This window comes from Streptococcus parasanguinis (genome assembly GCF_001073155.1).
Classification (GTDB): Bacteria; Bacillota; Bacilli; order Lactobacillales; family Streptococcaceae; genus Streptococcus; species Streptococcus parasanguinis_D.
On record NZ_JVEE01000052.1, the window covers coordinates 1 to 57,671 of the forward strand.

At 40.6% G+C, this 57,671-nt stretch carries 56 protein-coding genes, 3 pseudogenes and 1 other annotated feature (1 of these 60 running past the window's edge); of the genes and pseudogenes, 51 read left to right on the top strand and 8 right to left on the bottom strand.

Annotation, left to right across the window (positions count from 1 at the left end; all coding sequences use genetic code 11):
* Positions 1–866: ABC transporter transmembrane domain-containing protein (locus ADH92_RS09395; RefSeq protein WP_049498214.1), on the bottom strand; the 866-nt coding region annotated here is incomplete at its 3' end.
* A gap of 233 nt (positions 867–1,099) precedes the next feature.
* Between ADH92_RS09395 and ADH92_RS10710 the strand changes: the two genes are divergently transcribed.
* The 3 genes and pseudogenes from ADH92_RS10710 to ADH92_RS09405 all read left to right on the top strand — a co-directional run.
* A complete protein-coding gene (locus ADH92_RS10710) occupies positions 1,100–1,243 on the top strand; it encodes an NADAR domain-containing protein (protein ID WP_275043256.1) in 144 nt (47 codons plus the stop codon).
* Between the two features lie 132 nt (positions 1,244–1,375).
* Positions 1,376–1,585 carry a hypothetical protein gene (locus ADH92_RS09400; protein ID WP_049498215.1) on the top strand — a complete coding sequence of 70 codons (210 nt, stop codon included), beginning with the start codon at positions 1,376–1,378 and terminating at the stop codon, positions 1,583–1,585.
* Positions 1,586–1,591: 6 nt separating this feature from the next.
* Positions 1,592–1,975 (top strand): annotated as a pseudogene (locus tag ADH92_RS09405) (transposase); the annotation flags it as partial.
* Between the two features lie 120 nt (positions 1,976–2,095).
* Here the strand turns inward: ADH92_RS09405 and gshAB are convergent.
* Positions 2,096–4,360 carry a bifunctional glutamate--cysteine ligase GshA/glutathione synthetase GshB gene (gene gshAB, locus ADH92_RS09410; protein ID WP_049498216.1) on the bottom strand — a complete coding sequence of 755 codons (2,265 nt, stop codon included), beginning with the start codon at positions 4,358–4,360 and terminating at the stop codon, positions 2,096–2,098.
* A 333-nt stretch (positions 4,361–4,693) separates the two neighbouring features.
* Between gshAB and ADH92_RS09415 the strand changes: the two are divergent.
* Positions 4,694–4,948: pseudogene (locus tag ADH92_RS09415) on the top strand (hypothetical protein); the annotation flags it as partial.
* Between the two features lie 448 nt (positions 4,949–5,396).
* A complete protein-coding gene (locus tag ADH92_RS11475; RefSeq protein ID WP_229040342.1) occupies positions 5,397–5,501 on the top strand; it encodes a hypothetical protein in 105 nt (34 codons plus the stop codon).
* Positions 5,502–5,544: 43 nt separating this feature from the next.
* On the opposite strand, the gene ADH92_RS09420 is transcribed toward ADH92_RS11475, so the two are convergent.
* Together ADH92_RS09420 and ADH92_RS09425 are read right to left on the bottom strand one after the other, a co-directional pair.
* The gene (locus ADH92_RS09420; RefSeq protein ID WP_023918433.1) at positions 5,545–6,915 is read right to left on the bottom strand and encodes a sensor histidine kinase; all 1,371 of its coding nucleotides are present in this window, start codon (positions 6,913–6,915) and stop codon (positions 5,545–5,547) included.
* Positions 6,912–7,610: a response regulator transcription factor gene (locus ADH92_RS09425; protein WP_002892257.1), complete on the bottom strand. Its 699-nt coding sequence runs from the start codon at positions 7,608–7,610 to the stop codon at positions 6,912–6,914. The genes ADH92_RS09420 and ADH92_RS09425 overlap by 4 nt, the downstream gene beginning before the upstream one ends.
* A 222-nt stretch (positions 7,611–7,832) precedes the next feature.
* On the opposite strand from ADH92_RS09425, the gene ADH92_RS09430 reads away from it, so the two are divergent.
* From ADH92_RS09430 to trxA, 12 genes and pseudogenes are all read left to right on the top strand, one after another.
* The gene (locus ADH92_RS09430) at positions 7,833–8,744 is read left to right on the top strand and encodes an ABC transporter ATP-binding protein (protein WP_023918432.1); all 912 of its coding nucleotides are present in this window, start codon (positions 7,833–7,835) and stop codon (positions 8,742–8,744) included.
* A 5-nt stretch (positions 8,745–8,749) separates the two neighbouring features.
* Positions 8,750–9,499: an ABC transporter permease gene (locus ADH92_RS09435; protein ID WP_049498217.1), complete on the top strand. Its 750-nt coding sequence runs from the start codon at positions 8,750–8,752 to the stop codon at positions 9,497–9,499.
* Complete coding sequence (locus ADH92_RS09440; RefSeq protein ID WP_049498218.1) at positions 9,496–10,224, top strand: ABC transporter permease; 729 nt, start codon at positions 9,496–9,498, stop codon at positions 10,222–10,224. The genes ADH92_RS09435 and ADH92_RS09440 overlap by 4 nt, the downstream gene beginning before the upstream one ends.
* Before the next feature lie 912 nt (positions 10,225–11,136).
* Positions 11,137–11,871 (top strand): ABC transporter ATP-binding protein, encoded by a 735-nt coding sequence (locus tag ADH92_RS09450; RefSeq protein ID WP_049498219.1) that lies wholly within the window; start codon positions 11,137–11,139, stop codon positions 11,869–11,871.
* Positions 11,872–11,883: 12 nt separating this feature from the next.
* A complete protein-coding gene (locus ADH92_RS09455; protein WP_023918422.1) occupies positions 11,884–13,899 on the top strand; it encodes an FtsX-like permease family protein in 2,016 nt (671 codons plus the stop codon).
* 80 nt (positions 13,900–13,979) lie between these two features.
* Complete coding sequence (locus ADH92_RS09460) at positions 13,980–15,554, top strand: sensor histidine kinase (protein WP_023918420.1); 1,575 nt, start codon at positions 13,980–13,982, stop codon at positions 15,552–15,554.
* Complete coding sequence (locus tag ADH92_RS09465; RefSeq protein ID WP_023918418.1) at positions 15,535–16,131, top strand: response regulator transcription factor; 597 nt, start codon at positions 15,535–15,537, stop codon at positions 16,129–16,131. The genes ADH92_RS09460 and ADH92_RS09465 overlap by 20 nt, the downstream gene beginning before the upstream one ends.
* Positions 16,132–16,409: 278 nt before the next feature.
* Positions 16,410–16,901, top strand: a pseudogene (locus ADH92_RS11535) (NADAR family protein); the annotation flags it as partial.
* 90 nt (positions 16,902–16,991) lie between these two features.
* Positions 16,992–18,029, top strand: coding sequence for a M42 family metallopeptidase (locus ADH92_RS09475; RefSeq protein ID WP_049498220.1), 1,038 nt, complete (start codon positions 16,992–16,994; stop codon positions 18,027–18,029).
* Positions 18,030–18,424: 395 nt separating this feature from the next.
* A complete protein-coding gene (locus ADH92_RS09480) occupies positions 18,425–20,410 on the top strand; it encodes a peptide ABC transporter substrate-binding protein (RefSeq protein ID WP_049498221.1) in 1,986 nt (661 codons plus the stop codon).
* Between the two features lie 120 nt (positions 20,411–20,530).
* Entirely contained in the window at positions 20,531–23,560 is a 3,030-nt protein-coding gene (locus tag ADH92_RS09485; protein WP_049498222.1) for a CocE/NonD family hydrolase, read from the top strand.
* Positions 23,561–23,658: 98 nt separating this feature from the next.
* On the top strand, positions 23,659–23,973 hold the full coding sequence (trxA, locus tag ADH92_RS09490; protein ID WP_049498223.1) for a thioredoxin: 315 nt from the start codon (positions 23,659–23,661) through the stop codon (positions 23,971–23,973).
* A 188-nt stretch (positions 23,974–24,161) separates the two neighbouring features.
* On the opposite strand, the gene ADH92_RS09495 is transcribed toward trxA, so the two are convergent.
* Entirely contained in the window at positions 24,162–25,643 is a 1,482-nt protein-coding gene (locus ADH92_RS09495; protein WP_080978990.1) for an alpha-amylase, read from the bottom strand.
* Positions 25,644–25,851: 208 nt separating this feature from the next.
* Here ADH92_RS09495 and ADH92_RS09500 point away from each other — a divergent pair, with 208 nt between their 5' ends.
* Genes ADH92_RS09500 through ADH92_RS09510 form a run of 3 tightly spaced genes read left to right on the top strand, consistent with a single transcriptional unit; the run spans position 25,852 to position 29,901 of the window.
* Entirely contained in the window at positions 25,852–27,483 is a 1,632-nt protein-coding gene (locus ADH92_RS09500) for a M20/M25/M40 family metallo-hydrolase (protein WP_049498304.1), read from the top strand.
* 38 nt (positions 27,484–27,521) lie between these two features.
* The gene (locus tag ADH92_RS09505) at positions 27,522–28,265 is read left to right on the top strand and encodes an ABC transporter ATP-binding protein (protein ID WP_003010968.1); all 744 of its coding nucleotides are present in this window, start codon (positions 27,522–27,524) and stop codon (positions 28,263–28,265) included.
* Positions 28,255–29,901 (top strand): hypothetical protein, encoded by a 1,647-nt coding sequence (locus tag ADH92_RS09510; RefSeq protein ID WP_049498225.1) that lies wholly within the window; start codon positions 28,255–28,257, stop codon positions 29,899–29,901. The genes ADH92_RS09505 and ADH92_RS09510 overlap by 11 nt, the downstream gene beginning before the upstream one ends.
* Positions 29,902–30,094: 193 nt before the next feature.
* On the opposite strand, the gene ADH92_RS09515 is transcribed toward ADH92_RS09510, so the two are convergent.
* Positions 30,095–30,937, bottom strand: a complete 843-nt coding sequence (locus ADH92_RS09515; protein WP_049498226.1) for a DegV family protein — start codon at positions 30,935–30,937, stop codon at positions 30,095–30,097.
* A 129-nt stretch (positions 30,938–31,066) separates the two neighbouring features.
* Here ADH92_RS09515 and ADH92_RS09520 point away from each other — a divergent pair, with 129 nt between their 5' ends.
* The 7 genes from ADH92_RS09520 (at position 31,067) to ADH92_RS09550 (ending at position 36,487) form a co-directional block, all read left to right on the top strand.
* Positions 31,067–31,636, top strand: coding sequence for a TetR/AcrR family transcriptional regulator (locus ADH92_RS09520; RefSeq protein WP_003010925.1), 570 nt, complete (start codon positions 31,067–31,069; stop codon positions 31,634–31,636).
* Positions 31,637–31,751: 115 nt separating this feature from the next.
* The gene (locus ADH92_RS09525; RefSeq protein WP_049498227.1) at positions 31,752–32,714 is read left to right on the top strand and encodes a hypothetical protein; all 963 of its coding nucleotides are present in this window, start codon (positions 31,752–31,754) and stop codon (positions 32,712–32,714) included.
* A gap of 57 nt (positions 32,715–32,771) precedes the next feature.
* A complete protein-coding gene (locus tag ADH92_RS09530) occupies positions 32,772–33,440 on the top strand; it encodes a DUF443 domain-containing protein (RefSeq protein ID WP_239681867.1) in 669 nt (222 codons plus the stop codon).
* Positions 33,441–33,512: 72 nt separating this feature from the next.
* Positions 33,513–34,202, top strand: a complete 690-nt coding sequence (locus ADH92_RS09535; protein ID WP_049498228.1) for a DUF443 domain-containing protein — start codon at positions 33,513–33,515, stop codon at positions 34,200–34,202.
* A 12-nt stretch (positions 34,203–34,214) separates the two neighbouring features.
* The gene (locus tag ADH92_RS09540) at positions 34,215–34,907 is read left to right on the top strand and encodes a DUF443 family protein (RefSeq protein WP_049498229.1); all 693 of its coding nucleotides are present in this window, start codon (positions 34,215–34,217) and stop codon (positions 34,905–34,907) included.
* Positions 34,904–35,890 carry a hypothetical protein gene (locus ADH92_RS09545; protein ID WP_065426986.1) on the top strand — a complete coding sequence of 329 codons (987 nt, stop codon included), beginning with the start codon at positions 34,904–34,906 and terminating at the stop codon, positions 35,888–35,890. Before ADH92_RS09540 ends, ADH92_RS09545 begins: the two co-directional genes overlap by 4 nt.
* Positions 35,891–35,917: 27 nt before the next feature.
* Positions 35,918–36,487 (top strand): HD domain-containing protein, encoded by a 570-nt coding sequence (locus ADH92_RS09550; protein WP_049498308.1) that lies wholly within the window; start codon positions 35,918–35,920, stop codon positions 36,485–36,487.
* 185 nt (positions 36,488–36,672) lie between these two features.
* On the opposite strand, the gene ADH92_RS09555 is transcribed toward ADH92_RS09550, so the two are convergent.
* Entirely contained in the window at positions 36,673–37,551 is an 879-nt protein-coding gene (locus tag ADH92_RS09555; protein WP_049498310.1) for a polysaccharide deacetylase family protein, read from the bottom strand.
* A 175-nt stretch (positions 37,552–37,726) separates the two neighbouring features.
* Between ADH92_RS09555 and ADH92_RS09560 the strand changes: the two genes are divergently transcribed.
* From ADH92_RS09560 to ADH92_RS09615, 12 genes are all read left to right on the top strand, one after another.
* The gene (locus tag ADH92_RS09560; RefSeq protein ID WP_049498231.1) at positions 37,727–39,013 is read left to right on the top strand and encodes a homoserine dehydrogenase; all 1,287 of its coding nucleotides are present in this window, start codon (positions 37,727–37,729) and stop codon (positions 39,011–39,013) included.
* A gap of 2 nt (positions 39,014–39,015) precedes the next feature.
* Positions 39,016–39,882 carry a homoserine kinase gene (gene thrB, locus ADH92_RS09565; protein WP_049498232.1) on the top strand — a complete coding sequence of 289 codons (867 nt, stop codon included), beginning with the start codon at positions 39,016–39,018 and terminating at the stop codon, positions 39,880–39,882.
* Between the two features lie 83 nt (positions 39,883–39,965).
* Positions 39,966–40,946, top strand: a complete 981-nt coding sequence (locus tag ADH92_RS09570) for a TenA family protein (RefSeq protein WP_049498233.1) — start codon at positions 39,966–39,968, stop codon at positions 40,944–40,946.
* A gap of 118 nt (positions 40,947–41,064) precedes the next feature.
* Complete coding sequence (murB, locus tag ADH92_RS09575) at positions 41,065–41,961, top strand: UDP-N-acetylmuramate dehydrogenase (RefSeq protein ID WP_049498234.1); 897 nt, start codon at positions 41,065–41,067, stop codon at positions 41,959–41,961.
* 207 nt (positions 41,962–42,168) lie between these two features.
* The gene (locus ADH92_RS09580) at positions 42,169–43,326 is read left to right on the top strand and encodes an ABC transporter ATP-binding protein (RefSeq protein WP_003002881.1); all 1,158 of its coding nucleotides are present in this window, start codon (positions 42,169–42,171) and stop codon (positions 43,324–43,326) included.
* Complete coding sequence (locus ADH92_RS09585) at positions 43,307–44,113, top strand: ABC transporter permease (RefSeq protein WP_003011144.1); 807 nt, start codon at positions 43,307–43,309, stop codon at positions 44,111–44,113. Before ADH92_RS09580 ends, ADH92_RS09585 begins: the two co-directional genes overlap by 20 nt.
* Entirely contained in the window at positions 44,110–44,883 is a 774-nt protein-coding gene (locus ADH92_RS09590) for an ABC transporter permease (protein ID WP_003002847.1), read from the top strand. Before ADH92_RS09585 ends, ADH92_RS09590 begins: the two co-directional genes overlap by 4 nt.
* Positions 44,880–45,950, top strand: coding sequence for an ABC transporter substrate-binding protein (locus ADH92_RS09595; RefSeq protein ID WP_031573562.1), 1,071 nt, complete (start codon positions 44,880–44,882; stop codon positions 45,948–45,950). Before ADH92_RS09590 ends, ADH92_RS09595 begins: the two co-directional genes overlap by 4 nt.
* 120 nt (positions 45,951–46,070) lie before the next feature.
* Positions 46,071–46,541: a hypothetical protein gene (locus ADH92_RS09600; protein WP_049498235.1), complete on the top strand. Its 471-nt coding sequence runs from the start codon at positions 46,071–46,073 to the stop codon at positions 46,539–46,541.
* Positions 46,542–46,579: 38 nt separating this feature from the next.
* Positions 46,580–47,041, top strand: a complete 462-nt coding sequence (locus ADH92_RS09605; protein WP_049498236.1) for a hypothetical protein — start codon at positions 46,580–46,582, stop codon at positions 47,039–47,041.
* Positions 47,042–47,071: 30 nt separating this feature from the next.
* Positions 47,072–47,509 carry a hypothetical protein gene (locus tag ADH92_RS09610; protein WP_049498237.1) on the top strand — a complete coding sequence of 146 codons (438 nt, stop codon included), beginning with the start codon at positions 47,072–47,074 and terminating at the stop codon, positions 47,507–47,509.
* A gap of 34 nt (positions 47,510–47,543) precedes the next feature.
* The gene (locus tag ADH92_RS09615) at positions 47,544–47,987 is read left to right on the top strand and encodes a hypothetical protein (RefSeq protein ID WP_049498238.1); all 444 of its coding nucleotides are present in this window, start codon (positions 47,544–47,546) and stop codon (positions 47,985–47,987) included.
* Positions 47,988–48,207: 220 nt separating this feature from the next.
* On the opposite strand, the gene ADH92_RS09620 is transcribed toward ADH92_RS09615, so the two are convergent.
* Complete coding sequence (locus tag ADH92_RS09620) at positions 48,208–48,642, bottom strand: DUF6556 family protein (RefSeq protein ID WP_049498239.1); 435 nt, start codon at positions 48,640–48,642, stop codon at positions 48,208–48,210.
* 192 nt (positions 48,643–48,834) lie between these two features.
* On the opposite strand from ADH92_RS09620, the gene ADH92_RS09625 reads away from it, so the two are divergent.
* From ADH92_RS09625 to lacB, 12 genes are all read left to right on the top strand, one after another.
* The gene (locus tag ADH92_RS09625; RefSeq protein ID WP_049498240.1) at positions 48,835–49,977 is read left to right on the top strand and encodes a cysteine desulfurase family protein; all 1,143 of its coding nucleotides are present in this window, start codon (positions 48,835–48,837) and stop codon (positions 49,975–49,977) included.
* An 18-nt stretch (positions 49,978–49,995) separates the two neighbouring features.
* Positions 49,996–51,216 carry a tRNA uracil 4-sulfurtransferase ThiI gene (thiI, locus tag ADH92_RS09630; protein ID WP_049498241.1) on the top strand — a complete coding sequence of 407 codons (1,221 nt, stop codon included), beginning with the start codon at positions 49,996–49,998 and terminating at the stop codon, positions 51,214–51,216.
* A gap of 52 nt (positions 51,217–51,268) precedes the next feature.
* On the top strand, positions 51,269–51,811 hold the full coding sequence (locus tag ADH92_RS09635; protein ID WP_049498242.1) for a membrane lipoprotein lipid attachment site-containing protein: 543 nt from the start codon (positions 51,269–51,271) through the stop codon (positions 51,809–51,811).
* Between the two features lie 137 nt (positions 51,812–51,948).
* Positions 51,949–52,036 (top strand) — a sequence feature (ribosomal protein L21 leader region).
* A gap of 34 nt (positions 52,037–52,070) precedes the next feature.
* Positions 52,071–52,385 carry a 50S ribosomal protein L21 gene (gene rplU / locus ADH92_RS09640; RefSeq protein WP_003002830.1) on the top strand — a complete coding sequence of 105 codons (315 nt, stop codon included), beginning with the start codon at positions 52,071–52,073 and terminating at the stop codon, positions 52,383–52,385.
* 15 nt (positions 52,386–52,400) lie between these two features.
* Positions 52,401–52,745, top strand: a complete 345-nt coding sequence (locus ADH92_RS09645; protein ID WP_049498243.1) for a ribosomal-processing cysteine protease Prp — start codon at positions 52,401–52,403, stop codon at positions 52,743–52,745.
* Positions 52,746–52,762: 17 nt separating this feature from the next.
* Positions 52,763–53,056, top strand: a complete 294-nt coding sequence (rpmA, locus tag ADH92_RS09650; RefSeq protein ID WP_003002805.1) for a 50S ribosomal protein L27 — start codon at positions 52,763–52,765, stop codon at positions 53,054–53,056.
* A gap of 216 nt (positions 53,057–53,272) precedes the next feature.
* The gene (locus ADH92_RS09655) at positions 53,273–54,019 is read left to right on the top strand and encodes a DeoR/GlpR family DNA-binding transcription regulator (protein ID WP_049498244.1); all 747 of its coding nucleotides are present in this window, start codon (positions 53,273–53,275) and stop codon (positions 54,017–54,019) included.
* 189 nt (positions 54,020–54,208) lie between these two features.
* Positions 54,209–54,685: a PTS sugar transporter subunit IIA gene (locus ADH92_RS09660; protein ID WP_023918370.1), complete on the top strand. Its 477-nt coding sequence runs from the start codon at positions 54,209–54,211 to the stop codon at positions 54,683–54,685.
* Positions 54,686–54,720: 35 nt separating this feature from the next.
* On the top strand, positions 54,721–55,026 hold the full coding sequence (locus ADH92_RS09665; RefSeq protein WP_003002828.1) for a PTS sugar transporter subunit IIB: 306 nt from the start codon (positions 54,721–54,723) through the stop codon (positions 55,024–55,026).
* A gap of 99 nt (positions 55,027–55,125) precedes the next feature.
* On the top strand, positions 55,126–56,601 hold the full coding sequence (locus ADH92_RS09670; protein ID WP_049498245.1) for a PTS galactitol transporter subunit IIC: 1,476 nt from the start codon (positions 55,126–55,128) through the stop codon (positions 56,599–56,601).
* A gap of 202 nt (positions 56,602–56,803) precedes the next feature.
* Entirely contained in the window at positions 56,804–57,229 is a 426-nt protein-coding gene (gene lacA, locus ADH92_RS09675; RefSeq protein ID WP_003007724.1) for a galactose-6-phosphate isomerase subunit LacA, read from the top strand.
* Positions 57,230–57,245: 16 nt separating this feature from the next.
* Positions 57,246–57,671 carry the 5' portion of a galactose-6-phosphate isomerase subunit LacB gene (gene lacB, locus ADH92_RS09680; protein WP_003002763.1) on the top strand. Its footprint extends 90 nt past the window's final position, so 426 of the gene's 516 nt are visible here — the first part of the coding sequence; its start codon is at positions 57,246–57,248; the stop codon falls past the right edge of the window.

A 57,671-nucleotide genomic window follows, 5' to 3' on the forward strand; every position in this document is an offset into this window, starting at 1 on the left:
TTTACCGACTCCAACATTTGCAGATCGTAAAGGATTTCTTGAATTGGTTCTGAGAAGGCTGTAATATAACCAAAACTTGCAACCACCTCAGGGATACCAATTTGATGATGATATAGAGAGTAAGCTAGATAGGAAAAGAGAATAAGGCTAATGAATTCAAAAGAAATACCCGTCAAGAGAATACCTGTAATTTTAGTCAAACCATACCCAAGATACTTATCCTGCAAGTTTTTGAGAGAACTTCTTTGTTGCTCTATAAAATGAGGTAGAGTGAGTTTGTTAACTAGGTGATGTCCTCGGAATAGATCCTCCAAGGTCCGATAATAATCACCTTGCTTTTCAAGATAGGTCTGTCTACGCTTCGCAGTCAATTGACCAACGATCTTTGGAATTTGAATACTGATAGCCGTTGAAATCAGTAGGATCAGCGCCACTATAGGATTGATCGTTCTGGTAATAATGATGGTATAAATCAAAATTCGTAGAATCTGCTTAAAAAAACTCATCAATGGAGGTAGATAATCTTTTTCCAGTGAATCAAGATCATTAGATTGATAAGAAATGTATTCTGCGACTGTTTTCTGCTTGAAATCATGGTGGGCAAGTCCTAAAAGAGATTGAAACCAATCGTTCTTTAGATTTGTCGAAAAGAGAATGGCCTGTTTCCAGTCAAGTCGCATTTGGATGTAGTTGCAAGTTAGGTAACCTATAACTGCGATGCAATAACCTGCCAAAGCTATTTGAAAGCGGCCACGAATTAACTCTTGTGTAAAGTATGGAAGAAGAGCAGTACAAATATTGGACAGTCCGCTAAAGAGAAAATTAAAGAAAAGATACCAGCGCAGAGGCTTAAGGTATTGAAGCATAGACGAAACTCCTTGATAAAGCTATAACATAAAACTGATAATGAAATAATGGCACTGTTGCATCAATGAGCAAATAGGGGCATAATTTAGAAACTTTTATTTTTGTAAAATATAACTAAATTATAGCATATGATGAAGTCAGTTTATTAATTTGAAAGAAGTTTTTCCATGTGTTTCTCAAAAAAATTTGATATTAGGATGATTCTGTAGGCGTGTTCATTTAAACAAAAGAATTGCTAGCAACAGGAGATGCCATCCTCATCGAACATACACGAAATGACGACTACTGGGCTGATGGGGGAGATGGCTCTGGAAAGAACAAACTAGGCCTTCTCTTAATGCAAGTACGGGAAGAGTTGAAAAACTCTATCCTGTAAGATCTCTCTTCTAGCTATTCCATTTAACAGTCTGGGTTTGGTATAACAGTCAACTAGATAGTTACAATGATCAACAGGAGATATTCCTGAAGGTGTAATGGAAGATATTAGTGAAAAGATCGGAGAACATACATGAAATATAGTAAACTAGGCTGGGAAGAAGTTAGTAAGTTTGAGGAAATAAAAGGTTATGGACAACCTATTTGGCGACATCATGAGAAATATTTTTTTGTTACAGATGAAGGGGGAATAGCTGAACAGAGGGTAGTCTATGAATTACCATTAGAACTATTTCAATCACCCTACCAAGTTTTTCTGAGTTACTTGAAAAGTCTAACTTAATTTGACAATTTAGGCAATAAAGAAATCCTAGACAAGCTTTTGAGCTATTCAGAAGACTTGAAATACCACTATAATCTCTATCAGCTCTTGCTTTTTCACCTTCAGAATAAGGAACCAGAGAAATTTTTTGGACTCATTGAAGACAATATAAAGAAGGTTCATTCTCTTTTTCAGACTGTCTTTAAAACATTTCTAAAGGACAAAGGGAAAATCATCAATGCCCTTCAGTTATCCTATTCCAACGCAAAATTGGAAGCGACTAATAATCTCATCAAACTTATCAAACGCAACGCCTTTGGTTTTCGGAACTTTGAAAACTTCAAGAAGCGAATTTTCATCGCTCTGAATATCAAAAAAGAAAGGACGAAATTTGTCCTTTCTCGAGCTTAGCTTTTCTTCAACCCACTACAGTTGACAAAGAGTCGTAGATTTTAGGTATTTACCTTGTCTACTTAAGAGGTATCATATCATCGAGATAAAGGTGATTTGTTTGTTCCTAAGAATGAGGTTTTAGGTTTGACTTGTGGCAACTTCTGGAAAAAGCTTGTCTAGGATTTTTGGAGTGATAGCTTGTCCAGGACCTTCAGCACAATAGGTGTGAATATACATAGCGGGATTGAAGTTGAGCTCGATACAAGTGCAATGAGGTTTTTCCTTGCTAGCAGGCTGAGTTTTATCTGGAATGATGAGGTCAACCCCGCAAGCCCAGGCCCCCATGCTAGTTGCCATAGCTGCTGCCAATTCTTGGTAAGAGGAATCTATTGTCTCAGTGACATCAATAGAGTCACCACCCGTAGAGATGTTGGAGTTACGGCGGAGATTGACCTTTTTCCCTTCTGGGAGAATATCATCAGGTGCATAACCTTGCTGAGTCAACATCAATTGTTCGATGTCTCCTAGCTTAATGATTTCCAGAGGTGAGCGGTGGTCACGGCCTCGCAATGGATTGGCATTTTTCTGAGCGACTAATTCACGAATGGTGTGTTTGCCATCACCGACAACATTAGCAGCGACACGAAGGAGGACAGACTCACAACGCCCGTCCAGAATGAAGAAACGGTATTCGGTTCCTGGGATAAATTCTTCAACAAGAACAGCTGTATCTTCTGCAAAGGCAATCTCGAGAGCTTTCTTATAGTTATCAAGGCTGGCAGGCTCTTGGAAAATGGAAATGCCCAGCCCGAAGTTGGTTGATTTTGGTTTAACCACAATTTGCTTGCCCTTGATAAGAGGATAGTAGGCTAGACCTTGTTCTAGACTGGTAAATTCGTCGCCGGCAGGGACAGGGAAGCCAGCATCAGCCAGGATTTTTTTGGTCACGGTTTTATTAGCCATGGCAAGAGGAACTACATAGTTGTCTTTTGAGGTCATGTTACCATTTTTGACGTACTCAACATGATCTTTATGCCAGAGTTTAAGGAATTGATCCTGCTCATCTAGGATTTCAAAATGAAGCCCTTTTTGAATGGCATCAAAGAGCAGCATCTGGGTAGAAAGTTCCATCTCCTCATAACCCTTAAGGGCATAGTGGGCAGTCCAGTCGTAATCATGATAGGCAAGCGCCTTGTCAAGGGCAAAGTCAGAAAGGGACTTGTCTTTGATATGAGGAAGAAGTTGAGCAGCTAGTGTCTGACTGGAATCTGCAAAGGCATCTTTAACTTGTTTGACCAGACCTTGATGATAGTCACCAAGCCCAAAATGTTGCACCAGTTGGTATAGAGCTGTCGTAATGTTCTGAGTTTCAGCTTCAGAAGGTAGAGGTTCTAAAGGATGAGAGAGGGCAATTTTTTCATTCAGCGCGTGACCTTGAGCCAGAGCCTGATCAACATTTTCAGGGGCATCCAGCCAGAGGAAGGCTAGAAGGAGTAGGTGTACGGTATCCATGGTAGTTTGGCTAATACCGATACGCTCAAAGGGGTTGAGGTCGAAGTTACGGAATTCTAGGTAGGTGATTCCCTTGTCAAGGAAGGAGCGATTAACCTTTTGTCCACGGAAACGAACAGCCGAGTAAAATTCCTTTTCCGCAATCAAATCACCTTGTTCGATATAGTTTTCGATGGCAGAGACATAGTCTTCTAGGCTTGCAAAAGATACTTGTATTTCTTCCTTATTGACATAACCATGGTCGCTGTTTCGGAAGGAACGAACGAGTTCTGGCACTTCTTGGTCGAAGAAGCCTTGCTCAGCAACAGGTGCAGCACCAAAGAGATAGGTAATCACCCAACGATAGCGCAAATAGTTCTGAGCCAGCTTAAGATAGAGGGCGTTTTTGAAAGCAATTATATCAATCTGGTCACTTTCTTGGAATAGGGCTTCAACCAAATCTTTCCCTAGTTCCATATTATAGTGGATACCTGAGATAGCTTGTAGTTTAGTTCCGTATTTTTCGGCCAGGTAGTTACGATAATGGCGTTCAAATTCATTTTCCAGTTGGGCAACTTGGATTTCTTGGGCGTTGATACGAGGAGGCATGGACAAGGGCCAGAGAAGTTCATCTTTACTGATGGAACGTCCAGCTACATCGGTAATGGCTCCAAGAAATCGACGAGCCTCAGTGGTAGATTTAGCAACTGGTGTGATGAGTTCCATCTGAAACTCACAAAAATCTGTTTGAATATAAGGGTGGAAACTTCGAGCTCCTAGGCAGGAAGGGTGAGGCGTATGTGCTAATTTTCCCTGTCTATCGACACGAAGACTTTCTCGTTCAATTCCAAAGTTAGCTTGAAGGATAGGGCTAGTAGGCTCCAGCTTTTGAAGCAGTTGATTTATAGTCATAGAGTCACCTTTTCATCTAATGTTAGTGATAGTCTATTATAAATAGGAGAAGAAAACAACTTTCCGCTACGGTTAAGGGGAATTTCCGAATGTTTTAGATAAGAATTCTTAAAACTAGTTGCTTTTTAGCTCTATTATATGCAAAAATTGTAAAATATCCACCGATTTTTATGTAAAATGTTATTTCTCTTGCAATTTAAATCAAATTAGCCTATACTAATGACGTATATATGAGAACGAAAGAATCCCTAGGGTCGGCACTGCACTCATAAAATGAGACACAAGAAAACACTCTGTTGAAATCTGGTAAACCAGAAACAGGAGTGTTTTGTTATGGTCAAAAAAGCATATTCGGTAGAAACTAAGCTAGCCTGTATCGAAATGAAGAAGGCAGGCAAATCAAATAAAGTTATCATGGATACCCTCAGCATCAAAAATGCTAGTCAGGTCAAGAACTGGTTGCGATGGTATCAGAATGATGAATTGTACCGTTTCTACCAACCCGTGGGGAAACAATATACTTATGGTAAAGGGATGAAACAGTTATCTGAAGTGGAACAGTTACGTTTGCAGGTAGAATTACTAAAAAAGTATCAGAGCTTGATAAAAGAATCGACAAAGTAAGTCTTATCAAGCTAGTAGAAGAGTATAAGAAAACGTGCCCTGTATCTATTATTTTAGAATGTTTCGGCGTCAAACGCTCCACCTTTATCGCTGGAAACAGGAGTGTAAGAATTCTCAGAAAAGAGGCGAATAGCAGATAATGGCTGTATCGAATGGTTTCACTCTGTTCTCAAGTCTGAAACCTTCTATCTCCATAAGTGGAGAAACATAACTGAGGTAGTATAACAGATATTGTCAAAAATTACATCATATTTTATAATGAAACTAGAATTCAACAAAAATTGAATGACCAGTCCCCTGTAGAGTACAGAGAATTGGTCGTAGAAGGGGTCCAGCAACCGAAGGGCGCTAGCCTTCAAATTTTCCTCCCAAAATGTGTCCAAAATATTGACAGAATTCCAACACAGAAGATTTGGCACAGAATGGATTATTTGGTTTTACGTCTTTCTTTATCCTCTTTAACCTTGCTTTGCTTGTCTTGGCAGGCTGGGTAGGGTATAAGTGGAAGATAAGATGAAAAAAATGGAGAAAACTCTAATGGTTCTTCTCCATTTTTTTATCTAATTGGTAATGTTGAAAATCGGAAGTGAAATGATACTTTCAAAGAATTCATTTTGGACACTAGCAAATGAAATAGAGCCCTGATGCAAATCAACAATTTGTTTTGAAATTTTTAGCCCAATTCCAGTCGTTCTAATTTTAGAAATATCAATGCTTTTAAAAGATAATTCATTAAGTTCAGCAATTTTTTCTGGTGAAGCTCCCTGTCCATTATCTTTGATTTCGACAATTACATTTGTATCTTTTTTGAATAAGTGGATTCTTATTGTGCAACCCTTTTCGTTATGTAAAACAGAGTTGTAGATGATATTATGGATAACTCTTGTGATTAAAAACTGCTCAATCATGATAGATTGATTAACAAGTGAATCATCGTAATCAAATTCAAATTCAAAATCATTCCAGATTTCTTGATTTAAAATATGGATGAGAATGTCTTTGAAGAAGGGGATAATTTTTGTTTCAGTCTGATTTAATTGAAGATGACCGGATGAAAGGCGAGCTACTATATTTAGATCATTTAAAATATTTTGGATGTAATAGGATTCCGTCAATATTGGGGGAATATGTTTTTTAGACTGTGCATCTAGTTCAGAATCATTTAACAAGGACGCGTTAGAAATGATGACAGAAAGAGGTGTTTTGATATCGTGTGCAATACCTGAAATCCATTGCTCTTTAAAGACTTCATTCTCTTTGAGTAGAGTATCGGTTTGATTAATTGCAGTTGTAAGATATTCTAGTTCTGATATAGAATTTATTGGATTTTTCAGACCATCCGGGAGATTCTGAATAGCAGTTACAAGAGGCGCAATTTTACGATTGATATGCGTCACACCATAGTAGTAAAGAAAAGCGAAATAAAGGCAGTTGAAAAGCAATACTCCAAATGCTACTAGTGGAATCAAGCGAATACTATCTATATCTAAGTAATTATAACTATAACGAGCGATTTTATCTTTTGGAAAACCAACAACAATGATGTAGTCACCTTTTATCTGACTAAAAACAGGATAATCTGAAAGATAATAGCGAGAAAACTGTAAAATGTCCCCATAGTCAAATTGCGAAGGAACTTCTGTAGGTTTATACTGTTCGTACACTTGTTTTCCAGTCTGCTTATCCAATACCATGAGCCATAACTTTTGTTCTTTTAGACTAGAAATATCATTTCTAGGTATGTGGACGTTATTTTTTGTGATGGTAATGTGTTCAGAAATTATTTTCACAGTCTCAGTAGCAGTTTGCTTTTCCTTAATGTAGAAAACAAAACTGGCAATTAGAAGAATATTGGTAATAAAGATAATGATGGAAAAAAAGATAAATTTCTTTAGTGAATACCTTAAAATTTTGGTTTGGTTCATAATCATGATAACAATTTATATCCCAGCCCTTTAGCTGTCTTTAAATATTGAGGTTTTGAAGGATTTTCTTCTATTTTTTCTCGAATTTTCCGAATATGTACAGTCAAAGTGTTTTCATAACCAAAGCTATCCACTCCCCAAATCGTATCACAGAGAGATTCGGTTGAAACGATGTAATTTTTATTATCGTAAAGTTTTTTCAAAATCTGAATTTCAATTGGCGTAATAGAAATTTCTGCTCCATTTTTTTGTACTGTTGCATTCCGAAAACTCACCAAAGTCTGTCCAATCTGTATTGCTTCCTGTTCTGATTTATAGCTTCTTCGGAGCAGAGCCATAATACGATAGATAAGATTTTTTGGAATGAAGGGTTTCATGACATAATCATCACCACCAGCATTGAAACCAGCTACCTCATCTTCAGGATTATTTTTGGCAGTCAGAAAGAGGATAGGTGTATCGCCTTTTTTTCGGATATGTTTTGCTAATGTGTAGCCATCACCATCGGGGAGCATAATGTCCAAAAGGAAAAGGTCGAACTGCTCTGTTTCAATCATGTCCAAACTAGATTCTATATCATAGGCTGATGTTAGATTGGAAAATCCGTAGGCAGTGAGAATATCTCTTATGGAAGAGTTTAAAATTTTATCGTCATCAATGATAAGGATGTGCTTATTCAGGAGCTGTTGTTCGAAATTCATAATCTTACCTCGCTTATCTATATTATACCATTTAAAAGAGTGAAAAAAGAAAGATACTTTAATCTTAATGTAAAATTAAGGTTAGCTTAGTTTAAAATTAATCTAGCATGTCTATAATAAAGACATAACCTAGATAGAGATACTTCTCAAATAAATTTTAATCAGTGAGGTATTTCCAAATGGCTAAACAACAAATGAATCTCGTTGAGGAGGAAGTTCATAATGATTAGTAATGTTTTACAGATAAAAAACTTACAAAAGGGATTTAAGGACACTCAGGTAGTTAACCTCAGTTCCTTATCAGTTCAACAAGGTGAGATTTATGGTTTTCTAGGTCCAAATGGAGCTGGGAAAACAACCACCATGAAGATGATTTTGTCTTTGATTTCTCGTACAGCTGGGGAGATTGAAGTGTTCGGTCAACCCATAGATACGGACAAGCAGTATCTTAATCAGATTGGCTCTATGATTGAAGAACCGTCTTATTATCCTAATTTGACAGGCTATGAAAATCTCTTGGTCTTCCAAAAGATCCTTGGATTTGATAAGAAAAATATTCAGGAAACCTTGAAAATTGTGGGGTTAGATCAACCTAAAAACAAGAAAAAATTGGTTAAAGATTATTCTCTGGGTATGAAACAGCGTTTGGCTTTAGCCTTTGCCTTAGTCAAGAAACCACGTTTGTTGATACTGGATGAGCCAACCAACGGGCTAGACCCAGCAGGGATTCATGAAATTCGGGAACTGATTATCAAGTTGGCAAAAGAACAGGGCATTACTGTCTTCATCTCTACCCATATCCTTTCTGAAGTAGAGCATATCGCTGACCGTGTAGGGATTATCAATCATGGTCAACTCGTTTACGAGGGAGAAATTCGTAAAATTCAGTCCAATAAATGGCTGGAAGTGCGTGGGGATTTTAGAGATCGACGTGAAGTCATTAGCCAAGTGTTATTTGGTTATCCGTGCAAGATGTTAGAGATACAAGAGGATAAACTCAAGCTGACTAACCTTGCCGATCAGCAGATTTCTAGTTTGTTACGAGATTTAATAGTCGAGAAAGTTCCAATTTATGAAGTGAAGCAAGAACAAGAAACCTTGGAATCTATCTTCCTTAACTTAACCAAGGAGTGAGTCTTATGTTGAATAATTTGTCTATTGAATTGCTCAAGGCAAAACGAACCAAATCCTTCCTCATTAGCATACTAGTTATGGGAGTCGGATTTGCTTGGGCAATTGCAGCCGCTACACGTTACCTAAGTAATCCAGACATGCACCAGATTAACCTAATTTTCTATATGATAAAAGAAGTAAATGGCTTGATTCTCCCTATCGTGATTGCTCTCTTTGTATCCCGGATTGTCAAGAACGAGAAGGAGGGCAACACTTTCAAACTGCTTTTGGCAAATGGTGAAAATGTACGGCATATCTTTCTGAGTAAGCTTGGCCTGACTATGTTCGTTTTGACCTTTCTCGCTATTTTGGAGGGAGTAGTAGTCCAGTTGATTGCAAACTTTTCTGGTCTAGAAATGCCTGTTAGCCTAATCCTCTGGCAAATCGTCATTTTCTTGCTAGCATCTTTTGTCTTAACCTGTCTGTTTTTGACTTTGCAGTTTTTACTGAAAAAGCAGGCATTGATAATGGCATTAGGGATTTTCGGAGGATTTCTTGGATTTGGATTTGGTCATGCAACAGCTTTTCTACAGCTGATTTTCCCATTTGGTGGTATAGCATATCTGTCTCTGGTGGATTACCAGAAAGTCGCCAGTCAAGTGAGTTATGTTTTTGCGACAAATCTAGGATTTAAACTCTTTACATATTTGCCAATAGCCCTAATCTATCTCTTCTTATCTCTCTATCTAGTTGAAAAGAAAGGAGGCAAGCTATGATGTCTTATCTATCAGTAGAATGGCGGAAAACCCAAAAATTTTCCATGTTGATGATTGGTATTTGCTTCTTAGCTTTTTGTAGCCTGATTGGTCTTGGGATTTACTTTGGTTCAGCTTATTCTATGGTTGCAGAAAGTGAAAAAGTGCCTGTTTTATGGGGACAATTGACCTTCTATTATAGCCAGCTTTTCTTTCCGATTTTGGTTAGCCTTTATGTAGCCATGATGTTAGGAAAAGAGTTTGATAGAAAAAATATTGAATTTCTCAGAGCTAATAATGTCAGTCTTGGGAAATTATTGTTGGCAAAAGAAATAGTAATTATCTTGTTTATTGCTGTTTTACAGTTGTTCTTGTTTGGTATTTTTTATGTCAGTGCTCACTTAGCTCATTTAGAAATTTCTAATTTGTTCACCTACCTCAAGTGGGATTTATTGGGGATTTTTGGAACAATTAGTATGATGGCAGTGCAGTTTTTTGTGACAGCTAAAACTCGTGTTTTCAGTAAATCTGTGGGAATTGGTGCTATTGGTACTTTCATAGGATTTATGATGATTTTTGTATCAGATAAATTATCTTTAATCTATCCCTACTCCCAAGCTATGGTGGCAATGAGGTCACGGAATTTGATTGACTTTAATTTAGTGGAAATATTGCTGTTTATCATTGTAAATATTCTTCTGTGGGGGATTTTTCATACATTGAGTAATAAAGAATTGCATAAGTAATGCGAAGACTCTTCGGAGTCTTTTTCTTGTGATAAAAGCTCCAAGCTTTATCTGGTATGCTTGACCTACTTTTTAATTGGGCACTATAAAAATTTTTCTCGAAAATAAGAAACTTGCACGATTTACTCATTACTTAGCCAATACTAGAGTTTATACTAGTTACTGTAATGATGATCATCTAAAAGAAGGAAGGAGGCAACCTTATGTCTAAAAATACAAGTCGTCCAGAGATTGATTCTCTAAGTTTCGAGGTTGAAAACCAAGAACTTTCCGGGAAATCAGGAGCTAGTGGTGCATAGCTTTTAAAATGACACTAGCAGGTCGCTGTGGATTGTGTTTCACCTGTTCCTATGAGTATACGAGAAATAATGTTTGTTGTTAGATAAAACAAAAGGAAAATTCTTGAGTTTTATTACAAAACATTGACAACACTTTGATTTGGTGTTATATTTACGAGGAGAAATACAAATGAAACAAGACCATTTTGAGATTGATTCTTTGGATTATGAAATTAATAGCCAAGAGTTAAATATTAAATATACTGCTGGGTGACGTACGACTGTTAGATTAACAGTACAAGGTCGCTGTGGTTAGTGGTTTACACATTCTTATGAATTTACTTCGCCAAACGTGCGCTGTGGATAAAACTCTCTATTTTTTGACAGGAGGATAAAATGGAAGGAATTATTGGAACACTAGAATTCTATGCACCTGTACTGGTCTTAGGAGTTATTGTCATAGGGATTGTTTACTTTATGAAAAAAAGAAACGATCGCAAATAATCAACATCGACCGATACCTGAAAAAGGCATCGGTTTTTTATAACTTGAATATATTGCACAAAATACTCATGGAAAACCTTGAAAGAAACCGTATTATGAGAGAGTAATAAAGAAACGGAGGAATGAAATGATGAAACAGCTTATTGTGACAGGATTAACGAAAACATTTGGTCAAGGAGATAATATCGTTCATGCTTTATTAGATGTGAACTTGTCCGTTGAAAAAGGTGAATTTCTGGCAATTATGGGGGCTAGCGGTAGTGGAAAAACAACACTCCTCAACTGTATTTCAACGATTGATAAACCAACATCAGGTGAGATTCGATTTGAAGATTTTGATATCATCCATGCCAAGGAAAATGAACTAGCTGACTATCGTGCTAAAAACATTTCCTATATTTTCCAAGCCTACAACTTGGTGGAAACCTTGACGGTCTATGAAAATATCGTTCTACCTCTTCAAATTCAGGGGAAAAATATCAAAAAACATCAGGATAAGATTGTGGAAATTATGGATAAGTTGGCCATCCAAAACTTAAAAGATAAGTTTCCTAATCAGTTATCAGGTGGTCAGCGACAACGTGTGGCAACTGCTAGAGCCTTGATTGATGATTCTAAACTGATTATCGCAGATGAGCCGACAGGAGCCTTGGACTCTGCCAATTCTGAAAAACTGATGGCGCTTTTGCAGGAAATCAATAAAAGTTTTGGTATTACCATTTTACTGGTTACGCATGACCCTGCTGCAGCAAAGTATTCCTCACGGATGGTGCTACTTAGCGATGGAAAGATTATGGATGATTTGGAACGTAACAGCTTATCTAATGAACAGTATTTGCAAGAGATTTACAGCCGTACCAGATAGGAGGATGAGAGTATGTATCTAAAATTGATTTTACGAAATGTATTTCGAAATTTACAGACCTATACCATCTATTTTTTCAGTCTGACCTTGATTTATAGCTTGCTCTACGCTTTTAATGCTTTACCAAGCCATCCGGTGATGCAAAGTTTATCAGGAGCAAAGGAAATGTTGACGACGGTGATGAGTCAGTACATGGGCTTGCTTTCCTATCTGATTCTATCGGCGATTGCCTTTCTCGTCGTTTATTCCACAAACTTCGTCCTGGGACGGCGCAAGAAAGAGCTGGGACTTTATGCAACGCTGGGAATGAAGAAGAAGCAGATTATCCGTACCCTGTTCTTTGAAACCATGCTGGTCAATATCTTTTCCTTGATTCTAGGTTTCTTGCTTGGCTTGATTTTACTGGTCATTCTATCTAAGGTTGCATCTGAGTTTTTTATGGCCAATTACTTTGGTAGTCTGCTTTTTTTTGATAGCAAGTCTGTCATCTTACTAGTTTATTCCTATTTGGTAACCAGTTTTATTGTTGGTGTCATGGACATTCTTACCTTTAGAAAGCAAAATATCATTGCACTCATTCAAGAAAATGGGGTCAAGAAATCTGTCTTGGCAAAAGGCAAGCCAGTTCTTCAAGCACTTCTCTTTATTCTTTCGACAGCTGTTATCGGTTTTGGTGCTCTCTATTTTTCAGACTATCACCATCTATCACTCTTGAAAAGTTGGGGTATCTTGCTGGTATCTGTCTTCGTGATTTTTGTGATTTTATTTTACAATACCTTGAGCCATTTTATCTTGGTTTCCCTTAGAAAACTGCCTCAAACCTACTATAACAAACTAAACAGTTTTAAAATTCGTCAATTTTCAAAACAAGCTGATAGTAATTCGGTCACGTTGGCTGTCTTATCCTTGACCTTGACCCTGGCTCTCAGCTTACTAGTTTTTAGTGGTAGTGCCTATACGACTATGAACCGAGAGCTGAACAAATACTCACCTTATGATGTAACTGTCAATCTCTATCGTGGTCAGGAGTTCCAGTTTTCTCAGGAATCTGTCAAAGACAGATTAAAAGCAGATGGATTTGACTTTAACCTCATCAAAGAGGAGTACAGCTATCCTATCTATTCTAGTGATTTAATCTATAAAGATTTGATTGATACTAGCAATCTCTGGGCGCATGATAAGGAACTTCCTGAATCAAAAGTACCGATTTTAGGAATTTCTGCCTACAATCATCTCCGCAAACTGCAAGGGGAAAAAGCGGTTGACTTGGCAGATAACCAATTTCTGGTCAATGCTAACTATAAAGGAACTGCCAAGCAGATTCAGGACTTTCTATTAACGACAAAAACTCTCATGATTAACGGTTATTCTCTTAATCTTGCGTCTTCAAAGCCGCTTGAAACAGTTTACTTTTTATCGTCAGTGGGTACAAATGACACAGGAACCTTAATTGTACCAGATAAGGTAGTAGTTGGATTGACGGAAGACCACACGACCTATGTTGCCAATTTCAAAGAAAATATCGACAAACGGAAAGTAGAAACATTCTTAAGTCAGTGGATAGAAAAATACTACTTCACTCGTGATGGAGCAGAGTTGAATCCGTTCACCTATCAAACCAAAGGAAGAATTTTTGAGATTTATCTTGGATTTATGGGCGTCATTGTCTTTGTCATGATTTTTGTCAGTGTTATTTTTATCATTATTTCCCTCAGTATATTGTCCCTTCAAACTTCTACAAGTGCTTTGGATAGTGTCAATGATTATCAAATCTTATATCTTCTCGGGAATAAGAGGAAGCAAAATCGCTCTATTCTTTTGCAACAGATTCTAAGTTATTTCTTGGTTCCGCTGGTCATCGCAGGTCCGCTAGCATTTGCCTTGAGTACCGCTCTTTTGGGCTATTTTGAGAATTTCGCTAATACCAGCATTTCTATTGATATCACCTATCTGGGAGTAGCGGTTTTACTCTTTGTCCTTTACTTGCTAGTGACTTACAGAGTAAGTTGGCAAATTATTGAAAATTAAGTCAAATACCAGAGTTGCCTATCCTGCAATTCTGGTATTGTGTTATAATAATATTAAAGTAGTTCAGGAAGTAGATACATATGAAACAGTTTGTCAAATTGTTCTCGAAAAACTCACTTTTATTGTGGTGGTTGACGATTTTGAATCATCTAGCTTTAATGATTTATATTTATCATAGGATCCCTCTGGACTTTTCGACAGATTTTTCCTTGCAGATGGTTTTATTGCTGATTATTGCTTTAATTGTATTTAGCTATATTTGTAATATTGTGACCTTTCGGTATAGTGAGTTGAAACTTTGGTTGCTCCTGATGATGTTTCTCATTAGCTGGCAATCCATATTTAATCAAGGAGTTGCGAGCACCCTGTTGCACTTTTTTGATATTCTTCATCCGCTCAACTCTTTTTTATTGGTGTATAGTTCTCTGTCTATTATCTTTCTGGGAGAGAAAATAGGAGAAGAACTGTTGAGTGTGTCCTTTGTGTTGACACTAATCACCATTAGTTCATATCTGTTAAGTCCTTCAATTTTTCTATTTCTATCCTTGTTTGCGTCTTTCTTTTTAAACCTTGTTCCCTTGATTTTACTGATTTTATATCATAAAGAGTTGAAAAGTAAACTCAAGTATCAGAGACGAAATTTGTGGATATTAGCTTTGATATTGCCTCTTTCTTATTTCTTTTTGTATATCAATACGAGGGGCTCAGGAGTGATGAACCTAGTCTGGTATCTGGAAATTGTTGGCATTTTAGCTTTTTTACACTTCAAAACAATTATCAGCTCTCTTCAAAAAAAGGTATCAGAGTTAAAATTGTCCTATATAAAAGCTTTTTCACGCTTGTTTTTACTGGTTATGTTTTTGTTAGTAGGCATTTTCATCATCTTTCGTCTAGATTTAAACACGAGCTTTTTGGTCTTGAATATCATGTTACTATTGTTCGGGATTTGTTCGGAAGAATTGATTCGCCTCTTTCGTTCTGCTGAAATGCTAGATTCTGGGGATTATGTAAAAGTTCTCTTTTTAAAGCGTAACCGTATGGTGAAAAATCTGCTGGCAAATGAAGATACAGAACAACAGTTCTCCGAATTTCTTCACAATGAAATCCTGCAAAATGTTATGGCAATAAAAAATTTCAATAAATATAGTAGCAATCAAGTTTTTGGTGAACAGATCAATCTGGTAACAGAGGAGTTGGTTCAGCGGATTCGTGAGCGGATGGATTATTATCAGCCAATGGTAGAAACAGACGAGCAGTTAGACATCCAGTATCAAGGGCTGATTAATCGGATTGTCAAACGCTATCACGCAGAAAATGAAGTAGTCACACAGTTTCCTGCCCACTTTAGGCTTTTATCTCCTTACGATAAAATTGCCTATCGTCTGGTTGAGGAGTTGGCGACCAATGCCGTTAAGTACGCTAGTGGTGGAAGGATTTCTTTGAAGATTGATGTGCATGATGACGCTATTTTTATCATTTCTGAAAATGACTGCCTTCAAACAGAAAAATCCTTAGGTTATGGCTTGAAAAATATGTCTAATAAAATTAGTGTTTTAGGTGGTCAAATGCAGCTTTTTGAAAATAATAAGAGATTTCGTGTAGAAATTACTCTCCCGATTGATAAGGAGTTGTGTTATGAAAATTTTATTAATTGATGATCATAAATTATTTAGCCAAAGTATCAAGATGATTTTAGAGTTATCGGAAAACATTAAAAAGGTCCAGTTAGTAGATAATTTTTCGACTATTTCGGAGATTACTTTTAATGACTACGACATTATTTTGATTGATATCAACCTGACGAGTCTGTATCAAGATGATGGGCTGACCTTGGCACAAGAGATTATCGACAATGGTTATTCTAGTAAGGTTGTGATTTTGACAGGTTACAGTAAAAAAATGTATGAACACCGAGCTAAAGTTATGGGGGCTTATGGCTTTCTGGACAAAAGTATGGACCCAGATGAGTTGGTGAAAAAACTGGAAAAGATTTATCTAGGTGGTAAGGTCTTTTCAGATGAAGTGATGGTAGAGGTGTTAACACCACGAGAAATCGAGATACTAGAACTGGTTAGAAATGGCTTGACCATTGATGATGTCTGTGACAAGGTCTATGTGAGTAAACGTACAGTTTCCAATCACTTGGCCAATATCTTTTCAAAATTGGGAGTGACTAACAGGCAGGAGGCGATTCACATCGCTGAGCAGTTGGGCTATTTTCCACCAGATTAAAAAGTTGCAGAAGATGCAGCTTTTTTAATTTATTTACAAAAATTGCACATATTACTCATTCTAATAAACAGTAAATTTGATAATCTATTAGTAATTAAGGAGGAAATCATTATGTCTATGATATCTGAAAAATGGTTTGTATAAAAAAATTTATCAGACGGATTACTAATTTTGTAAGTTATATTGGCCACCTTCGGGTGGCATTTTTACTTCTGTGATACTTTTTTCAAGCTTTATCTGGTATTCTTGACTTAGTTTTTATAGAAAGAAGGTCTAAGATGTTAAATAAAGTCAAAACTAAAGCCTTAATTAGTGTTGGAACAGTAGCTGCAACTAGCTTTATTCTCATGATGGGATATACTGCTGGTCAACATTCTACTGCTAAACAAAGTCGCAAAGAGATTGAATTGGCTGCAGCTAAACTTGTAGAGGATAAACAAGCAGAAGATAAAGCCAGCATTTTGTCATCAGATACTGTATTAGTACCCCAAATTAAAGAGGAAATTCGACAGATAGCATCTCCAATGGATGCTGCTTTAGAGGGACGCAATCGACAAAATCCCTTGAGACCAGATTGGGAAGAGGTCAAAGATGAGGTGATGCTTCAGGCCCTTCGAATGAAATTTAGTCAGAATCCAGACATTGCTAAAGAATTGATGGCGACAGGAGATGCCATCCTCATCGAACATACGCGAAACGACGCTTACTGGTCTGATGGGGGAGATGGCTCTGGGAAAAACAAGCTAGGCCTTCTCCTAATGCAAGTGCGGGAAGAGTTGAAAAACGCTAACCTGTAATCTCTCCTCTAGCTATTCCACCTATTTCATGCTAGAATAAAGAAAAACACATTTGGAGGCATTATGAATCAGACAGTGACTTATTTGCAGGAATTGACAGCCATTCCTTCACCGACCGGTTTTACACGGGAGATCGCAGACTATTTGGTCAAAACCATTGAAGGCTTTGGGTATGAGGTAACTCGGACTGCTAAGGGAGGCGTGAATGTGACCGTGCCTGGTGTAATCACAGACAAGCAACGCTATGTCACAGCCCATGTGGATACCTTGGGGGCTATTGTCCGCGCTGTGAAAGCAGATGGCCGCCTCAAGCTAGACCGTATCGGTGGTTTCCCTTGGAATATGATTGAAGGGGAAAATTGTACAGTCCATGTAGCCAATACAGGAAAGACCCATTCGGGGACAATTTTGGTCCATCAGACTTCTTGCCACGTCTACAAGGATGCGGGAACTGTCGAGCGGACTCAGGACAATATGGAAGTCCGTCTGGATGAAAAAGTGACCAATGAAAAAGAAACCCGTGCCCTTGGCATTGAAGTGGGTGACTTTGTCAGCTTTGATCCCCGGACCATTGTGACAGATACTGGCTTTATCAAATCTCGCCACTTAGATGACAAGGTGAGTGCGGCGATTCTCTTGAATCTTCTGCGCGTGTACAAGGAAGAGAAGATCCAATTGCCAGTAACGACCACCTTTGCCTTTTCAGTCTTTGAAGAAGTGGGGCATGGGGCTAATTCAAGTATTCCGGCTGAAGTAGTCGAATACTTGGCAGTGGACATGGGAGCTATGGGAGACGACCAAGCGACGGATGAATACACGGTATCCATCTGTGTCAAAGACGCTTCAGGACCGTATCACTACGAGTTCCGTCAGCATTTGGTAGCCTTGGCAAAAGCCCAAGAAATCCCTTATAAGTTGGACATCTATCCTTTCTATGGATCAGATGCCTCTGCAGCCATGAGCGCAGGAGCAGAAGTGAAACACGCTCTTCTCGGGGCAGGGATCGAATCTAGCCACTCATATGAGCGGACCCACTTGGATTCTGTAGTCGCAACAGAGCGCATGGTCGATGCCTACCTCAAGAGCGAATTAGTAGATTAAAAATAACAACTATATTACGTAGTGGTTTAGACTGAAGAGAGAGTTGTTTTAGAAACTTTCCTTAGGTGAGTACGGACGTCAGCGAACTTCTACGAAGTTCCATGACTTAGTTTTGAACCTAAAGTTTCAAAACTCCCGAGTGCCTGAAACAAATGTGTTTCAGGCACCTATCTCACAGCGGAAAGTTTCGTTATACTTTTGTTTGGGTCTAAAATCAATTATTTCAATTATTATAAATCGCTATGTCACTTGATTTTAAAAGGATTTGATTCTATTCAGAACTACTCTCCGGAGTAGTTTTTTAAAAGACTAAAATTTTCTGAAAATTCCTTTTCTTCTGAAAATCTTTGTGGTATAATCTTAAAATAAACTTAAAATTTCTTAAGGAGTTTTACATGAAAAAAAGAAATGTCATTGCACTTGCGGGAGTTGCCCTCCTTTCAGCAGGTATCCTAGCAGCTTGTTCTGGAGGTTCTAAATCATCTAGCTCAAGCAACGGCCAAAAATTCTCATATGTCTATGAGACTGAGCCAGAAAACCTAAACTATATCACATCTGGTAAAGCAGCAACCCACGATATCACTGGAAACTTGATTGATGGTTTGTTTGAAAATGATAAATACGGGAACTTGATTCCATCTCTTGCAAAAGATTGGACAGTTTCGCAAGATGGCTTGACTTATACTTATAAACTTCGTGATGATGCTAAATGGTATGATTCAGAAGGCGAAGAGTATGCGGATGTAACAGCTAAAGATTTCGTCACAGGGATCAAATATGCGGCTGATAACAAATCAGAAATGCTCTACATCATCCAAGATTCTATCAAAGGCTTGAATGACTACGTTAGTGGTAAAAATAAAGATTTCTCAGCTGTAGGAGTAAAAGCAGTTGATGATCATACCCTTCAAATCACTTTGAACCAACCAGAATCTTACTGGAACTCTAAATTGACTCTTGGGATCACTTTCCCTGTCAACGAAAAATTCGTGAAATCAAAAGGGGATAAATTCGCTCAAGCAAGTGATACTAGCTCTCTTCTTTACAATGGTCCTTACATCTTGAAGAGCTTTACTTCAAAATCTTCTATCGAAATGACCAAGAATGAAAACTACTGGGATAAAGACAAGGTCTACATCTCAGATGTTAAATTGGAATTCTACGATGGACAAGACCAAAGTAAATTGGCCAAATCATTCGGAGAAAATGCTCTTAGCTTGGCCAAACTCTTCCCAACTGGATCTGGTTATTCAGAGCAAGCCAAAGAATTCAAAGACGAAATCACCTACACTCCTCAAGATGCTGCTTCTTATGTCATTGGTACCAACATCGACCGTCAATCTTACAAACACACAGCTAAGAAGACCGACGAAGAAAAACAATCTACTAAGAAAGCCCTCTTGAACAAGGACTTCCGTCAATCGATCAGCTTTGCCTTCAACCGTGAAGCTTATGCTGCTCAATTGAACGGAAAAGACGGAGCAAGCAAGATCATCCGTAACCTCTACATTCCACCAACATTTGTCCAAGCTGATGGTAAGACCTTCGGTGAAATGGTGAAAACACAATTGGATACCTACGGAGATGAGTGGAAATCTACTAAACTAGATGATGGTCAAAACGGTCTCTTCGATGCGAAGAAAGCGAAGGAAGAGTTTGCAAAAGCGAAGACCGCCTTGGAAGCAGAAGGTGTGAAATTCCCAATTCACATCGATATGCCTGTAGACCAAACGACTCCATCAAGAGTTCAACGGGTGCAATCTTTCAAACAATCAGTTGAAGAAGCGCTTGGTAAAGAAAATGTCGTTATCGATATCCAAATGCTTTCGAAAGAAGACCTTCAAAATGTGACCCTCTTTGCGCCAAATGCGGCTGGCGAAGACTGGGATCTCTCTGATAATGTTGGATGGAGCCCTGACTACCAAGACCCATCAACTTACATGGATATTTTGAAAGCTTCATCTGGTGAAAATACTAAGACTTTCCTTGGATTTGACCCAAGTGAAAACAATGAAGCAGCTAAAAAAGTTGGTCTGTACGACTTTGAAAAGATGATCAAAGATGCTGGTGCTGAAACACAAGACGTCAACAAACGCTATGAAAAATATGCGGCTGCGCAAGCTTGGTTGACTGATAGCGCCCTTGTTATGCCAACTTCTTCATCAACGGGACGTCCATTCTTGACACGTATCGAACCATTCTCAGCTCCATTTGCATGGACTGGTGGTAAAGGAAAAGACCACGTGATCTACAAAGGAATGAAACTCCAAGACAAAGCTGTGACAACTGCTGACTACAACAAAGCCCTTGAAAAATGGCAAAAAGAACAAGCAGAGTCAAACAAAAAAGCACAAGAAGATCTTAAGAAACACGTTAAATAAGAATCGATAACCGAGGCTGATGCCTCGGTTTTTTTGTGGGATCATTTGAATATCTATTTGATATAAAAACGCTTACATAGTATAATAGGAGTGTTGATTACAAAAAGTGAGGAGATTGACATGAAAAAGAAAACAATGGTTTCCATTGTCGCATCGAGCTTACTGATCGCGCCGATGGTCTTGCATCAAGTAGTAGCAGCAGACGAGCAAACGGAAGAGTTAGCCCCATCGACAGAAGTGGTCCATGCTCCATCTACTGAAGCAAGACCGACAACAAGTGACGCAAGTACTGCCACTAGTGAAGAAGCTGCAAGCTCGAATGTGGCATCGCTGGATCGGACGGCAGGTGCCAATCAAGTAGCCCCTGCACCAGAAGAACACACAAGACAAAGTGAGTCCTCTGTCCCAGTAGCAAGTCCAGCAGCAACAAACAGGGAAGCTGGACCTCAATCCGCTCCTACTTCAGAAGCTCCGGCAACAAGTCAGGATTTGGCAAAGGTCACAGGTAGCACCCTTGCAGCGGATCAGGCCTCTAAAGAGTTGACAGTCCAAGATGCTGTTAATGGCTTGCTTCAATGGGCAGCAACAGATCCTAGTCAATTGGGTCAAAGCCAAGCAGATCGCGAACGCTTTGCCAAGAGTTTAGGCTTGATTGAAAAATCAGAAGATCTGACTCGTAAGGTTAGTCAGCCAGAATTGGCCAAGATGTATGAAACAGCTAAGAAACTCTACGATGCCTACCGGGCTGAAAAGAAAAGTCCGCTCTTTTTAAATGGTCGTGCCCAGCCGATTTTCCCTTATACGACGGGAGAAAAAGCAGACCAAGACTACAAATATGAAGACAGCCAAATTGTACGCTTCCCTGTCTATGTCGAAACGGACTACGACACCGACGCAGATGGCAAGCCTGACTTAGTCAAAGCCATTGTTCAACTACCAAAAGCAGTAGCGCAAGGTGATTTTAAGGCAGCCACTATTCTGGAAGCGCGCCCTTACGTAGCGGGGACGCTTGATGAAAACTACGTGACCCTCGAAAGTTTGGGGCTTCCAACGGACGGTAGCTATGACATGAAGAAACTGCACAGCCAACCTGCAAAGAGACAGCCAGTAAGCAGTGAAACAACAGTAGAAGCAGCCAAAAAAGCCAAGGCATCGGATTGGTATTACTACAGTCCCTACGAGTATATCTATGACTACGAAGATCTGAACTGGTACGACTATTTCTTGGTCAGAGGCTATGCCTTTATCTCGAGTGCGGGACTTGGTACCAAGGGATCAGAAGGATTTAACACCACAGGTTCTGATCTCGAAATCAATGCCTTCAAGAATATCATCGAGTGGGTCAATGGCAAACGCAAGGCCTACACCGATAAGACTAGCAATGTTGAAATCAAGGCAGACTGGGCAACAGGCAATGTCGCTATGACCGGTCTCTCCTGGGCTGGAACCACGACCTTTGGTGTGGCAGCGACAGGCGTAGAAGGCCTAAAGACCATCGTTCCAGCAGCAGGGATTGCCTCTTGGTATGATTATTTCAATAGCCAAGGAACCCAGTTTGGCAATGCGCCTTATAGTGATCTTTCATGGCTCTCCCTCTACGTTAGCACGCGGATGTTGGACCAAGACGACTGGGCAGGGATTTGGCAAAACTATTCCAACTACATCAACCAATTGAACAAGGACCAGTACGCCCATGATCGTAACTACAGTGATGTCTGGAAGGAGCGGGATTATACCCTTCATCCGGAAAATCTCAAGACCAGCGCCCTGATCGTCCATGGCTTGAATGATGACAATGTCAAGACCAAGCACTTTGAACTTATGTACGATGCCCTCAAGAAAGCAGGACAAGATGTCAAGCTCTATCTTCACCAAGGAGATCACGTCTACCCAGCGGCTATGTCAAGGGGATACGGCATCACCGCCAAGGGCCAAGATTTCTATGACCTGCTCAATACCTGGCTGACCCATTACCTCTATGGAGTGGACAATCATGTCGAAAGCCTGCCAGCAGTTCTAGCTCAAAACAACTATGACCCAAGCAAGTGGACCACTTACGACAACTGGAAGAGTAACCAACGTCTCTTCTTGAATGCAAGCTCGAAACGGCTAGAAGAAACTATTTCTAGTGATTATGGGGCTGCTGGTGTCGAGATCGCTAACCGTAATGAAACAGTCAGCAAAGCCTCCTCTAAGGCCAATCTGACCTTCGTTTCTGATGTTACTGAGGACACTACGATCAAGGGGCACATCCCCGTTCATTTCAAGGCAGCTCTTGCCAAAGGTCAAGGAAAGAATTTCCAAATTAACGCCCTCTTGGTAGATGTGGCAGATGAGGACTTTGACGTGGTAGGAAATGGTAGCGTCAAGCAAGATAAAACAGCAGACGCTTTCTGGATGGGAAGCAATTTAAGCAACCTATCTGTTGCCGAATACGAAACCATCAAGACCAAGTACAAAGTGATTGCTAAAGGGTGGATCAACCTTGCGAACCCTGAGTCTGGCTACGATTCAGCAAGCTCACGAGCTAGCATCGAGCCTAAAGTGGGAGAATACCACGATTACACGGTTTATCTCCAACCAAATCTCTATACGGTTAAGAAAGGTCACAAGTTAGCGCTTGTTTTCAACACCTATGACCCATCTGATTTAACGGTGGAGCATCCATATGAAGTGACCTTTAAGACAGATTCTATCCAGGCGGCGATTCCAATTGTCGAAAAGACCCGCGCTCAAAAGGCAGCCTATGTACCGAGTGCAAGAGATACTGACTATGCGAAATTGCCAGAAATAGAAGGAGCTGCTCTAGTCGCTCCAGAAGTGCACTACAAGGAAGAATATACGCTTCCAAGCCCAGAATACTTTGTCCAACCAAGCCAAACTCTTCCTGAAACAGAAGAGCAGATGCAAAGAGAATCAGCAAGACAAGAGAAACCTCATCATACACTAGCTGTATCCTATGGCCCTCAATTTGTTTCACAAGGAATTGCAGAAGATCCTCAAGTTGCGACTTCTGCAGTAGGAGGAGATCAAGCAGACCATACGCTACCTCAAACAGGGAGCAAAGACCATGCTCTGGGTCTCTTAGGGGTGATCAGCCTAACAGCTTCTAGCTTCATCTTTTGGCGCAAAAAGAAAGAAGATGCCTAAGGAGTCCCCGTAGCAAATATTTCTAAAATGGCATTATTTAGTGTAAAATAAAAGTAGAAATGCAGAATCAGTAGATGCCTACTGAAAAAGGAGGAAATATGGCACACGTAATCACAGATGCAACTTTTGAACAAGAAACTAGCCAAGGACTTGTCTTGATTGACTTTTGGGCAACTTGGTGTGGCCCATGTCGCATGCAAGCACCGATCTTGGATCAGTTGGCAGAAGAAGTACATGAATATGATTTGAAAATCTGTAAGATGGATGTCGATGAAAATCCAAATACAGCACGTCAATTCGGTATCATGTCGATCCCAACTCTTCTATTTAAAAAAGATGGACAAGTTGTCAAACAAGTGGCTGGAGTTCATACGAAAGCCCAATTGAAAGAAATCATTGCAGAATTGAGCTAAAAAGAAGACTCGTTTTCCAAACTGGAAAACGAGTTTTTTTTTGCTCTTTATTTCTTTCAAATAGACGCGATACCCATTGACAGCGCTTTCTTATAGTGCTAAAATGAAGCTGTATTTCCTATAAAATTTTTACAGGAAAAAATTCTCCTAGGAAGATGTAGATCCTAGGAGAAAATTACGTATAAAGGTTATTGGCCCTCTGTATCTTGGGCTACCCAGACACTGACGGAGCGTTCTGCCACTGGGAATTCAGCAGTACCGTCTTCTTGGACTTGGACGGTTTCGCTACAATTTTCTAGTACATCGTAGTAGGTGAGGCCTGCGTAGGATGAGCCGATCTCCATGACTTTTGTAGTAGCTTGGTTATTGGAAATCAAGCAGGCGATGGGTGCTGATTCTTCTGAACCTGAACGTGTCCAACCGATGCAATTAGGATCATCGAAGTAGTCCGTTTGTTCCCCATAGGCCAGATCTTTACGAACCCATAAGAGACGATCGAGGACCTCTTGGAAACTTTCTTGCGCAAATTGGCCCTCGATACCGTAGTAGTCTCCATAGAAGACACAAGGCAAACCAGCTTCACGAAGTAAGATCAAGGCATAGGCTGCAGGCTTAAACCATTCTTGGATCGTAGATTCCAAGGCTTGCCCTCGTTGGGTGTCATGGTTGTCCACAAAGGTTACGGCCTGTTCAGGATGATTGAGCGCTAGTGTTCCATCAAAAATAGTTCGAAGGTCGAAATTTTCACCCTCTTGACTAGCTCTGAAGAGATTTTGGTGGAGGGCTACATCGATCAAGTCATACAAGTAGTCAATGCTTTCCAAGTACTCATCGTTGGTTTCTGTGTCGCCATTCCAAAATTCACCAAAGACGTAGAAATCTTCTCCATATTTTTTGGTGATATTATGAATGAAATTCTTCATAAAGAAGGAGTCAATGTGCTTGACGGCATCCAGACGGAAGCCTTCTACACCAGTCGTTTCGATAAACCATTCAGCCCATTGGTCGAGATTTTCTACAACTTCGGGATGTTTGAAATCGATATCGGCGTACATGAGGTAATCGTAGTTTCCGTTTTCCTTGTCTACCAGATCTCCATGAGCCCAACCTTTATTGTCCCCTTGGATTTGGTAGATCCCATTCTTATTGCGTGAAGCATCGTAGTCCGTACCGGTGAAGTGGTACCAATGCCAGTGGAAGTCATTATAGGCGCCATTTCGGCCATCAAAGGTGAATTTGGTCCATCCTTGAATGGTGAAGGGCTCAGTGAGGACCTTGTTTCGATCCATTGGATCCACCTCAACGACCTCGAATTCCTCTAAGCCATCGGCAGCAGCTTTATGGTTGAGAACGACATCGGCCATTGGTTGAATCCCTGCATCTTTGAGGGCTTGAATGGCTTGAAGATAATCATCTTTGAAGCCATATTTGGTGCGAACCGTTCCTTTTTGATCGAACTCGCCCAAATCAAAGAGGTCATAGACTCCGTACCCAACGTCATTGTTAGAAGTAGCTTTAAAAGCAGGCGGCATCCAGACTTTACGAATACCCAAGTCTGCTAAGTGTTGCGCATCTTCAGCAAGACGCGACCAATGGTTCCCATCAGCGGGCAAATACCACTCAAAATATTGCATTAAGGTTTGATTTTCCATTTTTATTTCTTCTTTCATGTGAATGTCCCTATTTTACCAAAAATAGTTGGATGCGACAAACGTTTGCGCTGGAAGCAAGCCCTTTCTGGAAAAGAAATCGCATACATGAAAGAAATGAAGTGAGAATATAAAAAGTAGCATTTTATTTACGTAGAAATATCAGTCTGATACATATATTTCTATTCATTTTATAGTTTGATCATATCAAAGGAGGATTGGTTTGAAAGTGAAAACCACCAATAGAGAGAGCATCGAAACGATTTTTACCGAAGCCTTGGCAATTCCAAGCTTTACCAACACCGAGACCGAGCAAGGGATCGAAGCCTACCTGGATCAACGGATTGGCCAGATCCCCTATTTCAAGAAACATCCGGACCACTTTGGGCGCTATCAGGTGCCACAGGATCACTTGCATCGGTCGGTCAATTGGGCCTTGGTCGATAAGGGCAAGAAAAAAACAGTTATCCTTTTCCACCACCATGATACAGTCGATTTAGAAGACTATGGAAGCTTGTCGGAGATCGCACTCGATTCTGATAAAGTTGCAGAAGCCTTGAAAACACTGGATAGACGCCCAGATATGCAGGAAGATTTAGCTTCTGGGGAGTGGAAATTTGGCAGAGGGTCTTGCGATATGAAAGCAGCCCTAGCCCTTCAATTGGGGGTTCTAGAAGCCTATGCAGCAGATCCTACAGAAGGTCAGGTCAATCTGCTCTATCTCTCTGTTGGAGACGAGGAATCTTATTCACGTGGGATGCGGGGAGCTTTGGGCCTCCTCACAGATTTGCAGGAAAAGTTTGATCTGAATTATGTATTAGCAGTGGATTCAGAACCCTTTGAATCAGAGGTAGGAAAAGAAAAGGTCCTTCACATCGGCACAGTTGGTAAACTCATGCCAGTCGTTGTGGCACAAGGCGTTTTGTCTCATATGAAGGAGCCCCTCAAAGGGATCAATGCCTTGTCCCTCTTAGTAGCCATCGCAAGTCAGCTAGATCTTCATCCCGATCTGGCTGATCAGGCCTTGGGAGAAACGTCTCCTCTTCCTTCTTGGTCCTATCTCAGAGATTTGAAGGAGCAGTACGATGTATCGACCGTACTTTATGCGGCTGGTTATTTCAGTGTATTGCATTTGAAGAAAACACCCCAAGAACTCTTGCAACGAATCTATGAGCTTAGTCAGGAGGCCTTGGACGCCTTTTACAAGAAGTACGAGCACTTGCAGGATCAGGCTGGCCAAGACCATATTATTGCAAGGCCAAGAGTCATCACCTATCAAGAACTAGAGGAACGTTGCCAAGCCTTAGAGGGCTACCAAGACTATAGAGAAGCTTCTAATAAAAAAGCGGAGCAAGATTTTCGTAATGGGACCAGCTACCAGAGCCTTGCGATTCAGCAAATCCAGCGACTCCTTGAGTTTCTCGGAGATAAGGATCCTATGGTGGTCATCGGTTTTGCGCCCCCATATTATCCTTCCATGAATTGTCGCTTTTTAGACAATACCGATTTCAATATTGTGTCCCTCATCACTGATTACCGCGAGTATCTGGACACAAGAGGTTACCTCTTAAAAGTCGAAGAATACTTTATGGGGATTAACGACACCAGTTATTGTGCCTTGGAAAAGGATGTGGCCTCTTATCAAGTCGTCCTAGATAGCCTAGCCACACCAACCCAGGTCTATGATCTGGATCTGGAAAAAATTGCTCACATTCAGGTTCCAGCGGTCAATCTAGGCCCTTGGGGCAAAGAATTGCATAAGCGAGGAGAGCGGGTCTACAAAGAAGACTTCTTGGAGACCATTCCAAACTATCTGCTAGAATTGCTCTACCATTTCGATGATCGCTTATCAACAGAATAAGAAAAACGGTCCCAATGAGGATCAATTAGGGAGTTAACATGATTACATTTCACGGAGTTACCAAAGATTACGATGGGCACATTGCCCTCAACCACTTGGATCTGACCATCGAAGATGGACAAATTGTCGGCTTGATTGGTCACAACGGAGCTGGAAAGTCAACGACGATTAAGAGCCTGGTCAGTGTCATCACCCCAACCACTGGATCAATTGAAGTGGATGGTCAGGACCTCTATAGCCATCGACTGGCGATCAAAAAGAAGATCGGTTATGTGGCAGATTCGCCAGATCTTTTCTTGCGTCTCACAGCCAATGAATTCTGGGAGTTGGTTGCGACCTCTTATGATATGAGTCAGAAAGACTGTGACCAACGTTTAGAGGAGCTTCTTAGGATCTTTGATTTTCAGAGCCACCGCTATGAAGTGATTGAATCCTTTTCACATGGGATGCGCCAGAAGGTCTTCGTCATTGCAGCCCTCTTGTCAGATCCAGATATCTGGGTCTTGGACGAACCGATGACCGGTTTGGATCCACAAGCTTCTTACGATTTAAAACAAATGATGCGCCAGCATGCGGATCGCGGCAAGACGGTTATTTTCTCTACTCACGTCTTAGAAGTGGCCGAACAACTCTGTGATAAAATCGCCATTCTCAAAAAGGGAAATCTCATTTTCTATGGGACGATCGAGGAATTAAAGGGCCAGCACCCCGAACAAAGTCTGGAAAGTATCTATCTCAGTCTAGCGGGTCGGAAGGAAGAAGGTGGCGATCATGCGTCTTAAGATTATCCAGCAACTGGTCAATGTCAATATCATCTATGCCAGTCAGCCCGCTCAGATCGCAAAATTACGTGCCAAACAGGCCAAAAAACCGGACGTCAAACTCAATGTTGCCCGTAAATCGGTGCTCAACTATCTCTTTTTAGGCCTGGTCTATTTCCTCATATTTGGCTTGCTCTTTAGTATCTATGATTTTGTGAACCAACCAGCCTTCTTTGTCAATATGGTCGCCCTCTTTTCCTTGATGACCATTTCTCAAGGCTTTATGAGTTTTTACAATGTCTTTTATGAAAGCAAGGACCTGCAGTTTTACCGGCCCTATGCCTTCTCAGATGCGGAAGTCATTGCTGGAAAGAGTATCTCGGTCATCCTGACCCTCCTCATGGCTATCCTTCCCTTGGTCAGCTATTTTCTGATCCTGCCTGTGCAAGCAGGCGGCTTCAATCCGTTAGGGATCCTGCTAGGCCTTTTTTGTGCCTTAATTCTCTTAGGCGTTCTCTTTTTAGCGACGATATTACTAGCTCATTTGATCACCAAGACCTTGTTTTTCAAAAAACACACGACCCTGGTCTCCAACATCATGGTCGGAATTGGTTCTCTTCTGAGTCTAGGAGCTTATCTCTATCTGAATCTAGTTCAGACCCATCGGGTAGAAGTGACGGGTGGCGCAGAGATTCCCATTCTATTTCCACCTTTTACGGCCTTTCATCAGTTCATCCTCCATCCTTTTGATGGAGAAGCGATCCTTGGCCTTCTGGGCTGGATCCTGGTCCTTCTGGTCTTGATTGGCCTGGTTCGCAAAATCGTGATCCCGCAGTTCTATGATGCAGCCCTTGCAGTTGCGACCAACCAAACCGTTAAGGAACGCGTGAGAGTGCTCCATGTGGGTCAGAAAGACTCCTTTAGACGATTTGTCATTCAGTATCATCGCAGACTCTTGAGCGATGGAACCCTTATGGTGCAAGTCCTCTTGATGATGAGCATTCTGCCTTATATTTTCCTCCTCAGTGGAGCAGCAGGAGCATCGAAAAATATAGGAGGACTCAGTCCTTACTTGACGCCCCAGTATCTGGTGCCACTGACCCTTGTTGCCATCTTGATTGGTGTTTTCAATAGTTTTGGAGGCTTGACCAGTATCGGTATTTCGCTAGAGCGCGAAAACTTTGAGTACTTGAGATCCCTCCCTATTGATTTCAAACGCTATCTCTTTATGAAGTTTTGGTTGCTCTATCTGGTGCAATCCATCCTTCCTGTCATTCTTCTAGTTGGCGTTTGTCTCTATTTTGGCGTCCATCCCTTAGCTATCCTAGCCATGTTGCTGATCTGGGTTGTAACCACTATTCCGATCTGCATTCGAGACTATGTCAAAGATTTTCAGAACTTTAGCACCAATTGGACCAATATCACAGAGTTGATGACCCGTCATCGTGGGAATGCAGTTCTTCAGTCTATTCTCTTGATTGTCTTTCTCTTTGTGATGTTTCTCTTGATCATTGTCAGCTTCATTTGGACCTATCATTCCGTCAGCACCCTGCTGGCTGTGATCCTTTATAGTATCATACTGCTAATTGGAGCAGGGATCAGCTATACCATCTACCGCAAAAAAATCCGTACCCTCTACCAAGAGATCGGAGAATAAAAAGAGAGAGTGGGACAGAAATCGGTAATTCGTTAGAATTCGATTTCGTCGTCCCACCTCCGCACAGTTGAGTAGGGCTGTAAAGCTGATGAAATCAGCGTAGTAGAGCCCACTCAACCACTGCGTCTTGCTCGACAATCCAAAAACAATTGAGAGGCTAGGACTTTTGTCCTAGCCTCTTTTTAGTGGTAACTTAAATTTCATAGCCCATGAGGAGGCCGCCTTCTTCGGCGTAGAAACTACAAAGTCCAGAAGTAGGAAGGACTTCAATCATTGCATGGGCAAATTTTTCTCGAACCAATGCAGAGAATTGCTCGATAAATTTTTCATTGTTGCGGTGGGCGATGGTGATATGACCGCCTGCATAACCCGCCTTGATCAATTCATCAAAAGCCGCCTTGATCGCTTTCTTTTGGCCCCGAGCTTTTTGAAGCAGCTCAAGAGTACCCGTCTTACTAGCTTCCCCAACCATACGGATATTGAGGAGCCCGACAACAGTCCCGATCAATTTGCTGAGACGCCCATTTTTTACCAGATTATCAACCTTGGCCAAAACAAAGAGCAACTTCGTCTTAGACTGGTAGGTCGTGATCACATCGACTACTTGATCAAAATCGAGGCCTTCAGCGACCAACTGATTGAGCTTGCGAACGATCAGGTCCACCTCACCCCCAGCTGATAAGCTGTTAATCACGTGAATATTGGTATTCGGATGCTCTTCCAGATAAATCTTCTTGGCCACCTCTGCGCTGTTGTAGCTACCTGAAAGGGTTCCAGTGATGGTCACAACGACGATATTTTCAGCCCCTTCAAAAGACTTCATGTAGTCATCCGGACTCGGACAGGCAGACTTAGAAGCTGTCGTGGTCGCATACATCTCCTCCATCATCTGGTCGATATTGAGTTGGGCATCATCTGTATAGATGGTATCACCCACTTGGATGGTCAATGGGACACTGACAAACTCCGTGTCCGGTGCCAGATTGTCCAAAGAGCGGTAGTCACAGCCTGAATCCGCAATAATTTTCCATTTCATCAGTTCATACCTCATAATTGTATAAAAATGTACATTGACAAGTAGTATGTCTTCTTTTACAATTATATCATGAAGTACAATGCTATCCAAGCAGATATCATCAGGTGAGACAGATAGAAAGTAAATGTTATGGCAGAAAGAAAAATATCCGAGAAATCCTTGGAAAATCTCAAACGATTTAACCGAGAAAACAATGCGATTACACGAGAATCCATTGAAATCTCTCTCCTGCAATTGTTGGAGAAAAAAGATCTGAAAAAGATCACTATCTCTGAGCTGGTTCAGCGTGCAGGTGTCTCTCGAGCAGCTTTTTACCGTAATTATGACTCCAAGGAAGAGATTCTAGAGTCCATCTTTCAATCTAGTATCGCAAAGATTACCAAGTCTTTAGATGGCTACAACCTCAAGACAGACCTCTACCAAGTCTGGGTCTACCTCTTTAAGGAAGTCAAGAAAGAAGCCAAAATCATTAGCCTGGCCATTGATTACAATTTCGAACGGCTCTTGACCAAGGCTGTTTATGATTTTTTAGAAAAAAGAAATGGCAGCTCCTCGAATGGCGCTGGCAGCTACCTCAATTCCTTCTGGAGCTCAGCCATTGTCTCTGTCATCTCCAAATGGATTAAGGATGGTATGAAGATCCCCGCCGAGAAGATCGCGACACTTGGTCTGCCCCTCTTTCCACAAAAGAAGAAGTAAACACCACCGAGAGGTGGTGTTTTTTCTTGCAACTATTTCCAACTAGTGAGGAAGTTGCCCCAGTCGCAAAATTTCGGTATGATGGTAGGAGTTAACTACGAGCGTGGAGGTTGAAATGAAACGAGTGAATAAGAAAGTAGTAGGAGTGCTAGTCCTTTTAGTAAGTATAGGCTCTTTCTATATGTGGAAGCAAGTTCAAAAACATGAAAAAACGAGTCAGCAAGAAACCAAGCAGAAATATATCAATGCGAAAACTCAGAAACCTACAATTCATCTTTTTGAGGATAATAAATTTGTATTTATTGCGCAAAAAGATGGGATAGGTGGGATAGCATTCGGTCAAGATTATATTTCGGTTTTGGATGTCCATCAAAAAGAGATCAATCAAAGTATGATTGATAGAGAGAAAAATGGCTCACCTAAAATTGCAAAAGATGAGTATTTTAATATTATTTCTTATGATTTGAATGCTGCTGGCTTCCCAAGTAAAAAGACAGAACTATATCAATTATTAGGGAAAAAAGAGTATCGAGGCGCATACGATATCAATCAGTATTATGCAGATAACAAGGATTATATACCGGTAACTTTGTATAAAGTTGGAAATAATGATAGTAGAAAAATCATAGTTGATATTTCGAATCAAAAAATTGAAGATCTTGAAAATTTTGAGGATTATGGGAAATCAACTTTTTCTGTCGCTGAGCAGGAATTGTCAAAGGGGAATGTATATAATAACATTCGACAAGCTATGCAAGAGAAGTACCATTTGAAATTCACAGCTGGTTATATTGATACCTTACTTTCAAAAGAAGATCGTGAAAAGATAGATATTTCCAATACAAATTTTGCACAAGACTATCCGGAAATGGCTAAGGATATAAAGAATTTAGCTCGTTTATATATGAGACCTAAACAGTACTCAACCAAAGAGTGGTTTGATACAGTTCTTCATTGGTTTGCACCAAAGGGGCAGGATGTGTTAGAGGTCTATGCGACGGATCCAAAGACTGGTGAGAAAACACAAATAAAATCCTACGATGAACTGCAGGTTTGGTCTGCTAATCATCCAGAGTAGAAAGGGTAAGAAATATTATGAAAAGAAAAAGTTACGTTGAAAATATTAAAAATAAAAATGAGTAAACAAATGGAACTAAAATTTAAAAATTCAAATATGACCTGTTTTCAGATTGTCCAGATAGATCAAGAATCGAAAAAGTATATCATGGATACGAGTACAATGAGTCCTAAGAGTTACTACTGGGGAATTAAAACAGATACGATTACAGTGGATATGGTGGAGATCGAAAAGAATAACAATCATTTCGAAATTAAGCCTACAACACCTGTCAGTACGACAATGGCAGCCATCATTGTCCAACCAATTGTCAAAGTTGGTTATGATGTTCTAAAGCGGCTTTTTATTCAAAACAATCTTAGTGAGCAAGTGTTATTAAAGTTATTGCTCTTTGCAATTTCAATGCTGATTTCTTATTTTGCCATTCTGATTTCATTAAAGGTGGCCCATAAAAAAGCTGATAAATGGATTCCTAAAAACAGCCGTAAATACACAGTTACCTTTACAACTATTAAGAAAAGTAACGGAGGAGTATATCCTTTAGTTGGAGCAATTTTCAGTTGTTTACTTTTCTTTATTGGTTTGAATAATGGAACAGAAGGAGCTTTTTTGGTAATCAATGGAATCGTATCCTTATTCTTTTTCATGTTTACTCTAGGAAGTTACCCAATTGCTTATCCCTACAAGCAAGGTCAAATTGTTCTTGAAAAAATAGAAGAACAGTAGAAGTTTTGTGATATCGTAGAAGTTACTTAATTGGCAAATACCATTAATTCAGAAAGTGATGAAATAAAATAAATGGAAGTTGATTTTAGAGCCTTGGATGTCTATTATTTTGGCATCCTTGAAATGAATGGAAAAAGGTATGTTTTAGATTCAAATTCTATGACATCTAAACGTTACTATTGGGGATTTGCTCCTAAGGAGTTCAAGTTGGATATCATAGAGTTAGAGGATTCAAATAGAAACTTTGACAAAAAGATTAAAATGGCTCCAGAAGGTAGACGTTCGATAGCGATAAGTATTAGTGTTGCACTTAGTTCGGCTCTATATAGAATAGGGGCTGGAATTTTTAGATATTATAGCATTAGTCAGAATCTCTATTTAAAAATCTTGTTATTTTTAATTTCAATTCTGGTAGCTTTTGTCATTTATAGGGGAATCCTTTGGAAATCTCGAAAGGAAATTGCCAGACGACTCACACCCAATCGTCCAAAGTATAAGATTGTCTTTCGAAATGTAAAGAAGCAGCGACAATTTCATGCTTATCTTTTTCTTATTCCAATTTTTATTGTGTTTGGATTCTATATGAATACTCATGATGGAACGGAAGCTTGTTTTCTTTATATCAATGGCATGTTGGCTTATCTTTGTATTTGGATAGAGTCAGGTAGTATTCTATTTGAATATGCCTATAGAAAGAGGCGTGTTGAATTTGAGAGACTAGAAGCAGTGGATGAGGATCAATCTGCTTACAAGGAGAATTAGAAGGAACTATGCATGCTAAAAAAAGCAAAAATAGAACAATTATCAAAAATCAATCTTCGTTACCGGATTTTACAAATGGATGGTGAGTCATATTTAGTCGATGCTGATCGTCCATTTCTCATCAGCTATTTCTTTCCATGGATTTTAAGCTTCATCCCTCATCTAGCCTATCCTTTAACTAAGGAAGAAGTGCAGTCTCTAGCTCCTTCGGATCTTTCTAAATCTCTCAATAAAAAAGATACTAAGAAGAAAGGTCTTGCTTCAGCTTTCGGTGGGGGTGCAACTGCCATGCTTTTGTCCAAAGCCTTTCCTATTGAAAAGTATCTCTATTTTTCTTCGCATGTGCTAAATCTGGGGATCTTGCTTCTAGTATATAGCCTTGTAATAGGGATTCGTATATGGATAAGCATTCGGAAACCGATGACCAACATTGTGAATAGCAACCACTCTATAAAGATATACCTCGTCACAAATGATAGAAAGCATCGATTATTATCAATGATGGCTCCAACTTTTTTTGCTGGGTTGGTTGTATTTTCATCCTGTGCAATATTTAGTAATATTGCTCCAAACTTTATCCTTCATATAGTTTTGTTGTTATTTTTATCGATCTTCATGTTTTCAGGTAATGTGCTATTTTTTTCACCAGTGGTGGATTACAAAGTGAAAATTAAATCACCTAGAAAGGATCTATTTAAATCGTGAAAAAGACAAAGAAAAAAATGATGCTAGCCTTACTGGTATTGCTTTCGCTCATGGGTGGGATTTGGCTTTATGTACGTTTTTCAACTGAGAGTTATTACAAGCAATTTCAGGATTATAGTGGAAAAGCGAAAATTGATGACTATGAGATGATTGCGGATGGTGCAGGTATTATCACTCACTGGAAATCAACTGATCCTAAGGAAGATCGGTTGATGAGGGAATATGGGTCTTATTATTATTTTGATCCTATCAGAGTCGGTTCAAAGCATATTTTGCATATGAATGTGAAATTTAGAGAAAATTTTTACTATCGTACAACTCCTCCAGAAAAGGATGAATATTGGACTGTTAGTGTCTATAAGGTTAATGGAGAACGATTGAAAGAAGAGAAAGAGATTGATTTGTTTAAAGTTGTTGAACAATTTGATCCGGATTATATTCCTACAGAATTAGGCTCAGTGTATTCATGGAATGGACGTGAGTTAGTTTCCTTACAAATTCGCAGTACCAAAGATAACTCAGTTCGAAAAATGATGTACTTGAATCTAGACACTCGTAAACTGGAAAGAAATGAGATCTTAGAGAATGATCACCAAAGAAAACCGATTCCAGATTTCAATGTACCAATTGATCGTGAGAAGAGCAGTATTGAAGAATTGAATTTTTTTAAAAATTGGTTTTCGATTGATCCCAAGGATCTCTCAAAAACGCAATTTAAGAAATCTTCCAAGGCCTATCAACTCTTAAAACAAAAAGATACTAAAGTCATAGTAATAAAGCCCCAGAATAGTGCGGATCAATATGCAAAAAGTATTGCTGTATTTGAACTCTTTATGAAGAAAGGTGTGAATCTCTATCAAGATGTCACAATTCCAGCTGAGGTATCTAAAGATGGACAAGTCCATACCACACAGACAAAAGAAGAATTTGATCAATATTACGATTTAGAAAAGGCAGGCAAAGCCTACCATGAGATTGATTGAAATAAGGAACTACAAATGACAAGAACGATGATCGAAGAACAAATCCAAGCTGCTAAGCAGTATGTTAAAACCTTATTTGCTGATCGAGCGGATGGCCATGATGTAGAGCATACCCTCCGCGTCTATACCAATGCAATGAGAATCGCACAAGCAGAAGATCCATGTGATCTGGAGATAGTGGGTTTGTCAGCTCTTCTTCACGATGCTGATGATGATAAATTGTTTCAGACAGAGAATAATGCGAATGCTCGCATGTTTCTAGAAGAGATCGGTATTCCTCAAGACCAAATCGACCAGATTTGTCGGGTTATCAATGCTGTTTCTTTCAGCAAAAATCGTGGGAAGCATCCAGAAACCTTAGAAGGCAAGATTGTCCAGGATGCAGACCGCCTGGATGCGATAGGAGCTATAGGAATTGCGCGAACATTTTCCTATGGTGGCCACAAAGGGAGGTCCCTCACTGATACCGTCCAACATTTCCATGACAAGTTGCTTCTCTTAAAAGATGAAATGAACACGGAGACTGCCAAACAAATGGCAGAAAGTCGCCATCAATTTTTAATCATCTTTCTAAATGAACTAGAAAAGGAACTCTAACAAAAGAGGCTGGGACAAAAGTCCTAGCCTCTCAATTGTTTTTGGATTGTCGAGCAAGACGCAGTGGTTGAGTGGGCTCTACTACGCTGATTTCATCAGCTTTTACAGCCCTACTCAACTGTGCGGAGGTGGGACAACGAAATCGAATTCTAACGAATTACCGATTTCTGTCCCAGCCTCTTTCTTTATTCTTGGATCATGGCTAGGAGGTCCTCTCCTGTAGTGGTTGGAAGGATCCGGACTCGTTTGAGGGAATAGAGTCCATCAGCGGAGCTGGCGAGTCCATTTTTAGTGGTGAGGCCTAATTTGTAGTCAGCTTTCTTGGCTTGGTCGATCGTGACCTGGCTGTAGCGACCGGATGGGTAGACGATAACGCTGGTATTTTGGTCCAGCACCTTATCCAGCAGGCGTTTAGAAGCGACTAGCTCATTCTTTTGGGTCTCAAGACTGGAATTGGCTAGGTCTGGATGATTGACCGTATGGCTTTCAAAGGTCAAGCCAGCACTTTTCATCTCTTTGATTTGGTCAAAGGTCAGGACATTTTCTTTTTCCTTTTGGGTAAAGTCCGTGATGATATTGTTAGTGGCGGTCATCTTGTACTTCTTAAGAAGCGGATAGACGATGGTATAGAAATCCTCGACGCCATCATCAAACGTGAGCCAGACAAATTTCTTTCCTTTTGGGACTTCATTTTTAGCGAGGATGCGATAGGCTTCCTCAGGTGTCAGGGTGTAGTAACCCGCTTTTTTCAGAGCCTTTAGTTGGCTTTCAAAGGTTTCTGGATCGACGATCAAATTAGCATTGGCAGCTTCAGACTCGGCCATATTGTGCACGGAGTGGTACATGAGGATGGGCAGTTTGACCGGCTTTTTCACACGAGTCCACTCGATAGAGGAACTGTGTTCATCTAGCGAGCGCGTCATGGCAGTGCCACTGGTATTCCCGCCACTCGCCTGAGTGATCCGCTTGATCAGAAGAAAGCTACAAATAAAGATACAGACCAAGAGGAGTGCATTGATTCCAAGTAGGACTTTGATTTTTTTAGGTACTCTTCGTTTACTCATAGTGTCACCGTTTTCATCATTTTCTCTATTGTACCACAAATTCTATGTTCTTTTCCAGAACTTGCTACAGGCAGATCCTGTCATGAAAATTCAGAATTTTTAAGGCAATTGGCTGTCAAACGCTCAAGTTTTTGTTATAATGGAGCTACTATAGAAAATTCAAGGAGTCAATAGGATGTCTGTTAAGATTGCCTTACTAGGATTTGGTACTGTTGCAAGTGGCGTACCATTTTTATTAAAAGAAAACCATGAAAAAATCACCCAGGCAGCTCAAGATGAAATCGAGATCGCTAAGGTCTTGGTTCGAGATGATGCTGAAAAGGAAAGCTTGCAAGCGGCTGGTCACAACTACAACTTTGTGACCAATGTCGATGAGATCATTGAAGACAAGGACATTGCCATCGTGGTCGAGTTGATGGGTCGTATCGAGCCAGCGAAAACCTTTATCACCCGTGCGCTGGAAGCAGGCAAGCACGTAGTTTCTGCTAACAAAGACCTTCTTGCCGTTCATGGAAGCGAGTTGCTAGAGATTGCTCAAAAACACAAAGTGGCCCTTTATTACGAAGCTGCCGTAGCTGGTGGGATCCCAATCCTTCGGACCTTGGTGAATTCTTTGGCCTCAGACAAGGTGACCAAAGTGCTCGGTGTGGTCAATGGAACCTCTAACTTCATGATGACTAAAATGGTCGAAGAAGGCTGGACTTATGAGGATGCTTTAGCAGAAGCGCAACGTCTTGGTTACGCTGAAAGTGATCCAACCAACGACGTTGAAGGAATCGATGCTGCCTACAAGATGGTGATCTTGAGCCAGTTCGCTTTTGGAATGAATATCCAATTTGACCAAGTAGGTCACAAAGGAATCAGCCAGATCACTCCTCAGGATGTATCGGTTGCTCAAAGCCTTGGCTATGTTATCAAGCTGGTCGGATCTATCGTTGAAACAGAGTCAGGGATCGCAGCAGAAGTGACACCAACCTTCCTTCCAAAACAACATCCACTCGCAGGAGTGAATGATGTCATGAATGCGGTCTATGTGGAATCCATCGGTATTGGTGAGTCTATGTACTACGGACCAGGTGCTGGTCAAAAACCAACTGCGACAAGTGTCGTAGCCGACCTCGTTCGCATTGTCCGTCGACTAAAAGAAGGAACAATCGGTAAAGCCTTCAATGAATACAGTCGCCCTCTTCAATTGGCTAAGCCAGAAGACGTGAAGAACAATTATTACTTCTCAATCAAAGCACCAGATGCGACTGGTCAAATCTTGCGTCTTGCGGAAATCTTTAATGCAGAAGGAGCTTCCTTCAAGCAAATCCTCCAAGAAGACTCAGATGGTCAATATGCAAGTGTGGTGATCATTACCCACCAAGTCAACCAAACACAATTCAAGAACCTGGTTGAAAAACTGGATTCAGAGGCGAATTTCGAACTCTTGAATACCTTTAAGGTCTTGGGAGAATAAGCATGAAAATTATTGTTCCAGCAACCAGTGCCAATGTAGGGCCAGGTTTTGATTCTGTTGGAATTGCCGTGACTCGCTATTTGACCATTGAAGTCCTTGAACCAACTGATACTTGGTTCATTGAGCATGATCTAGGAGCAGGGATTCCGACAGATGAGAAAAACCTTTTGCTCTCAACAGCCCTTTCTATCTCAACTGATATGCAGCCCCATCGAATCAAGATGACCAGTCAAGTGCCTTTGGCGCGTGGTCTTGGATCTTCAAGCTCGGTCATTGTCGCAGGGATTGAATTGGCCAACCAATTAGCCAACCTCCAGCTATCAGACGCTGAGAAATTACGCATCGCGACCGAGATCGAAGGTCATCCGGATAATGTAGCTCCAGCTATCTTTGGGAATATGGTCATCGCGAGCTACATCGGTGAAGATGTCCAATATGTCACGGCTGACTTTCCAAGCTGTGACCTTGTGGCCATTGTACCGAGCTACCAATTGAAGACCAGTGATAGTCGGAATGTCCTACCGAAAGAATGGTCTTATAAGGAAGCTGTTGCAGCTAGTAGCGTAGCCAATGTCGCTATCGCAGCTCTCCTCAAGGGAGATTTGCTGACGGCTGGTCGCTCCATCGAGTCAGATCATTTCCACGAGCGCTACCGTCAATCTCTTGTCAAAGAGTTCCCTCAGGTCAAAGAAGTCGCACATGCGCATGGGGCTTATGCTACCTATCTGTCAGGAGCAGGCCCAACGATCATGAACCTCTTAGCGCCAGAGCATACAGCAGCCTTTGTCGCAGCTCTCGAAGAACTCGGGCTAGATGGTCAGATTTTCCAACTTAAAATCGACACATTTGGCGTTCGTGTTGAGAAATAAACCTCAATGTAACACAAATGAAAGAAGGATGTATACAAATGTATATGTCCTTTTTGCTTCTCCTATGGTAGAATGGGAATTGTATGGGGAAAAGCTCAAGCTTTCCCGAAAGTTTAGGGGGAAACATGAAACCAGAATATTTATATAGTATTGCTACCGATCTTGGTCTACAATTTGATGGCGAAGCCCGTGTGATGTATGGAGAGCGTGAAGGCTTCTTGTTGGTCATTGAAGGCGCTCAAACCAAGAATGTATTTACCATTTCACTCAGTGTGAAACAAGGTTCCGAAGGAGACTTAATCGAAGATAGCGAGATTCTTTGGAATGAACTAAAAGAACAATCAAAAGCCATTAATGCTATCTCTTCTGATGGTTACTTGACCTCGATCGTTGTCAAAGGTGGAATGACCAAAGGGAAGGCTGTCGAAACCTTATGGACAGCTATCCAAGATATTGTTGATTTCTTGCTCAACCACCAATTTGTGCAAGTGAATGTGGAAACGGGTGAGGAAGGACCAATCGGTCTGTATCAAATTGGAGATGCGATCTTTTTAATCGACGATGCAACCTTTAGAGCTTACCAAGCCGAAGTGCAAGATACGGTGGAGGCTTATGAAGCGCGGGAAGAAAACTTCCTTTTAGGGATTGTAGGGGCTGTGATCGGTGTAATCATCGGTGGAGCAGTTGCCCTCTTAGTAGCGCGTCTTGGCTATGTATCTGTTTTAGCAGGGGCTGCCCTCGGTTATTGTACTATCAAAGGTTATGAGATCCTTGGTAAGAAATTGACTAAAAAAGGTGTGGTAGTTTCAGCTATTTTGATGGTCTTGACGGTCTTTTTGGTCAACCAATTAGATTATACTTTGGCGCTCATGAATGAACTGGATTTGCCATTTGGTATGACCTGGACGCTTCTCAATGAAGCGACATTCTCAGGGGATGTCCCAGATAAATTTTACTTGAATCTAGGATTGTTAGCTGTCTTCACTCTTGGTGGTGCTTGGATTTCGGTCAAATCAGCTCTAGATGGACAAAAGAATCGTGCCATTGCTCGTAAAATTGCATAATGAATGATAAAAGGAAGGCCTGAATATTATAGGTCTTCTTTTGTTTTTTAGGGTCGAAAAATAGTCAAAAATTTGGTATAATAGTTTGTATTTTTATAGAGAGAGAACAGACAGAAAGATGAATGAAAAAATGAATCAAATTCTTGAAGGGATTGATATCCGTTTTCAAGAACCTTTAAAACATTATACCTTCACAAAGGTAGGTGGGAATGCAGAATTTTTAGCCTTTCCTCGTAACCAATATGAATTAAAACGCATCGTCCAATTTGCCAACCAAGAGCAAATCCCATGGATGGTCCTGGGCAATGCGTCCAATATCATTGTCCGCGATGGGGGCATTCCGGGATTTGTCATTATGTTTGATCGCTTGCGTGACATCAGTGTGGATGGTTATGTGGTCGAAGCAGAAGCAGGGGCTAAACTCATCGACACCACCCATGTGGCCTTGCACCATAGTTTGAAAGGCTTCGAGTTTGCTAGTGGCATTCCAGGCAGTGTTGGTGGTGCTGTCTTTATGAATGCGGGAGCCTACGGAGGAGAGATTGCTCATGTCCTTGTATCCTGTAAGGTCTTGACCAAAGACGGGGAAATCGAAACTCTGTCAGCGAGTGAACTAGCTTTTGGCTACCGTCATTCTAAGATTCAAGAGACAGGTGCTGTTGTCATCTCTGCCAAATTTGCTTTGTCACCAGGCAATCACGAGGCGATCAAGCAGGAGATGGATCGGTTGACCCATCTTCGTCAGTTGAAACAACCCCTTGAATACCCTTCTTGTGGATCCGTCTTTAAGCGTCCTGTCGGCCATTTTGCAGGTCAATTGATCAGCGAAGCAGGGCTGAAAGGCTATCGAATCGGTGGTGTGGAAGTGTCTGAAAAGCATGCCGGCTTTATGGTCAATGTCGATAATGGAACAGCTAAGGACTACGAAGACCTGATCGCCCATGTCATTGAGGCAGTAGAAGCTCACTCAGGTGTCCGTTTAGAACCAGAAGTTCGCATTATCGGCCAAGCCTAAGAGCTTAAGTATTGAAGAACAATTGAAAGTGAAGCATCGATAGCATCAGTCGGAGAGGGGGTGAGTGCCTATCGATACCGTAAATAGGTGGGGCAGTCTAGTAAGTCCCCGAGAGGTATTGGTGGTCTGACAGGTCTTCCTGTCAGCCGCTGCATTTTCGTTTGAAAAGCAGTTTGCTAATCGCAGTAAAGAAGGAATTTATGTGAATTGAAAAAACCAATTATTGAGTTTAAAAATGTTTCAAAGGTCTTTGAAGATAGTGGAACCGTTGTCCTAAAGGATATCAATTTTGAGTTGGAAGAAGGGAAGTTCTATACCCTGCTCGGTGCATCTGGATCAGGAAAATCGACCATCCTTAATATCATTGCCGGTCTTTTGGATGCGACGACTGGAGATGTCTATCTTGATGGGGAACGGATCAATGATGTCCCTACCAACAAAAGGGATGTCCACACCGTCTTTCAGTCCTATGCCCTGTTTCCACATATGACGGTCTTTGAAAATGTGGCTTTTCCCCTTCGTTTGAAAAAGGTGGACAAGGCTGAGATCGAACGTCGGGTTTCAGAAGTATTGAAAATGGTCCAGTTAGCGGGATTTGAAAAACGTTCGATCCAAAAATTATCTGGTGGTCAACGCCAGCGGGTAGCGATTGCACGGGCTATTATCAATGAACCACGAGTGGTCCTTTTAGATGAGCCTTTGTCTGCACTTGACTTGAAACTTCGGACAGACATGCAGTATGAGTTGCGAGAATTGCAACAACGCTTGGGGATTACCTTTGTCTTTGTTACCCACGACCAAGAAGAAGCCCTTGCCATGAGTGACTGGATCTTTGTCATGAATGAAGGGGAGATCGTCCAATCTGGTACACCAGTAGATATCTATGATGAACCGATCAACCACTTTGTAGCTACCTTTATCGGGGAGTCCAACATTCTAGATGGTCGCATGATCGAGGACTACTTGGTTGAGTTCAATGGCAAACGCTTTGAAGCCGTCGATGGGGGAATGCGTCCAAATGAACCAGTTGAAGTCGTCATTCGTCCTGAAGACTTGCAAATCACTCTTCCTGAAGAAGGCAAGCTCCAAGTGAAGGTGGACACCCAGCTCTTCCGTGGTGTGCATTATGAGATCATCGCCTATGATGATTTGGGAAATGAGTGGATGATTCACTCCACTCGTAAGGCCATCGTGGGAGAAGTCATCGGGCTAGACTTTGAACCAGAAGATATCCACGTTATGCGTCTCAACGAAACCGAAGAAGAATTTGATGCGCGGATCGAAGAGTACGTTGAAGTGGAAGAGCAAGAAGCTGGTTTGATTAATGCCATTGAGGAGGAAAGAGATGAAGAAAACAACCTCTAATCTATTTATCCTCCCCTATTTCTTGTGGATTTTTCTCTTTGTCTTGGCTCCTGTAGTCATGATCATCTTTCAATCCTTTTTTAACGTTGAAGGGCAGTTTTCACTTGAAAACTACAAAGAGTTCTTTACTTCGCAAAATCTGACCTATTTAAAGATGAGCTTTAATTCGGTTCTTTATGCCGGAATTGTCACCCTGGTGACGCTCTTGATCTCCTATCCAACTGCTTACTTTTTGACGCTGCTTAAACACCGGCAGTTGTGGTTAATGTTGATCGTCTTGCCAACCTGGGTTAATCTCTTGCTCAAGGCCTATGCCTTTATCGGTATCTTTGGTCAAAACGGCTCCATCAATAGCTTTTTAAGCTTTCTCGGAGTCGCTCCCCAGCAGATCCTCTTTACCGATTTCTCCTTTATCTTTGTAGCTAGCTACATCGAGTTGCCTTTTATGATTTTGCCGATCTTTAATGTCTTAGATGACTTAGATCCAAACTTGATTAATGCCAGCTATGATTTGGGAGCCAATCGTTGGGATACCTTCCGTCATGTGGTCTTCCCCTTGTCCATGAATGGAGTCCGATCAGGTGTGCAGTCTGTCTTTATTCCTAGTCTCAGCCTCTTCATGTTGACACGGATGATCGGTGGAAACCGGGTCATTACTTTAGGGACTGCGATTGAACAGCACTTCTTGACAACACAAAACTGGGGAATGGGTTCTACCATCGGAGTTGTTCTGATCCTTGCTATGCTCTTTACCATGTGGGCAACGAGAGAAAGGAGAGAACGATGAAAAAAGTATCTCATTTCTATCTAGGTTTCGTCTTTCTGATTCTCTATCTTCCCATCTTCTATTTGATCTTTTATGCCTTCAATAAAGGGGGAGATATGAATGCCTTCACAGGCTTCACGCTTGAGCATTTCAATGAATTGTTCGCAGATAGTCGCCTGATGCTGATCTTATCAGAGACCTTCCTCTTGGCCTTCTTGTCAGCCTTGATTGCGACAGTGATTGGAACCTTTGGAGCCATTTATATTTATCAATCGAAGAAGAAGTTAGAAGGTCCTTTGCTCTCCATCAACAACATTCTCATGGTAGCGCCAGATGTTATGATCGGGGCCAGCTTCTTGATTCTCTTTACGACGGTGAAGTACCAGCTAGGCTTCTTATCGGTTCTGGCTAGCCACGTGGCCTTCTCGATTCCCATTGTGGTCTTGATGGTCTTGCCTCGTCTCAAGGAAATGAACCGGGATATGGTCAATGCAGCCTATGACTTGGGAGCTACCCAAGTGCAAATGCTCAAAGAGATCATGTTGCCGTATCTGACACCAGCCATTATTGCTGGCTACTTTATGGCCTTTACCTATTCGCTTGATGACTTTGCCGTGACCTTCTTTGTAACCGGAAATGGCTTTACAACCTTGTCTGTAGAGATCTACTCACGTGCGCGTCAAGGAATTTCCCTCAGTATCAATGCCTTGTCCGCCCTTGTCTTTCTCTTTAGTGTGCTCTTGGTCATCGGGTATTACTTTATTACCCGTGAAAAGGAGGAAGCAGCATGAAAAAACTTTATTCATTCCTAACTGGGATTGTCCTTGTCATTCTGGTCCTCTGGGGAATTAGCCACCAGATCGAAGCGAGCATGAATACCAAGAATAGCGACAAGTTGGTCATCTACAACTGGGGAGATTATATCGATCCAGACTTGCTCAAGGAATTCACAAAAGAAACCGGAATTCAGGTGCAATATGATACCTTTGATTCCAACGAAGCCATGTACACCAAGATCAAGCAAGGGGGAACCACCTACGATATTGCGATTCCTAGTGAATATATGATTGCCAAGATGATGGATGAGCATCTGGTTGAAAAGTTGGACCAATCTAAGATCAAAGGGATGGAAAATATTGATCCAAAACTTTTGAACCAATCGTTTGATCCGGGTAACCAATATTCAGTACCTTATTTCTGGGGTACCTTGGGGATTGTCTACAATACCAAGATGGTCAAAAATGCTCCTGAACATTGGTCAGATCTCTGGCGTGAAGAGTACAGAAATGACATCATGATGTATGATGGTGCGCGTGAGGTCATGGGAATTGGTCTCAATACCTTGGGCTATAGCCTCAATGAAAAGGATCCAAAGAAATTGCAAGAGGCAGTAGATAAACTCTACACCTTGACACCAAACATCAAAGCTTTGGTGGCCGATGAGATGAAAGGCTATATGATCCAAAACAATGCGGCTATTGGGGTTACTTTCTCAGGAGAGGCTAGCCAAATGCTCGAAGCCAATAAGGATCTTCGCTATGTCGTCCCAACTGAAGCCAGCAACCTTTGGTTTGATAACATTGTCATTCCAAAAACCGTGAAAAATAAAGAAGCAGCATATGCCTTTATTAACTTCATGCTTCGTCCTAAAAATGCTTTAAAAAATGCTCTTTATGTCGGCTACTCAACGCCAAATAAAAAAGCCAAAGCCATGTTGCCAAAAGAAATCCAAGATGACCAATCCTTCTATCCAAGCGATGAAACGCTGGACCATTTGGAAGTCTATCAACAATTAGGCAAGAAATTGCTTGGAGTCTACAACGATCTTTACCTTCAGGTCAAGATGTATCGAAAATAACACAAAAGGAACCTCAGGGTTCCTTTTTGATTGCTGCATATAGTCTCTAACTAGTGAGTTAGATTGAGATTCAAATGAAAGATGCTATAATAGTAAGGAAAGTGACTGGCCCATTCAGTCATGAAAGGAAGGATTGGAGAAGAAAAAATGAAAAGACGACTGGAACTTTTTTTGATTATTCTGTTACCGATCCTAGGACTGGTTTTTCTAGGAGGAAAAATCATGAATCTGACCAAAAGACCCGAACAGAAGGTAACGGCTTCATCCTCAAAGAAAGTCGTACAAAAATCAGAAGAAGAAATAAAAAAAGAGCAAATCGCATTTCTCAAGGAACACGAGCAAGAAATCGTTGATTATGTGAGGGCTCAAAATTCAAAAATTGAGTCAGTTCAGATTGATTGGACTGATGTGAGATGGAGTGATGGAGGTTTCTTGTTTCCTGATTATTCTATTGAAGTTTATGGAACAGTGAATCATATTGAAGATTCAGGATGGAGTGCCTCTATGCCGATTAATGATGATGATTCAATCGATTTGAAAAAAATTTCCATATTTAACCATATAACCATCGGTGAAGAAATATTGGAGTAGTAGTTCTTTTGATCTATGTTGAAATTTAAGGATAAATTATGAAGAAACATACTAAAATTATTTTGCTAACAGTAACATCGATAATTGCTTTATTTAGTATCGAAGGATGCACTATAAAATCAAAAGAGCAAACGAAACAAGCGCAAACTGTCACCTCTTCAACTACAAAAGAGGACAAAGAAACCATTAAACAAAAACAGCTAGCCTATTTGAAAGAACATGAAAAAGAAATTGTTGATTTTGTGAAAGCTCAAAGTCCGAAAATCGAATCCGTCCAGATTGATTGGAATAGTATGGTAATTGAAGAGTCTGGGAATGGAACGCCTCAGGGTGGTGGATACAATTTATCTATTTCTGGTAAAATTAATCAATTAAAAAACACAAAATTCTCCGTTGATTTTTACTTAGAAGATCAAAATAGCATACCAACTATCAAAAAAATGGGCATGCTTAATGATATCTATATCGAGGAAAATGGTGGCTGGAAAATTTTTTCCTAAGTAAATAGAAGTATTAGTGTTAGGAGGAAAATGAAAAATAAAATGAAATGTACACTTAAGTTATTAGCTTTAATGCTTATTTTCACAAGTATTGGAGGTTGTACTGTAAAGCAAAAAGCGCATAAGAAACAAGCACAAACTGTCACCACTTCCTCCTCCAAAGAAGATATAGAAGTGATCAAACAAAAACGGCTCGCTTATCTCAAAGAGCACGAGCAAGAAATAGTCAATTTTGTGAAATCGAAGAGTTCAAAGATTGAATCTGTTCAAATTTATTGGGACGAAACGCAATGGATTGAGGGTGGAAATGGGACACCACAAGGTGGAGATGAGGTCATAGAAATTTTTGGTACAGTCAATCAGCTAGAAGATTCAGGATGGAGGGTGGATGTTGTATTTGATTCTGATCAAAAGATGACTTTCAGTATGGGCTATAATATTAGTATTAAGGGTGATTATATTGAGTAAGAACTGGAAGATTCAAAGCCTGTAAGGAGGATTTATGAAGAGACAAATGGAACTACTTTTGATCATTTTGTTACCGATCCTAGGACTGGTTTTTCTTGGAGGAAAAATCATGACCCTGACCAAAAGCCCCGAACAGAAGATAACGACCTCATCTTCAAAGAAAGTCGTACAAAAACCAGATGAAGACATAAAAAAAGAACAACTGGACTATCTAAAAGAACACGAACAGAAGGTTATTGATTTAGTCAAAGCACAAAATTCAAAAGTTGAATCCGTTCAGATTGATTGGGATCAGACGCAGTGGGGTGATGGTGGACTGACAACTCCTGAATATTACATGAGTGTTTATGGAGGTATAAATCATATTGAAGAATCGAGTTGGGGAGTAGATATCCCAATTAATGAGGACAATACATTAAATTTAGATGAGATGTATATAGGATCCGACATTAGAATTGGGGGGAGATTATTTGACTAATTGGAATTTAAAAAGTTTTGATAATCTATATGCTTCATTAGCAGAATCAGCTTACAGATATAGACCCAAAAAGTTTCCATATGAATGATTGGATCAATTCCAGGAAGAGCGTTCAAAGCTCAAATGGGAGTATGACAACGAGATAGATGCTTTCTATAAAAATCAGAAAAAGCTGGAATCGAAAGATAAAAAAATCAGTAAGGTTGTCCTTACTGATTTTTTAGTTGGTTCCAGATGATGCTGTATCTGCGCCACTGTCTGTTGCTGTGGAGCCTTGGTCTTGTGCGGCAGACGAGCTAGATTCAGTAGCAGATGAGCTATCGGTTTCTTTTTGTGAACTTGTTTCTGTATTGCTTGAATTGGTTTGTGTATTGGTGTTAGCATCTGTATTAGTAGCGCTTGAGTCAGATCCCTTATCGTGGACCACGACGACGCTGGTGCTACTAGATGGTTTGTCTTCTGTTTTTTGATTGTCTTTATTGAGCAGACTCATGATGGTAAAGGAAGTGACGATAATCCCTAGGAGACTGGCAATCGTAGCTACAACCGTTTGAAATACGGACAAACCTTGTTTGACTTTCTCACCGCGAGATGGTCTTGTATCAACTTTTTCCTCAGGTTTTTGGTTTTTGTTACTTCTTGAATATTGTGACATGTTCATTCTCTTTCTATCAAAAATTGTTTTTTAACACTTTCCTATTATAAGTCATTTTCTGAAAAATGTCTAAAAAGAACTGAATTTTATAGAGTGATTTTGCCGCATCTCTCTTTATCAAATCCTTGTCCCAAGCGGTTAGAAATGATAAAATAGAAGTTACGTAAAAAGAAAGTGATGGATGCGTAGGACATGATCTATTTTGACAATTCAGCAACGACTAAACCCTATCCAGAAGCCCTTGCGACTTATACAGAAGTAGCGACTCGGATCTGGGGCAACCCTTCTAGTTTGCACAATCTAGGTAGTCAAGCTACTCGTATTTTGGAAGCTTCTCGGAAACAAATTGCGGAGCTAATTGGCAAGAAAGCTGAGGAAATTTACTTCACGTCTGGTGGGACAGAAGGGGACAACTGGATCCTAAAGGGTGTCGCCTTTGAGAAAGCTCCTTATGGCAAGCATATCATTGTCTCTGACATCGAGCATCCCGCTATCAAGGAGTCAGCTGCTTGGCTAAAGACGCAGGGATTCGAAGTGGATTACGCTCCAGTGGATGCGCGTGGCTTTGTCAAGGTGGATGCCTTGGCTAGTCTTCTCCGTCCGGATACGACCTTGGTCTCTGTCATGGCCGTCAACAATGAGATTGGTTCCATCCAGCCCATCCATGAAATCGCAGCTCTCCTGGAAGATCGTCCAACGATTAGTTTCCATGTCGATGCTGTGCAATCCTTGGCAAAGGTAGCAACAGAAGTTTATCTACCAGAGCGCGTGGACTTTGCGACCTTCTCTAGTCACAAATTCCATGGACTTCGCGGAGTCGGATTTGTCTACATTAAAGAAGGCAAAAAGATCACCCCTCTCTTAACCGGAGGTGGTCAAGAAAAAGAAATGCGCTCGACAACTGAGAACGTGGCAGGAATCGCAGCAACAGCAAAAGCCCTACGCTTAGCCATGGAAAACCAAGAAGCTTTTGCCAGCAAAACCCAGCAGATGAAAGAAGTCATCCGCAAAGAATTGGTCAACTATCCAGATGTCACTATCTTTTCTGGTGAGGATCACTTTGCGCCTCACATCTTGACTTTCGGGATCAAGGGAGTTCGTGGAGAAGTAGTGGTCCATGCCTTTGAAGAGTTTGATATTTACATCTCGACCACTAGTGCCTGTTCGTCCAAAGCAGGTAAGCCAGCTGGAACCTTGATTGCCATGGGAGTGGACAAGAGTATCGCACAGACTGCTGTTCGCTTGAGTCTTGACCTTGAGAATGACATGAGCCAAGTCGAGCAATTCTTGACCAAGTTCAAACTGATTTACGAGCAAACACGAAAAGTACGTTAATTTTAGAAGGAAATCAACATGACCTTAACCTATTCAGAAATTATGATTCGCTATGGAGAGCTTTCTACTAAAGGAAAGAACCGCATGCGTTTCATCAATAAACTTCGCAATAATATCCAAGATGTTTTATCTATCTATCCAGCTGTCAAAGTGACAGCAGACCGTGATCGAGCGCATGCTTATCTACATGGGACGGATTATGAACCAGTAGCAGAATCCCTCAAACAGGTTTTTGGAATCCAAAATTTTTCACCCGTTTACAAGATTGAAAAATCTGTTCCGGCCTTAAAAGCGGCAGTGCAAGAGATCATGAAGGAGATTTACAAGGAAGGCTTGACCTTTAAAATCTCAAGTAAACGCAGTGACCATACCTTTGAACTCGATAGTCGCGAGCTTAATCAAACCTTGGGAGGTGCGGTCTTTGAAGCGATCCCAACGATTCAAGCTCAGATGAAAAAACCAGATATCAACTTGCAAGTTGAAATTCGAGAAGAAGCAGCCTATATCTCTTATGAAACCATTAAAGGAGCAGGAGGCCTTCCTGTTGGTACGTCTGGCAAGGGCATGCTCATGCTTTCTGGTGGGATCGACTCTCCAGTAGCTGGTTACCTAGCCTTGAAGCGTGGAGTAGATATCGAGGCCGTCCATTTTGCTAGCCCACCTTATACCAGCCCAGGAGCTCTTAAAAAAGCCCATGATTTAACACGGAAGTTGACCAAGTTTGGGGGCAATATCCAATTTATCGAGGTGCCATTCACAGAGATCCAAGAGGAAATCAAGGCAAAAGCGCCAGAAGCTTACCTCATGACTTTGACCCGTCGCTTTATGATGCGTATTACAGACCGTATTCGCGAGGTTCGCGGTGGTTTGGTCATTATTAATGGTGAAAGCTTGGGACAAGTGGCTAGCCAAACCTTAGAGAGTATGCAGGCCATCAATGCCGTGACCAATACGCCGGTTATCCGTCCGGTGGTGACCATGGACAAGTTGGAAATCATCGATATTGCCCAAGAGATTGATACCTTTGAAATCTCTATCCAGCCATTCGAAGATTGTTGTACCATCTTTGCACCGGATCGTCCAAAGACGAATCCGAAACTCAAAAATGCGGAGCAATATGAGCAACGCATGGATGTGGAAGCTTTGGTGGAGCGTGCGGTAGCAGGCATCATCGTAACAGAGATCACACCAAAAGCAGAAAAAGATGAGGTCGATGACCTGATCGAGGATTTGCTATAGGAGAGACTGGGAGTATCCAGCCTCTTTTTCTAACCAACTTAAAGGAGACAAGATGAAAAAAATTATCGTTTTAATGACAAGTTTGCTTCTGTTGACAGGCTGCGTCAAAGTATCATTTACTGGTCCGAAAAAAGAAGAAAAGACCAGCCAGTCAACCAGCAGTAAAAAAGAACCGCTCACATTTGTCAGAGCCGACCAGTATAAAGACCAGGACAACGAAGTCCTGGAAGCGTCTGAGAAATTTATCAAGGAACATCCAACGCTTGGAGAACCTGGAAAATTATTTGTCTTTTTCCCAGGCTATACCTTTGGAAATGAGGAAAGCCGCTTCGCCTTGTTCTTTATTGTGAATCGTACCACCACAACCATCGATCGTGATGGATCCTTTGTCCTGAATTTGGAATATGATAGGGAGCCACTTTTCAAAGATGTCACAGTTGACTATGAAATCAATGAATCAGGTGTATTGAAACCGAATACGGCTGCAGCTATTCCTATCAAAATCACCAAGGAACAAGAAGAAAAAATGAAGAGCATGAACGATTCTTCAAAAGCAAAAATGAGTTTTAATGACTTTAAATTTAAAGATAAGTAGAAGAAGTCGGACCGACAAGCGATCTTAAAATAAAAGATACAAAATCATCCATTTTATAAAAGAAATTCGTTTTCAAAGCGAAAAAATACTTGTCTTTGTCTGATAGAAGTGATATACTAAGAGAGTTGACTATGCACATGCCTGTGCAACCGCTCGAACATCGTCGCTCATTTCCATGAGAGTAAGTGGTTCGTCCCACGATGCTAGGCGAGTCTTCACAAAAATACGGGGAAACCCAAAAATACATAGGAGGTGCATAATGAGCACATACGCAATCATTAAAACTGGCGGAAAACAAGTTAAAGTTGAAGTTGGTCAAGCTATCTACGTTGAAAAATTGAACGTTGAAGCTGGTCAAGAAGTTACATTTAACGAAGTTGTTCTTGTTGGTGGTGAAAACACTGTTGTCGGAACTCCACTTGTTTCAGGAGCTACTGTTGTTGGAACTGTTGAAAAACAAGGAAAACAAAAGAAAGTTGTTACTTACAAGTACAAACCTAAAAAAGGTAGCCACCGTAAACAAGGTCACCGTCAACCTTACACTAAAGTTGTCATCAACGCTATCAACGCTTAATTTTTAGGAGAACACATGATACAAGCAGTCTTTGAACGAGCCGAAGATGGCGAGCTGAGGAGTGCAGAAATCACTGGGCACGCTGGAAGCGGTGAATACGGCTTTGATGTCGTGTGTGCATCGGTTTCGACTCTAGCCATTAACTTTGTCAACTCTGTTGAGAAATTTGCAGGCTACGAACCGGATCTAGAATTAAACGAAGAAGAAGGTGGCTTCCTGCGGGTGACGATCCCGACGGATATTCCACCACATCAAAGAGAAATGACCCAACTATTCTTTGAATCATTTTTCTTAGGGATGGCAAACTTATCGAAGAACTCATCGGAGTTCGTCCAAACAAGAGTTATCACAGAAAACTAACATGGAGGAAAACAATTATGTTGAAATTGAATCTTGCTAACTTGCAACTTTTCGCCCACAAAAAAGGTGGAGGTTCTACATCAAACGGACGTGATTCACAAGCAAAACGTCTTGGAGCTAAAGCAGCTGATGGACAAACTGTAACAGGTGGATCTATCCTTTACCGTCAACGCGGTACTCACATCTACCCAGGTGTGAACGTTGGACGTGGTGGAGACGATACTTTGTTCGCAAAAGTTGAAGGCGTAGTACGCTTCGAACGTAAAGGTCGCGATAAAAAACAAGTTTCTGTTTACCCAATCGCAAAATAAAAAGGTTCAGTGAACCTTTTTATCCCGAGCCTTGAAATATTAAGGTGAGGAAGCTAGAAATAGCATAAATCAAAGCTTTCCGGATTGACGGAAGGCTTTTTTCTTTTATTTATTTAAAAATATCGTGTTTACTCTTGTTAATATAATGTTTGAATTTGTGTTTTTTGAAAAATGTAGTATAATAGAGACAAATATAGTAGGAATGGAAGTAGTACCATGAAAGATAGCAGACATGTTGAAATTCTTCAGGAACTGGATCGAAAAAGTGTGGTATCGGTCAAAGAGCTCAAGGAACTTTTTGGGGTGACAGATATGACCATTCGTCGCGATCTGATTGATCTTGAAAAACAAGGTCTTTTAGTTCGTGTACATGGTGGGGCCCACAAAAAAGTCAAAGATAGCTTATTAGAAGCTTCTCACAGTGAAAAAAATCTGATCAATATTGATGAGAAACGAAGCATTGCCAAAAAATGTGCAGACTTGATCGAAAATGGGGATACCGTCTTTATTGGCTCTGGTACAACAACAGACTTTATCGGAGATTATTTGGAAGGGAAAGAAATTAGCATCGTCACCAACTCCCTGCCTATTTTTGAGAAGCTCAAGGATTTCCCGAATTATGACTTGATATTAGTTGGTGGTCGCTACCGGGTAAAGACACAAACCTTTGTCGGTCAATTTGCCAATAAACTCTTGAAAGAAATCAAGGTTTCTAAAGCCTTTATCGGGGTGAATGGAATCGATGGCCATAGTGTCTCCACAGCTAATGAAGAAGAAGGAAATGGCAATGCCATTATTCTGAACAATGCGATAGAGAAATATGTGGTAGCTGATAACAGCAAGTTTGATAGTTATTCCTTCTACAGTTTCTATCGTGTGGAAGATCTAAATGCCATTATTACCGATGATAGTATTCCAAAGAAGATCAAAGACAAATACGGCTTGTATACGAAAATCATATAAAACAAAGTGGTCTCAAAAAAGAGACCACTTTTTACTGATTTAAGGATGTTGGAAAATGACGGATAGAAAGCGCTTTAGAGAGATATACAAACAAAATTAAACAAATTTAGACAAAAAATGATTGACAATCAATCAATATAGTGATATACTGAAGCTATAAATAAATAGTTAGATAAGGAGGTGGCAACAATGGGATTAAATCAACTCTTTAACAAAGATCTTGTATTTTGCCTACATGCCAAGGATCAAACAGATCTCTTTGAGCAGGTAGCAAGCTTATTGGAAGAGCGACAGATTGTGACACCAACCTATCGTTCCGCTTTGATTGAGCGTGAAAAGTCTTTCCCGACTGGATTAGACATGGAATTTCTTGGTAAGGACTTACCAAATGTGGCGATCCCGCACACAGACATTGTCCATAATCTCACTGAGAATGTGGTTGTGGTTCGTTTGGATCAACCCGTAACTTTCCATAATATGATTGCTCCAGATAAGGAAGTTCAAGTTTCACTTTTATTCTTCATTATCAATAATACGAGCTCAAGCCAAACCAATATTTTGGCCCAACTGATGGATTTCTTTACATCCAATGGAAATCTCGAAGCTCTATCAAAATTAGATAGTGAAGATAAGCTTTATCAATACATTACGGAAACTATTTCCTAAAACATTCGTAAATATTTATAATGGAGGACATCCAAATGATTAAAATTTTAGCTGCCTGTGGTGCAGGTGTTAACTCTAGCCACCAAATTAAGAATGCTTTGGAAGAAGAGTTGTCAAACCGTGGTTATGATGTGCGTTGTGACGCTGTCATGGTCAAAGACGTCAATGAAGATTTGATTTCTGGTTATGACATCTTTACTCCAATTGCTGCTACTGATTTGGGATTCGATCCTGGTATTCCAGTGGTAGAAGCAGGACCAATCTTGTTCCGTATTCCAGCGATGAGTGCGCCAGTCTTTGATAACATCGAAGCTGCCATTAAAGAACATGGATTAAGTTAATATTTTTTTAAACATGATTGTAAGCGTTATCCAATTATAAAATTGGGAACACTTTATGCTGTAAATTACAAAAAAATTCATAAATCGGGAGGATTTATTATGAATGGCATTATTGATTTTGCCAATAAATTTTTCAAACCCATCCTAGACATGGGTGCTCCGATCATCATGTTGATCGTCCTAACTCTATTGGCACTTTTGTTTGGAGTGAAATTCTCCAAAGCGCTTGAAGGTGGTATTAAACTTGCCATCGCCCTTACTGGTATCGGTGCTATCATCGGTATGTTGAATGGAGCTTTCTCAGCATCTCTTGCAAAATTCGTTGAGAATACTGGTATTCAATTGAATATCACAGACGTTGGTTGGGCGCCTCTTGCGACCATTACTTGGGGGTCTGCCTGGACACTTTACTTCTTGTTGATTATGTTGATCGTCAACGTTATCATGCTTGCGATCAAGAAAACGGATACGCTTGACGTCGATATCTTCGATATCTGGCACTTGTCTATCACTGGTCTTTTGATCAAATGGTATGCTGACAATAACGGTGTCAGCCAAGGAGTTTCACTTTTCGTTGCAACTCTTGCCGTTGTCCTTGTAGGGGTTATGAAAATCATCAACTCAGACTTGATGAAACCAACATTTGATGATTTGTTGAATGCACCAAGTTCATCACCTATGACATCTACTCACATGAACTACATGATGAACCCAATCATCATGGTCTTGGATAAAATCTTTGACAAATTCTTCCCAGGTCTTGATAAATACGACTTCGACGCTGCTAAATTGAACAAGAAGATCGGTTTCTGGGGATCTAAATTCTTTATCGGTTTCCTTCTTGGAATCGTCATCGGTATCATGGGTACTCCACATCCAGTTGCTGGTGTACAAGATGCTGACAAATGGGAATTGGTTATTAAAGGTTGGTTGAGCCTTGGTTTGACTGCCGGTGTCTGCTTGGAATTGTTCTCATTGATCGGTTCTTGGTTCATCGCAGCAGTAGAACCATTGTCACAAGGTATTACAAACGTTGCTACTAAACGTCTTCAAGGACGTAAATTCAACATCGGTTTGGACTGGCCATTTATCGCTGGTCGTGCTGAAATCTGGGCTTGTGCCAACGTACTTGCGCCAATCATGTTGATCGAAGCAGTGCTTCTTTCTAAAGTCGGAAATGGTATCTTGCCACTTGCAGGTATCATCGCTATGGGTGTAACTCCAGCCTTGTTGGTTGTAACACGCGGTAAATTGATCCGTATGATCATCTTTGGAAGCCTTCTCTTGCCACTCTTCCTTCTTTCAGGTACATTGATTGCACCATTTGCAACTCAATTGGCTAAGAGTGTTGATGCCTTCCCTAAAGGGGTAGCTTCTACTCAATTGATCACTCACTCAACTCTTGAAGGACCAGTTGAAAAATTGCTCGGTTGGACAATCGGTAACGCAACAACTGGTGATATCAAGGCTATCCTTGGTGTAGTTGTCTTCTTAGCATTCTATATCGGAATCTTCGCTTGGTACAGAAAACAAATGATCAAACGTAACGAAGAATATGCTGCAAATGCAAAATAATCGTTCCATGTAGTTTGAAAACTGACACCATATCTTTTCTAGATATGGTGTTTTTATTTTTAAAAAATGTTCGAAAATAAACAATTTAATGTTGACTTTCGTTCAAAATAGGTGTAATATAATATCAAAAGTAAGAAAATGTTTCTTTGTGAAAAATTAACAACAGGAATATTTGCTGAAACAAACAAAAGGAGGACAGGACATGTCTATTGTAATTGGTGCAGATGCTGCAGGATTAAGATTAAAAGATCTCGTGAAAGAGTTTCTTGTAAAAGAAAACTTCGATGTTGTAGATGTAACCGCTGAAGGTCAAGATTTTGTAGATGTGACACTTGCAGTTGCGAGCGAAGTGAACAAAAATGATCAAAATCTTGGAATCGTGATTGATGCTTATGGAGCTGGTCCATTTATGGTTGCGACTAAAATCAAAGGAATGGTGGCAGCAGAAGTTTCAGATGAACGTTCTGCTTATATGACACGTGGCCACAACAATTCTCGAATGATTACCATGGGAGCTGAAATTGTTGGAGATGAATTGGCGAAAAACATTGCCAAAGGCTTCGTCAATGGTAAATACGACGGCGGCCGTCACCAAATTCGTGTTGATATGTTGAATAAGATGTGCTAATGAGAGGAGAATTCAAATGAGAATTGCAATTGGTTGTGATCACATTGTGACAAATGAAAAAATGGCTGTTTCTGATTTTTTGAAATCAAAAGGATACGAAGTGCTCGACTTTGGGACTTATGACCATACACGTACCCACTATCCAATCTTTGGTAAGAAAGTCGGTGAAGCCGTAGCAAGTGGCCAAGCAGATCTTGGTGTTTGTATCTGTGGTACTGGTGTTGGGATTAACAATGCTGTTAACAAAGTACCTGGTATCCGTTCTGCCTTGGTACGCGATATGACAACTGCTCTCTATGCAAAAGAAGAATTGAACGCGAATGTCATCGGATTTGGTGGTAAAATTACTGGTGAATTGCTCATGTGCGATATCATTGAAGCATTTATCCACGCTGAATACAAACCAACTGAAGAAAATAAAAAATTGATCGCTAAGATCCAA

Coding starts and splice junctions, on each gene's coding strand:
- ADH92_RS09620 (WP_049498239.1), bottom strand. CDS start 48,642: ATGTCACAATATTCAAGAAGTAACAAAAACCAAAAACCTGAGGAAAAA.
- ADH92_RS09605 (WP_049498236.1), top strand. CDS start 46,580: ATGAAGAAACATACTAAAATTATTTTGCTAACAGTAACATCGATAATT.
- ADH92_RS09555 (WP_049498310.1), bottom strand. CDS start 37,551: ATGAGTAAACGAAGAGTACCTAAAAAAATCAAAGTCCTACTTGGAATC.
- ADH92_RS09515 (WP_049498226.1), bottom strand. CDS start 30,937: ATGAAATGGAAAATTATTGCGGATTCAGGCTGTGACTACCGCTCTTTG.
- ADH92_RS09570 (WP_049498233.1), top strand. CDS start 39,966: ATGGGGAAAAGCTCAAGCTTTCCCGAAAGTTTAGGGGGAAACATGAAA.
- ADH92_RS09430 (WP_023918432.1), top strand. CDS start 7,833: ATGATTAGTAATGTTTTACAGATAAAAAACTTACAAAAGGGATTTAAG.
- thrB (WP_049498232.1), top strand. CDS start 39,016: ATGAAAATTATTGTTCCAGCAACCAGTGCCAATGTAGGGCCAGGTTTT.
- ADH92_RS09610 (WP_049498237.1), top strand. CDS start 47,072: ATGAAAAATAAAATGAAATGTACACTTAAGTTATTAGCTTTAATGCTT.
- murB (WP_049498234.1), top strand. CDS start 41,065: ATGAATGAAAAAATGAATCAAATTCTTGAAGGGATTGATATCCGTTTT.
- ADH92_RS09585 (WP_003011144.1), top strand. CDS start 43,307: ATGAAGAAAACAACCTCTAATCTATTTATCCTCCCCTATTTCTTGTGG.
- ADH92_RS09660 (WP_023918370.1), top strand. CDS start 54,209: ATGGGATTAAATCAACTCTTTAACAAAGATCTTGTATTTTGCCTACAT.
- ADH92_RS09465 (WP_023918418.1), top strand. CDS start 15,535: ATGAAAATTTTATTAATTGATGATCATAAATTATTTAGCCAAAGTATC.
- ADH92_RS09495 (WP_080978990.1), bottom strand. CDS start 25,643: ATGAAAGAAGAAATAAAAATGGAAAATCAAACCTTAATGCAATATTTT.
- ADH92_RS09665 (WP_003002828.1), top strand. CDS start 54,721: ATGATTAAAATTTTAGCTGCCTGTGGTGCAGGTGTTAACTCTAGCCAC.
- ADH92_RS09480 (WP_049498221.1), top strand. CDS start 18,425: ATGAAAAAAAGAAATGTCATTGCACTTGCGGGAGTTGCCCTCCTTTCA.
- gshAB (WP_049498216.1), bottom strand. CDS start 4,360: ATGACTATAAATCAACTGCTTCAAAAGCTGGAGCCTACTAGCCCTATC.
- ADH92_RS09425 (WP_002892257.1), bottom strand. CDS start 7,610: ATGAATTTCGAACAACAGCTCCTGAATAAGCACATCCTTATCATTGAT.
- ADH92_RS09540 (WP_049498229.1), top strand. CDS start 34,215: ATGCTAAAAAAAGCAAAAATAGAACAATTATCAAAAATCAATCTTCGT.
- ADH92_RS09400 (WP_049498215.1), top strand. CDS start 1,376: ATGAAATATAGTAAACTAGGCTGGGAAGAAGTTAGTAAGTTTGAGGAA.
- ADH92_RS09510 (WP_049498225.1), top strand. CDS start 28,255: ATGCGTCTTAAGATTATCCAGCAACTGGTCAATGTCAATATCATCTAT.
- ADH92_RS09645 (WP_049498243.1), top strand. CDS start 52,401: ATGATACAAGCAGTCTTTGAACGAGCCGAAGATGGCGAGCTGAGGAGT.
- ADH92_RS09525 (WP_049498227.1), top strand. CDS start 31,752: ATGAAACGAGTGAATAAGAAAGTAGTAGGAGTGCTAGTCCTTTTAGTA.
- rpmA (WP_003002805.1), top strand. CDS start 52,763: ATGTTGAAATTGAATCTTGCTAACTTGCAACTTTTCGCCCACAAAAAA.
- trxA (WP_049498223.1), top strand. CDS start 23,659: ATGGCACACGTAATCACAGATGCAACTTTTGAACAAGAAACTAGCCAA.
- lacA (WP_003007724.1), top strand. CDS start 56,804: ATGTCTATTGTAATTGGTGCAGATGCTGCAGGATTAAGATTAAAAGAT.
- ADH92_RS09670 (WP_049498245.1), top strand. CDS start 55,126: ATGAATGGCATTATTGATTTTGCCAATAAATTTTTCAAACCCATCCTA.
- ADH92_RS09420 (WP_023918433.1), bottom strand. CDS start 6,915: ATGATTATGAACCAAACCAAAATTTTAAGGTATTCACTAAAGAAATTT.
- thiI (WP_049498241.1), top strand. CDS start 49,996: ATGACCTTAACCTATTCAGAAATTATGATTCGCTATGGAGAGCTTTCT.
- ADH92_RS09435 (WP_049498217.1), top strand. CDS start 8,750: ATGTTGAATAATTTGTCTATTGAATTGCTCAAGGCAAAACGAACCAAA.
- ADH92_RS09450 (WP_049498219.1), top strand. CDS start 11,137: ATGAAACAGCTTATTGTGACAGGATTAACGAAAACATTTGGTCAAGGA.
- ADH92_RS09505 (WP_003010968.1), top strand. CDS start 27,522: ATGATTACATTTCACGGAGTTACCAAAGATTACGATGGGCACATTGCC.
- ADH92_RS09600 (WP_049498235.1), top strand. CDS start 46,071: ATGAAAGGAAGGATTGGAGAAGAAAAAATGAAAAGACGACTGGAACTT.
- ADH92_RS09485 (WP_049498222.1), top strand. CDS start 20,531: ATGAAAAAGAAAACAATGGTTTCCATTGTCGCATCGAGCTTACTGATC.
- ADH92_RS09550 (WP_049498308.1), top strand. CDS start 35,918: ATGATCGAAGAACAAATCCAAGCTGCTAAGCAGTATGTTAAAACCTTA.
- ADH92_RS09560 (WP_049498231.1), top strand. CDS start 37,727: ATGTCTGTTAAGATTGCCTTACTAGGATTTGGTACTGTTGCAAGTGGC.
- ADH92_RS09530 (WP_239681867.1), top strand. CDS start 32,772: ATGAGTAAACAAATGGAACTAAAATTTAAAAATTCAAATATGACCTGT.
- ADH92_RS09535 (WP_049498228.1), top strand. CDS start 33,513: ATGGAAGTTGATTTTAGAGCCTTGGATGTCTATTATTTTGGCATCCTT.
- ADH92_RS09590 (WP_003002847.1), top strand. CDS start 44,110: ATGAAAAAAGTATCTCATTTCTATCTAGGTTTCGTCTTTCTGATTCTC.
- ADH92_RS09440 (WP_049498218.1), top strand. CDS start 9,496: ATGATGTCTTATCTATCAGTAGAATGGCGGAAAACCCAAAAATTTTCC.
- ADH92_RS09595 (WP_031573562.1), top strand. CDS start 44,880: ATGAAAAAACTTTATTCATTCCTAACTGGGATTGTCCTTGTCATTCTG.
- ADH92_RS09635 (WP_049498242.1), top strand. CDS start 51,269: ATGAAAAAAATTATCGTTTTAATGACAAGTTTGCTTCTGTTGACAGGC.
- rplU (WP_003002830.1), top strand. CDS start 52,071: ATGAGCACATACGCAATCATTAAAACTGGCGGAAAACAAGTTAAAGTT.
- ADH92_RS09655 (WP_049498244.1), top strand. CDS start 53,273: ATGAAAGATAGCAGACATGTTGAAATTCTTCAGGAACTGGATCGAAAA.
- ADH92_RS09455 (WP_023918422.1), top strand. CDS start 11,884: ATGTATCTAAAATTGATTTTACGAAATGTATTTCGAAATTTACAGACC.
- ADH92_RS09460 (WP_023918420.1), top strand. CDS start 13,980: ATGAAACAGTTTGTCAAATTGTTCTCGAAAAACTCACTTTTATTGTGG.
- ADH92_RS09615 (WP_049498238.1), top strand. CDS start 47,544: ATGAAGAGACAAATGGAACTACTTTTGATCATTTTGTTACCGATCCTA.
- ADH92_RS09625 (WP_049498240.1), top strand. CDS start 48,835: ATGATCTATTTTGACAATTCAGCAACGACTAAACCCTATCCAGAAGCC.
- ADH92_RS09520 (WP_003010925.1), top strand. CDS start 31,067: ATGGCAGAAAGAAAAATATCCGAGAAATCCTTGGAAAATCTCAAACGA.
- ADH92_RS09475 (WP_049498220.1), top strand. CDS start 16,992: ATGAATCAGACAGTGACTTATTTGCAGGAATTGACAGCCATTCCTTCA.